The 55,463-nt window shown below is 28.9% G+C and carries 75 protein-coding genes and 3 pseudogenes (1 of these 78 running past the window's edge); 71 read left to right on the top strand and 7 right to left on the bottom strand.

The features are described 5' to 3' along the window. The 25 genes and pseudogenes from ACQPVP_RS09120 to scpB form a co-directional block, all read left to right on the top strand. Positions 1–188 carry the end of an NUMOD4 domain-containing protein gene (locus ACQPVP_RS09120; RefSeq protein ID WP_430849270.1) on the top strand. It extends 376 nt beyond the left edge of the window, so 188 of the gene's 564 nt are visible here — the last part of the coding sequence; its start codon lies beyond the left edge, outside the window; the stop codon is at positions 186–188. Between the two features lie 254 nt (positions 189–442). Continuing rightward, complete coding sequence (locus tag ACQPVP_RS09115) at positions 443–958, top strand: NUMOD4 domain-containing protein (RefSeq protein ID WP_430849268.1); 516 nt, start codon at positions 443–445, stop codon at positions 956–958. A 23-nt stretch (positions 959–981) separates the two neighbouring features. Next, positions 982–1,458: a phage terminase small subunit P27 family gene (locus ACQPVP_RS09110; RefSeq protein WP_430849266.1), complete on the top strand. Its 477-nt coding sequence runs from the start codon at positions 982–984 to the stop codon at positions 1,456–1,458. A gap of 9 nt (positions 1,459–1,467) precedes the next feature. Further along, positions 1,468–3,186 carry a terminase large subunit gene (locus ACQPVP_RS09105; RefSeq protein WP_430849264.1) on the top strand — a complete coding sequence of 573 codons (1,719 nt, stop codon included), beginning with the start codon at positions 1,468–1,470 and terminating at the stop codon, positions 3,184–3,186. 30 nt (positions 3,187–3,216) lie between these two features. Further along, complete coding sequence (locus tag ACQPVP_RS09100) at positions 3,217–4,491, top strand: phage portal protein (RefSeq protein WP_430849262.1); 1,275 nt, start codon at positions 3,217–3,219, stop codon at positions 4,489–4,491. Beyond that, positions 4,475–5,164, top strand: coding sequence for an HK97 family phage prohead protease (locus ACQPVP_RS09095; protein WP_430849260.1), 690 nt, complete (start codon positions 4,475–4,477; stop codon positions 5,162–5,164). Before ACQPVP_RS09100 ends, ACQPVP_RS09095 begins: the two co-directional genes overlap by 17 nt. A gap of 76 nt (positions 5,165–5,240) precedes the next feature. Further along, positions 5,241–6,365, top strand: a complete 1,125-nt coding sequence (locus ACQPVP_RS09090; RefSeq protein WP_430849258.1) for a phage major capsid protein — start codon at positions 5,241–5,243, stop codon at positions 6,363–6,365. Positions 6,366–6,431: 66 nt separating this feature from the next. Next, a complete protein-coding gene (locus ACQPVP_RS09085; RefSeq protein WP_430849256.1) occupies positions 6,432–6,566 on the top strand; it encodes a hypothetical protein in 135 nt (44 codons plus the stop codon). 9 nt (positions 6,567–6,575) lie between these two features. Continuing rightward, positions 6,576–6,779 carry a head-tail connector protein gene (locus ACQPVP_RS09080; protein ID WP_430849254.1) on the top strand — a complete coding sequence of 68 codons (204 nt, stop codon included), beginning with the start codon at positions 6,576–6,578 and terminating at the stop codon, positions 6,777–6,779. Positions 6,780–6,791: 12 nt separating this feature from the next. Beyond that, entirely contained in the window at positions 6,792–7,124 is a 333-nt protein-coding gene (locus ACQPVP_RS09075) for a phage head closure protein (RefSeq protein ID WP_430849252.1), read from the top strand. Continuing rightward, on the top strand, positions 7,124–7,546 hold the full coding sequence (locus tag ACQPVP_RS09070; RefSeq protein ID WP_430849250.1) for a hypothetical protein: 423 nt from the start codon (positions 7,124–7,126) through the stop codon (positions 7,544–7,546). The genes ACQPVP_RS09075 and ACQPVP_RS09070 overlap by 1 nt, the downstream gene beginning before the upstream one ends. 10 nt (positions 7,547–7,556) lie before the next feature. After that, entirely contained in the window at positions 7,557–7,883 is a 327-nt protein-coding gene (locus tag ACQPVP_RS09065) for a hypothetical protein (protein ID WP_430849248.1), read from the top strand. A 16-nt stretch (positions 7,884–7,899) separates the two neighbouring features. Then, a complete protein-coding gene (locus ACQPVP_RS09060; RefSeq protein ID WP_430849246.1) occupies positions 7,900–8,505 on the top strand; it encodes a major tail protein in 606 nt (201 codons plus the stop codon). Between the two features lie 79 nt (positions 8,506–8,584). Then, the gene (locus tag ACQPVP_RS09055) at positions 8,585–8,920 is read left to right on the top strand and encodes a hypothetical protein (RefSeq protein WP_430849244.1); all 336 of its coding nucleotides are present in this window, start codon (positions 8,585–8,587) and stop codon (positions 8,918–8,920) included. A gap of 310 nt (positions 8,921–9,230) precedes the next feature. Beyond that, on the top strand, positions 9,231–11,879 hold the full coding sequence (locus tag ACQPVP_RS09050) for a hypothetical protein (RefSeq protein WP_430849242.1): 2,649 nt from the start codon (positions 9,231–9,233) through the stop codon (positions 11,877–11,879). Between the two features lie 58 nt (positions 11,880–11,937). Further along, complete coding sequence (locus ACQPVP_RS09045; protein WP_430849240.1) at positions 11,938–12,522, top strand: hypothetical protein; 585 nt, start codon at positions 11,938–11,940, stop codon at positions 12,520–12,522. 147 nt (positions 12,523–12,669) lie between these two features. Beyond that, positions 12,670–12,783, top strand: a pseudogene (locus ACQPVP_RS09040) (sporulation initiation factor Spo0A C-terminal domain-containing protein); the annotation flags it as partial. Between the two features lie 303 nt (positions 12,784–13,086). Continuing rightward, positions 13,087–13,605, top strand: a complete 519-nt coding sequence (locus ACQPVP_RS09035) for an NUDIX domain-containing protein (RefSeq protein WP_430849238.1) — start codon at positions 13,087–13,089, stop codon at positions 13,603–13,605. A 138-nt stretch (positions 13,606–13,743) separates the two neighbouring features. Continuing rightward, the gene (gene spoIIM / locus ACQPVP_RS09030; RefSeq protein ID WP_430849236.1) at positions 13,744–14,379 is read left to right on the top strand and encodes a stage II sporulation protein M; all 636 of its coding nucleotides are present in this window, start codon (positions 13,744–13,746) and stop codon (positions 14,377–14,379) included. A gap of 69 nt (positions 14,380–14,448) precedes the next feature. Next, positions 14,449–15,327, top strand: coding sequence for a tyrosine-type recombinase/integrase (locus tag ACQPVP_RS09025; RefSeq protein WP_430849235.1), 879 nt, complete (start codon positions 14,449–14,451; stop codon positions 15,325–15,327). Positions 15,328–15,381: 54 nt separating this feature from the next. Further along, positions 15,382–16,554, top strand: coding sequence for a phosphopentomutase (locus ACQPVP_RS09020; protein WP_430849233.1), 1,173 nt, complete (start codon positions 15,382–15,384; stop codon positions 16,552–16,554). Positions 16,555–16,568: 14 nt separating this feature from the next. Further along, complete coding sequence (locus ACQPVP_RS09015) at positions 16,569–17,873, top strand: pyrimidine-nucleoside phosphorylase (protein WP_430849231.1); 1,305 nt, start codon at positions 16,569–16,571, stop codon at positions 17,871–17,873. Positions 17,874–17,961: 88 nt separating this feature from the next. After that, positions 17,962–19,182, top strand: a complete 1,221-nt coding sequence (locus ACQPVP_RS09010; protein WP_430849229.1) for a D-alanyl-D-alanine carboxypeptidase family protein — start codon at positions 17,962–17,964, stop codon at positions 19,180–19,182. 115 nt (positions 19,183–19,297) lie between these two features. Further along, positions 19,298–20,044 (top strand): segregation/condensation protein A, encoded by a 747-nt coding sequence (locus ACQPVP_RS09005; protein WP_430849227.1) that lies wholly within the window; start codon positions 19,298–19,300, stop codon positions 20,042–20,044. After that, positions 20,037–20,645: an SMC-Scp complex subunit ScpB gene (gene scpB, locus ACQPVP_RS09000; protein ID WP_430849225.1), complete on the top strand. Its 609-nt coding sequence runs from the start codon at positions 20,037–20,039 to the stop codon at positions 20,643–20,645. The genes ACQPVP_RS09005 and scpB overlap by 8 nt, the downstream gene beginning before the upstream one ends. Positions 20,646–20,683: 38 nt before the next feature. Here the strand turns inward: scpB and ytfJ are convergent, their stop codons facing one another. Both ytfJ and ACQPVP_RS08990 read right to left on the bottom strand, forming a co-directional pair. Continuing rightward, positions 20,684–21,151: a GerW family sporulation protein gene (gene ytfJ, locus ACQPVP_RS08995; RefSeq protein WP_430849223.1), complete on the bottom strand. Its 468-nt coding sequence runs from the start codon at positions 21,149–21,151 to the stop codon at positions 20,684–20,686. Then, positions 21,148–21,732: a DUF2953 domain-containing protein gene (locus ACQPVP_RS08990; protein WP_430849471.1), complete on the bottom strand. Its 585-nt coding sequence runs from the start codon at positions 21,730–21,732 to the stop codon at positions 21,148–21,150. Before ACQPVP_RS08990 ends, ytfJ begins: the two co-directional genes overlap by 4 nt. A 120-nt stretch (positions 21,733–21,852) precedes the next feature. Here ACQPVP_RS08990 and ACQPVP_RS08985 point away from each other — a divergent pair, with 120 nt between their 5' ends. From ACQPVP_RS08985 to ACQPVP_RS08975, 3 genes and pseudogenes are all read left to right on the top strand, one after another. Next, positions 21,853–23,025: a D-alanyl-D-alanine carboxypeptidase family protein gene (locus tag ACQPVP_RS08985; protein ID WP_430849221.1), complete on the top strand. Its 1,173-nt coding sequence runs from the start codon at positions 21,853–21,855 to the stop codon at positions 23,023–23,025. Positions 23,026–23,311: 286 nt separating this feature from the next. Beyond that, positions 23,312–24,304, top strand: a complete 993-nt coding sequence (locus ACQPVP_RS08980; protein WP_430849219.1) for a sulfide/dihydroorotate dehydrogenase-like FAD/NAD-binding protein — start codon at positions 23,312–23,314, stop codon at positions 24,302–24,304. Then, positions 24,304–25,089: pseudogene (locus ACQPVP_RS08975) on the top strand (FAD-dependent oxidoreductase); the annotation flags it as partial. The gene ACQPVP_RS08980 and the pseudogene ACQPVP_RS08975, both read left to right, overlap by 1 nt. On the opposite strand, the gene ACQPVP_RS08970 reads toward ACQPVP_RS08975, so the two are convergent. Genes ACQPVP_RS08970 through ACQPVP_RS08955 form a run of 4 tightly spaced genes read right to left on the bottom strand, consistent with a single transcriptional unit; the run spans position 25,072 to position 28,876 of the window. Then, the gene (locus ACQPVP_RS08970) at positions 25,072–26,784 is read right to left on the bottom strand and encodes a recombinase family protein (protein WP_430849217.1); all 1,713 of its coding nucleotides are present in this window, start codon (positions 26,782–26,784) and stop codon (positions 25,072–25,074) included. The pseudogene ACQPVP_RS08975 and the gene ACQPVP_RS08970 overlap by 18 nt on opposite strands. Positions 26,785–26,812: 28 nt before the next feature. Continuing rightward, on the bottom strand, positions 26,813–27,841 hold the full coding sequence (locus ACQPVP_RS08965) for an SAP domain-containing protein (RefSeq protein ID WP_430849215.1): 1,029 nt from the start codon (positions 27,839–27,841) through the stop codon (positions 26,813–26,815). A 38-nt stretch (positions 27,842–27,879) separates the two neighbouring features. Next, a complete protein-coding gene (locus tag ACQPVP_RS08960) occupies positions 27,880–28,545 on the bottom strand; it encodes an ImmA/IrrE family metallo-endopeptidase (protein WP_430849213.1) in 666 nt (221 codons plus the stop codon). Beyond that, positions 28,523–28,876, bottom strand: coding sequence for a helix-turn-helix domain-containing protein (locus ACQPVP_RS08955; protein WP_430849211.1), 354 nt, complete (start codon positions 28,874–28,876; stop codon positions 28,523–28,525). The genes ACQPVP_RS08960 and ACQPVP_RS08955 overlap by 23 nt, the downstream gene beginning before the upstream one ends. A gap of 157 nt (positions 28,877–29,033) precedes the next feature. Here ACQPVP_RS08955 and ACQPVP_RS08950 point away from each other — a divergent pair, with 157 nt between their 5' ends. The 38 genes from ACQPVP_RS08950 to ACQPVP_RS08765 all read left to right on the top strand — a co-directional run bounded on the left by ACQPVP_RS08950 (position 29,034) and on the right by ACQPVP_RS08765 (position 49,013). Beyond that, the gene (locus ACQPVP_RS08950; RefSeq protein ID WP_430849209.1) at positions 29,034–29,228 is read left to right on the top strand and encodes a helix-turn-helix domain-containing protein; all 195 of its coding nucleotides are present in this window, start codon (positions 29,034–29,036) and stop codon (positions 29,226–29,228) included. A gap of 15 nt (positions 29,229–29,243) precedes the next feature. After that, positions 29,244–29,903, top strand: a complete 660-nt coding sequence (locus ACQPVP_RS08945; protein WP_430849208.1) for a BRO-N domain-containing protein — start codon at positions 29,244–29,246, stop codon at positions 29,901–29,903. Between the two features lie 92 nt (positions 29,904–29,995). Further along, a complete protein-coding gene (locus tag ACQPVP_RS08940) occupies positions 29,996–30,151 on the top strand; it encodes a hypothetical protein (protein WP_430849207.1) in 156 nt (51 codons plus the stop codon). A gap of 91 nt (positions 30,152–30,242) precedes the next feature. Further along, positions 30,243–30,431, top strand: a complete 189-nt coding sequence (locus tag ACQPVP_RS08935) for a hypothetical protein (protein ID WP_430849205.1) — start codon at positions 30,243–30,245, stop codon at positions 30,429–30,431. A 51-nt stretch (positions 30,432–30,482) separates the two neighbouring features. Beyond that, on the top strand, positions 30,483–30,734 hold the full coding sequence (locus ACQPVP_RS08930; RefSeq protein ID WP_430849203.1) for a hypothetical protein: 252 nt from the start codon (positions 30,483–30,485) through the stop codon (positions 30,732–30,734). Beyond that, positions 30,721–30,888 (top strand): hypothetical protein, encoded by a 168-nt coding sequence (locus tag ACQPVP_RS08925; RefSeq protein ID WP_430849201.1) that lies wholly within the window; start codon positions 30,721–30,723, stop codon positions 30,886–30,888. The genes ACQPVP_RS08930 and ACQPVP_RS08925 overlap by 14 nt, the downstream gene beginning before the upstream one ends. Then, positions 30,889–31,797, top strand: coding sequence for a YqaJ viral recombinase family protein (locus ACQPVP_RS08920; RefSeq protein ID WP_430849199.1), 909 nt, complete (start codon positions 30,889–30,891; stop codon positions 31,795–31,797). It abuts the gene before it with no gap. Between the two features lie 2 nt (positions 31,798–31,799). Then, entirely contained in the window at positions 31,800–32,642 is an 843-nt protein-coding gene (locus ACQPVP_RS08915; RefSeq protein ID WP_430849197.1) for a recombinase RecT, read from the top strand. A gap of 10 nt (positions 32,643–32,652) precedes the next feature. Next, complete coding sequence (locus ACQPVP_RS08910; RefSeq protein ID WP_430849195.1) at positions 32,653–33,423, top strand: hypothetical protein; 771 nt, start codon at positions 32,653–32,655, stop codon at positions 33,421–33,423. 16 nt (positions 33,424–33,439) lie between these two features. Then, positions 33,440–33,613, top strand: a complete 174-nt coding sequence (locus ACQPVP_RS08905; protein WP_430849193.1) for a hypothetical protein — start codon at positions 33,440–33,442, stop codon at positions 33,611–33,613. Between the two features lie 393 nt (positions 33,614–34,006). Continuing rightward, entirely contained in the window at positions 34,007–34,330 is a 324-nt protein-coding gene (locus ACQPVP_RS08900; protein ID WP_430849191.1) for a hypothetical protein, read from the top strand. Next, positions 34,323–34,721, top strand: a complete 399-nt coding sequence (locus ACQPVP_RS08895) for a single-stranded DNA-binding protein (RefSeq protein ID WP_430849189.1) — start codon at positions 34,323–34,325, stop codon at positions 34,719–34,721. The genes ACQPVP_RS08900 and ACQPVP_RS08895 overlap by 8 nt, the downstream gene beginning before the upstream one ends. Continuing rightward, a complete protein-coding gene (locus ACQPVP_RS08890; protein WP_430849187.1) occupies positions 34,721–34,894 on the top strand; it encodes a hypothetical protein in 174 nt (57 codons plus the stop codon). The genes ACQPVP_RS08895 and ACQPVP_RS08890 overlap by 1 nt, the downstream gene beginning before the upstream one ends. Before the next feature lie 8 nt (positions 34,895–34,902). Then, entirely contained in the window at positions 34,903–35,751 is an 849-nt protein-coding gene (locus ACQPVP_RS08885; RefSeq protein WP_430849185.1) for a hypothetical protein, read from the top strand. Positions 35,752–35,867: 116 nt separating this feature from the next. Further along, complete coding sequence (locus ACQPVP_RS08880; RefSeq protein WP_430849183.1) at positions 35,868–36,032, top strand: hypothetical protein; 165 nt, start codon at positions 35,868–35,870, stop codon at positions 36,030–36,032. A gap of 59 nt (positions 36,033–36,091) precedes the next feature. Then, a complete protein-coding gene (locus ACQPVP_RS08875) occupies positions 36,092–36,316 on the top strand; it encodes a hypothetical protein (protein ID WP_430849181.1) in 225 nt (74 codons plus the stop codon). Positions 36,317–36,428: 112 nt separating this feature from the next. Next, on the top strand, positions 36,429–36,608 hold the full coding sequence (locus tag ACQPVP_RS08870; protein ID WP_430849179.1) for a hypothetical protein: 180 nt from the start codon (positions 36,429–36,431) through the stop codon (positions 36,606–36,608). Between the two features lie 29 nt (positions 36,609–36,637). Then, a complete protein-coding gene (locus ACQPVP_RS08865; RefSeq protein ID WP_430849178.1) occupies positions 36,638–36,808 on the top strand; it encodes a hypothetical protein in 171 nt (56 codons plus the stop codon). Further along, positions 36,809–37,339, top strand: a complete 531-nt coding sequence (locus tag ACQPVP_RS08860; RefSeq protein ID WP_430849176.1) for a hypothetical protein — start codon at positions 36,809–36,811, stop codon at positions 37,337–37,339. Positions 37,340–37,630: 291 nt separating this feature from the next. Further along, entirely contained in the window at positions 37,631–37,921 is a 291-nt protein-coding gene (locus ACQPVP_RS08855; protein ID WP_430849174.1) for a hypothetical protein, read from the top strand. A 51-nt stretch (positions 37,922–37,972) separates the two neighbouring features. Further along, positions 37,973–38,152, top strand: a complete 180-nt coding sequence (locus ACQPVP_RS08850) for a hypothetical protein (RefSeq protein WP_430849172.1) — start codon at positions 37,973–37,975, stop codon at positions 38,150–38,152. A gap of 60 nt (positions 38,153–38,212) precedes the next feature. After that, a complete protein-coding gene (locus ACQPVP_RS08845) occupies positions 38,213–38,689 on the top strand; it encodes a terminase small subunit (protein ID WP_430849170.1) in 477 nt (158 codons plus the stop codon). Between the two features lie 165 nt (positions 38,690–38,854). Further along, positions 38,855–40,204: a terminase large subunit domain-containing protein gene (locus ACQPVP_RS08840; RefSeq protein ID WP_430849168.1), complete on the top strand. Its 1,350-nt coding sequence runs from the start codon at positions 38,855–38,857 to the stop codon at positions 40,202–40,204. 2 nt (positions 40,205–40,206) lie between these two features. Then, complete coding sequence (locus ACQPVP_RS08835) at positions 40,207–41,745, top strand: capsid protein (protein WP_430849166.1); 1,539 nt, start codon at positions 40,207–40,209, stop codon at positions 41,743–41,745. Next, positions 41,729–43,549: a phage minor capsid protein gene (locus ACQPVP_RS08830; RefSeq protein ID WP_430849164.1), complete on the top strand. Its 1,821-nt coding sequence runs from the start codon at positions 41,729–41,731 to the stop codon at positions 43,547–43,549. Before ACQPVP_RS08835 ends, ACQPVP_RS08830 begins: the two co-directional genes overlap by 17 nt. 1 nt (position 43,550) lies before the next feature. After that, a complete protein-coding gene (locus tag ACQPVP_RS08825) occupies positions 43,551–43,868 on the top strand; it encodes a hypothetical protein (RefSeq protein ID WP_430849162.1) in 318 nt (105 codons plus the stop codon). A 61-nt stretch (positions 43,869–43,929) separates the two neighbouring features. Then, complete coding sequence (locus tag ACQPVP_RS08820; protein WP_430849160.1) at positions 43,930–44,238, top strand: DUF4406 domain-containing protein; 309 nt, start codon at positions 43,930–43,932, stop codon at positions 44,236–44,238. Positions 44,239–44,251: 13 nt separating this feature from the next. Beyond that, the gene (locus ACQPVP_RS08815; RefSeq protein WP_430849158.1) at positions 44,252–44,518 is read left to right on the top strand and encodes a DUF6275 family protein; all 267 of its coding nucleotides are present in this window, start codon (positions 44,252–44,254) and stop codon (positions 44,516–44,518) included. A 100-nt stretch (positions 44,519–44,618) separates the two neighbouring features. Then, the gene (locus ACQPVP_RS08810) at positions 44,619–45,200 is read left to right on the top strand and encodes a hypothetical protein (RefSeq protein WP_430849156.1); all 582 of its coding nucleotides are present in this window, start codon (positions 44,619–44,621) and stop codon (positions 45,198–45,200) included. Positions 45,201–45,223: 23 nt separating this feature from the next. Then, positions 45,224–46,132 carry a capsid protein gene (locus ACQPVP_RS08805; RefSeq protein WP_430849154.1) on the top strand — a complete coding sequence of 303 codons (909 nt, stop codon included), beginning with the start codon at positions 45,224–45,226 and terminating at the stop codon, positions 46,130–46,132. A gap of 11 nt (positions 46,133–46,143) precedes the next feature. Further along, positions 46,144–46,374 (top strand): hypothetical protein, encoded by a 231-nt coding sequence (locus tag ACQPVP_RS08800; protein WP_430849152.1) that lies wholly within the window; start codon positions 46,144–46,146, stop codon positions 46,372–46,374. Positions 46,375–46,408: 34 nt separating this feature from the next. Then, positions 46,409–46,771 carry a hypothetical protein gene (locus tag ACQPVP_RS08795; RefSeq protein ID WP_430849150.1) on the top strand — a complete coding sequence of 121 codons (363 nt, stop codon included), beginning with the start codon at positions 46,409–46,411 and terminating at the stop codon, positions 46,769–46,771. A gap of 1 nt (position 46,772) precedes the next feature. Then, positions 46,773–47,096 carry a hypothetical protein gene (locus ACQPVP_RS08790; RefSeq protein WP_430849148.1) on the top strand — a complete coding sequence of 108 codons (324 nt, stop codon included), beginning with the start codon at positions 46,773–46,775 and terminating at the stop codon, positions 47,094–47,096. After that, positions 47,096–47,488, top strand: a complete 393-nt coding sequence (locus ACQPVP_RS08785; RefSeq protein ID WP_430849146.1) for a hypothetical protein — start codon at positions 47,096–47,098, stop codon at positions 47,486–47,488. The genes ACQPVP_RS08790 and ACQPVP_RS08785 overlap by 1 nt, the downstream gene beginning before the upstream one ends. Then, on the top strand, positions 47,489–47,872 hold the full coding sequence (locus ACQPVP_RS08780) for a phage tail terminator protein (protein WP_430849144.1): 384 nt from the start codon (positions 47,489–47,491) through the stop codon (positions 47,870–47,872). Between the two features lie 10 nt (positions 47,873–47,882). Continuing rightward, a complete protein-coding gene (locus tag ACQPVP_RS08775) occupies positions 47,883–48,338 on the top strand; it encodes a phage tail tube protein (RefSeq protein WP_430849142.1) in 456 nt (151 codons plus the stop codon). 11 nt (positions 48,339–48,349) lie between these two features. After that, the gene (locus ACQPVP_RS08770; protein WP_430849140.1) at positions 48,350–48,691 is read left to right on the top strand and encodes a hypothetical protein; all 342 of its coding nucleotides are present in this window, start codon (positions 48,350–48,352) and stop codon (positions 48,689–48,691) included. Between the two features lie 10 nt (positions 48,692–48,701). Then, positions 48,702–49,013: a Gp15 family bacteriophage protein gene (locus tag ACQPVP_RS08765; RefSeq protein WP_430849469.1), complete on the top strand. Its 312-nt coding sequence runs from the start codon at positions 48,702–48,704 to the stop codon at positions 49,011–49,013. Between the two features lie 14 nt (positions 49,014–49,027). On the opposite strand, the gene ACQPVP_RS08760 is transcribed toward ACQPVP_RS08765, so the two are convergent. Further along, entirely contained in the window at positions 49,028–49,981 is a 954-nt protein-coding gene (locus ACQPVP_RS08760; RefSeq protein ID WP_430849138.1) for a restriction endonuclease, read from the bottom strand. Between the two features lie 89 nt (positions 49,982–50,070). Here ACQPVP_RS08760 and ACQPVP_RS08755 point away from each other — a divergent pair, with 89 nt between their 5' ends. The 5 genes and pseudogenes from ACQPVP_RS08755 to ACQPVP_RS08735 all read left to right on the top strand — a co-directional run. Next, positions 50,071–52,668 (top strand): hypothetical protein, encoded by a 2,598-nt coding sequence (locus ACQPVP_RS08755; RefSeq protein WP_430849136.1) that lies wholly within the window; start codon positions 50,071–50,073, stop codon positions 52,666–52,668. Between the two features lie 14 nt (positions 52,669–52,682). Next, entirely contained in the window at positions 52,683–53,033 is a 351-nt protein-coding gene (locus ACQPVP_RS08750) for a DUF6711 family protein (protein ID WP_430849134.1), read from the top strand. Positions 53,034–53,044: 11 nt separating this feature from the next. Beyond that, the gene (locus ACQPVP_RS08745) at positions 53,045–53,287 is read left to right on the top strand and encodes a hypothetical protein (RefSeq protein ID WP_430849132.1); all 243 of its coding nucleotides are present in this window, start codon (positions 53,045–53,047) and stop codon (positions 53,285–53,287) included. A 16-nt stretch (positions 53,288–53,303) separates the two neighbouring features. Then, positions 53,304–53,678, top strand: coding sequence for a hypothetical protein (locus tag ACQPVP_RS08740; RefSeq protein ID WP_430849131.1), 375 nt, complete (start codon positions 53,304–53,306; stop codon positions 53,676–53,678). Positions 53,679–54,054: 376 nt separating this feature from the next. Then, positions 54,055–55,463: pseudogene (locus ACQPVP_RS08735) on the top strand (hypothetical protein); the annotation flags it as partial.

The following is a 55,463-nucleotide window of genomic DNA, read 5'->3' as shown; positions in this document are numbered from 1 at the left end:
GAAATTTAATAAAAGTCTTTAAAACTAAAGCATCAGCAAGTAAAGAGGTTAATGTTAATTTGAAGACTATGTATGAACATTTAGAAGGATATTACAAAACTTGTAGAGGATATGTATTTAAGTGGATAGATATAAGCGTAGATAATAAGTTGTTTATGTATTCATCAACTTTAACTCATTGTATTTAGTAAGAAAAATTTCTTATATAAAGAAATTATAGATTGAAAGTAAGTAATAGAATTGAAAGTATGTGATGAAAAAGACCGCCCCTACCTTTTAAATTTTATGAAAAATAGTGACTATCTAAAGGTAGTGCTCCCAATCATAAACATTGATTCAATTTATGAGATTTTTTAGGACGTGCGATTATCAGGACAAGTTACTAATAATCGGTCAACGTTCTTTTTTATTGCTTAAAAATAAGAAAGGATGTTGATAACAAATGATAAATGAGATTTGGAAAGATATTAAAGGTTACGAAGGATTATATCAGGTTAGTAATTTAGGAAGAGTTAAGAGCTTAAAATGCAACAGAGAGAAAATTTTAAAACCATTTAGATATGGGGAATATATTGCAGTTGAACTTTTAAAAGAAAAAGGTAAAAAGGGTAAAAATAAAACTATTCATAGATTAGTAGCAGAAGCCTTTATAGATAATCCTGAAAACAAAAGAGAAGTAGATCATCTTAACACTATAAAAAGTGACAACAGAGTTGAGAATCTTAGATGGGTTACACCAAAAGAAAATATGAACAATCCATTAACTAGAAAAAAATTAAGTGCTGGAATAGGTAAAAAAGTTATTTGTTTAAATACTAATAAGATTTTTAAATCTATGACAGAAGCTAGTAAATGTTACAACACTTCTATCGCAAGTATTTCTCAATGTTGTAACAATAAAGCAAACTATGCTGGAGAATTAAATGGGGAAAGACTAAGATGGAGTTTTGCAAGTTAAAAACTAAAGATTGGAGGTAAAGTATGGCTAAAAAATCAAAACCAGTATCAGTTGCAACTCTTGGATTATCCAATGAAAAAATTGAAGCTAGACAAGAAGCTGAGGATAAGTTAAAAGGTTCTGATAACTTAGTATATCAAGCTCCAAGTGATTTGGTTCAAGCTGAGAAGGAAGTTTATTTATTTTTAGTAAATGAACTTAGAGGTACTGGAATATTAAACAATCTCGATATTGAAATGTTGAAGATGGCTTCTAATGCAGTAGTAAACATTAGAGAAGCAAGAAAAAATATAAGAAAATATGGACAACTTATAACTAGAGCAAATGGTGATTTAGTTAAGAATCCTGCAATTACAATTTTGAAAGACTTCGAAGCAATATTGGCTAGATGTACTAGAGAATTAGCACTTAGCCCAAGTTCAAGAGCTTCACTAGCAAGATTAACTGCAGAAACACAATCTAATCAAGAAGATGAGTTATTAAAGATATTGAGTGAGTAGGTGATATTAATGACTTTAGAAGAATTTAAATTATTACCAGCTTATCAATATGCCTTATGGGTTTGTGAAGCTGAAAACAGATGTGTTAATAAGTACATTAGGACTTTGTGTGCTAACTTTATCTATGAGATAGATAATCAAGATAAGATTGAATATATCTTCGATTTGAAAATGGCTACGAAAATAATGAAGCTTATGAAGTTGATTAAATTTGCTACTGGAGCAGTTGCCGGAAAGACTTTATATGAAAGTTGTGTTGGGTATCAATATTTTCTAGTTCTAAATATATTCTGTTGGAAAGAGAAAGCTAATTTCAATAAGAGAAGATATGAAGTTTGCTTATTATGGATAGCTAGAAAGAATAGTAAGTCAGTAAACTCAGGTTTGTTTATGATATTGCTGATGTTATTAGAGCCACAATATTCAGAGTTTTATCTATGTGCTAATACTAGAGAACAAGCAAAGATTGTATTCAATGAAACATCTAAGCTTATTAATAGTTCACCAGCTATAAAGAAGCATTTTAATATTAAAAGAGATTTAATTGAATGTAAGCTTAATCAAAATACACTTAAAGCTTTATCTAGTGATTATAATACTACAGATGGTTTAAGAGTTTCAGGAGCTTGTATTGATGAATGTGGAGCTTCAAAGGATGGTATGCTAATAGAATCTATGGCTTCAGGAATGTTAAGTGTAGAAAATAGATTATTAATCTTAATTTCAACTTCTTATCCTAATACTACAAATCCATTTCTAGAGTGGACAGAGTATAGTAAAAGGGTATTGGATGGAGTTACAGAAGATAAGAAGCTATTTGCTATGCTTTACTCAGTAGATGAAGAAGATTTTAAATCTGCAGAAGAAAATTGTTTAACAGTTGAACAAATGATGAAAGCTAATCCATTACAAGCAACACTTGCTTCAGGTAGAGAGTATCTTGAATCAGAGTACAAGAAAGCTCTTGAAATGGGTGGAGCTAAACTTACTTCATTTAAAACTAAGCATCTTAATCTATGGTTATCAGGAGTAGTTGGAGAAGAATATATAAACCTTCAAGATTTACAAAAGTGTAAGATAGCTAAAGATAGTTTTAGTTTCTATGGAAAGAAAGTGTTTTGTGGATTTGATATGGCTAGAACTGGAGATAATACAAGCTTTAGTATCATCTGCTATGAAGATGGAGAAGTATATTCAAAGAATTTTGCTTTTTATCCAGCAGACAAAACAGAAAGTAAAACTAGAGAAGAAAAAGTAAATTACTATGAAATGGATGCTAAAGGTTATAGTATACCAGTAGGAGATATATTTGTTGATATTAAAGAGATATTTGAATTTATCTTAAAGATAAAAGAAGAGTATCAATTAGAAATGGAATTATTTGGTTACGACCAGCGAGATATGACAGGTCTAGCTCAAATGTTAGACAATGCTGGAATACCTACAATAGCTATACCACAACATAGTAAATACTTAGGTCAACCAATAAAATTATTAGAACAATATATTCTACAAGGAAGATTCTTCTATGAAGAGAATGACCTTTTAGAAATAAACTTTAGTAATTGTAAATGTACTTATGATACTAATAATGTTAAGTATATCAATAAAAAGAAATCAAAATCTACAAAGATAGATATGGTATTTTCTTTACTAAATGCAATGTACTTATTAAATGTTAAGTTGATAAATGATATTGCAGAAGATGACTTTGTAGTACAAATGTAGACTTGAAGAAAGGAGGAAGTATTTTTTATTATGGGAATTTTTAGTTTTACTAAAAGAGAAGCTTCAAATTCTAATGGATTAAGAATTGACAACTCAGAAAAAGAGTTAAGGGATGTATTACTTCAAGATTCAGATGAAGAATTAAATACTGAATTGATAGTAACAAGAAATAATGTAATGGAGATACCGTCAGTAGCTTCGGGGATTAATATTATTAGTTCTTTAGTTGCATCATTACCTATAAAAATGTATGAACTTAAAGATGGTAACGTAGTTGAAATAACAGAAGATAATAGATTGAATTTACTTAATTTAAGTTCTGAAAAAACAATGTCAGCTTATCAAATGAAAAAAGAGTTTATAAAAGACTATCTTTTACATGGTAATGGATATATATATGTAAACAAACCTGATGAATACGATAATCGTATAGAATCTTTGCACTATGTAAAAGAATCCAACATATCATTCTTAAGTAATTTTGACCCCATCTTTAAAGATATGAAAGTAATGGTTAATGGACAAAGTTATGAAAGTTATGATTTTATTATTCTTACTCAAAATAGTTCAGATGGTGTAAGTGGTAAAGGATTAATTCAGAATAACCAAGAGCTTTTATCTACAATGTTAACAAGTTTACAGAGAGAGAAGAATCTAGCTAAAACTGGTGGAGTTAACAGAGGGATTCTTAAGAGTGCAAAAAAATTAAGTAAAGAAGCTATGGATGCCTTAAAGATGGCTTGGAAGAAACTTTATAGTGGTAATAATAATGCTATGGTTCTAAATGATGGCGTGGATTTTGTAACAGTTTCACAAACTTCTAAAGATATGGAGCTTTACAATAACAAAACTGCTAACAATAAATTAGTTAATCAGATACTTAATATACCAATAAGTATTATAGAGGGTACTGCATCTGATGCAGAATTTAACAATTGGATAAAAGTGTCGATAAATCCTATTTTAACCCAACTAGAAACAGCACTTAATATTTCTTTATTATTCGCTGGTGAAGTTGGTAACAAATTTTTCTCCATTGATACTGATGAAATATTAAAATCAGACATAGAAAAAAGATATAAATCTTATGAAATCGGATTAAAGAATGGATTCTTAAAGATAGATGAAGTTAGAAGATTCGAGAACATGGAAGCAATACCTAATATAGGTGGCTTAGTAAGAATGACACAAGGTGAAGTTCTTTACAATCCTGAAACTGATGAAGTATTTAATACTAATAGTTCAACTAAAACTCAGTTGGATGTAAAGGAAGGAGGAGAAGTTCTTAATGAAGTTACAACTTAGAAATGGTGGACTTGAGTTAGAAGGATATATCAATGTAACTAATAGACCAAGTGAAGTTTTAAGTGATAAAGATGGTAAATTTATTGAAGTAGTTAGAAGTGGAGTTTGGGGCAGAGCTATCAAGCAAAGAAAGATTAATTTACTTTACAATCATAGAGCTGATAGAAAGTTAGGAGATACAAACACTAACTTAGAACTAGTAGAAGATTCTATTGGATGCAAGTTTAGAGCGTTTGTTACTGATGTTGATATTATCAAAAGAGCTAGAAAAGGCTTATTAAAGTCTTGTAGTTTTGGTTTTCTTCCAGTAAGACAAACTAAGAAGTTTATTGATGGTATGGAACACAGATACCTAGAAGAAATTGAGCTTTTTGAAGTAAGTTTACTAGATATTGCTCCAGCGTATAGTGGGTGTTCTATCAATATTAGAAGTGAAGAGCAAGAATCAGAATACTCAGTAAGAGCTATTGATATTGAAGAGATTACTAAAGAAGAAATAGCTGAAGAAGTTATAGAAAATGAAGCAGAGCTTATACAAGCTAAAGAAACTTTAGAAAATTCTGATTCTACTGAAACTGAGAATGTTGAAGCTCAAGATGAAATATCAGAGCAACAATATGACAAATTAGATAATTTAAAAATGTGGCTATGGCTACAAAATAATAAGAAATAGAAAGCACTTAGTTGAGAAGAACTAAGTGCTTTTTTGATGCAAAAAATTAAAAAAACATAGGAGGAAGCTTGTTTTTATGAAGCACTTAATTGAGAAAAGGAATGATTCTTTAGCAAGAATCGAGGAAATTTTGGCTTTAGTTGAAGCAGAACAAAGACCAATGACAGAAGAAGAAATGGCAGAAATAGAAGCTTTAAAAACTGAAGTCGAAGAAATCAACAAACAAAAAGAGGTTGTTGAATCAACTAGAAATTTAAAACCAGTAAAAGAAGAAAATAAGAAAGACGAGGTAAAAGAAATTATGGAAAGAAATTTAGAAGTTAGAGCACAAGAAGAAAGAGCATTTATAGAGGCATTACAAGAAGGAAACACAAGAAGCTTAGGTTCTGCTAATAAGGCAATCATACCAAATACAATTGCAGATAGAATTATAGAAAAGGTTGTAGAGCTATCAGATGTAATTTCTCATGCTGAAGTTGTTAGATATACTGGAGATTATACAATAGTTTGTGAATCAGAAGGTACTCAAGGTGCAGATTATTTTAACGGAAATTTTGCTGAGTTAGTTTCTGAAGTAACAACAGAAGTTTTAGGTGGACATACTATAGGTGGAGTTGAAAAAATTTCTAATGATACAATAAACTCTACAACTATAGATGTAGTTGAATATGTAGTAAATAAGATTGCTAGAAAAATTGCTGAAAAAGTTGAAAAAGAAATCTTAGATGGAACTGAAGGCAAGATTAAAGGTTTATCTAAGGTAACAAATAAGATAGAAGTTACTGGAGAAGTTACTCCTGAAACTTTAATAGATATGCAAAACCAAATGAGAGGTGCTAAACCTTCTGAGTGTATGTTTGTTGTTAATAGAGCTACTTTTGGTGCATTAAGAAAAGCAAAAGATGCTACTGGAAGATTCTATATGGAAAATTCTATGGGGATTGATGGAGAGTTAGTATCTTCAATGTTTGGTTCAAGAGTAGTTGTATCTGATGTTACTACTAGACCAGTAGCTTATATAGCAAAGGGAGCAGTAACAGTTAAGTTTGCTCAAGAGTTAAATATTCAAATTTTAAAAGAATTATATGCCACTCAAAATTGCATTGGTGTATTAGGTTCAATTTCAGTAGATGCTTGTGCAAATAGCAATGATAAAGTAGTTATAGCTACTACTGCACCTTTAATGAGAGCTAGAAAATAGTATTGAAATATTAGAAGGGAGCTTAAGAGCTTCCTTCTTTACTTATCAAGGAGGTAGATTTGGATTATGAACAAAAGTCTAGTTGAACTATTTAAAGGATATGATTTCAAAACTACTATAGAAAAAGAAGAGTTTGAGATTGACTTAAACGAAATTAAAGAATTTTTAAATATCTATGATGATGAAGATGATACTTTATGAAACTCATTAATGTTTGCTGGAAAACAGTATATAAAAGATTATACTGGATTAACTGAAGAAGAATTAGTTGCAAAGAAAGATAGCTTAAAGATTGCTTTACTCCTAATAGTAAGCGATTTGTACGATAATAGAGGGCAACAATCACTACAAAACAAAAGAAATACCATGCTTACAAGCATATTAGATATGTACTGTAAGAACTATCTTCACTAGGAGGTTTTAGATATGTTTTCAATGGATGCTGGAGAGTTCAGGCATAAGATAACAATATTAAGACCTACTATTAGCAAAGACGAAGATAATATACCAGTAGAGAATATGGAAGAGTTATTTACAACTAAGGCTAAGATCACAAATGTGAGAGGTAATGAGCTTAGGGTAGGTGAAGGAACTGCTTATAAGCAAGAGAAGAGAGTTCATTTTAGAGTAGTAAGAAATAGACCTATAAAGCAAAATGATGTTGTATTATTCAATGGTCAAAAGTTTAATATCACTTATGTAAACAATATTGAAGAAATGAATAGATATTATGAAATCAAAATGGAGCTTGTTGAATAATGAGTTTAGAGTTTGATGGATGGGAAGATATTCAAAAGACAATAGATTCATTAGGTGATGTAGGAAAGAAAATTAATACTACTGCATTTAAGAACTCACTTAAAGAAGGTTTGAAAATAGTACAAGATAAAGCACCTAAAGCAAAAGATGGTTCTACCAATGGGGCTGAAAAACTTAGAGTTAGTAAAATTAAGAGATATAAATCAGGTTCTATATGGGGTGGAGTTGGTATTGATAAGACCAATTGGGAAGCCACAAAACACTTATATTTTCATCACTATGGTTATGAACATTATAAAAGTGGGAAAAGAGTTACACCTCATACTGGTTGGATGGATGAAGCAACTAAAGTTTCAGAAGCAGTTGTATTAGATAGTTTAGAAAAGAATATCCTAGCAGAATTAGATAAGATATTGAAATAAGGTGATACTTATGGAAGAAAAACTAATAAGAGCTTTAGAATCTACTGGATTACCAGTGTATGCACTAGAGCGACCTGAAACAATAAAGAATTGTATAGTTTATAAGTATTCAGAAACACCTAAGTCATACTCAGATGATGAAGTAGATATAGAAAGTTATAAAATCTATGTCAATTTATATTGTGAATCAGGATTAAGTAAAAATAAAAATTTAATAAAAAAATCAATGAAAAGTGAAGGTTTTGGATTAGAGTATATAGCTCCAGCTTATAAAAGCAAAGAGTTAGCTACTATCCAACAAGCCTTCACTTTTTATTATGTAGAAAAAAATATATAAAGTGAGGTAAAAATTTATGGCTAATAGAGTTGTTGGTTTAAAAAACATTCATATTGCTAAGTTAAAAGCAAATGGAGAATACGAAGCACCAATAAAGTTAGTTGGAGCAAAATCAGTAAAAACTACTAATGAAAATAATGAAATAGCTTTCTACAGTGATGATGTTATGGATTACTATGGAAATGCTTTAAGTGCAATGTCAATCGAAGTGGAAATGGCATATTTAACACCTGAAATTGAATCACTATTAACTGGAAAAGAGATTACTTCAAATGGAGCAATGGTTACTGGAGCTTCAGATGCACAAGCTACAGTTGCTTTCATGTATGAAATGAGTACATTAGATAAACCAGTAAGAAGATGCTTATATGAAGTTATCTTAACAAAATCTGAATCAGAAGCAACTACTAAAACAGATTCAGTTGAAGAGAAAACTATTAAGCTAACTGGTAAAGCTAAACCAAGAAGCATAGATGGAAAGTTCGATATAGTAATGGATGCTAATCATATTCCTGATGGAACAGATGAACAATTTAATCAAGCATTTGATAAATTCTTTACTGGTGTACTATTACCTAATGGAACTTTTTCACCAGCACCAATGGTATTAAAAAATAAGTAAATCTTAAAAAGAGCTACTCTTATAGGGTAGTTCTTCATTTTTTTAATTTGAATAATTAGATAAAGGAGATATGAGAAGTATGTCAAGTTTTAACTTAAATAAAGTAGTTTTAGAATTAGAAATAGGTGAAGAAAATTATATAGCAACAGTGGATGTAAAAACAGTTGCACACTATAAGAAAGAGAGTAAATCTTCATTCTTACAAGATATTCAAAAAGTAGGAGAAATGGATGAAGAAGTTATTATAAAGCTATTAGGTTCTATTGTTAGAAAGTCAGAAAAGAGTACTCCAGTAGGAGTTAAATTCTTTGAACAATACAATCCATTAGCAGTAGTTGAACAGTTTACTCCAGTTTTAGTTGAAGTCTTAGGTTTAAATATGCCTGAAGCTACTAATGAAGCTGAAAAAAAGTAGATAGTTCTAACCAAGAAGATATTGATTTAGATTATTTATATTACATTGCTACAACTATGCTAGGGTGGACAGAAGAACAATTTTTTAGTTCCACTATAAAGCATATTATGAAGCAGATTAATATTCATATGAAAATTAATAATCCTGATGCTAGAGATAAAGTTGAAAATAAAGAAACAAATAGTAAGAGTAAGGTTGAAAATAGCCAAGTCTTTACTGTTTTAGATTAAGTATAGAGAAAGGGAAAAAGGTTTCTTGATTGAAGCTTTTTTCCCTTATTTTTTTATTTTAAGAAAGGAGATATAAAATTATGGCTAGTCGTGAACTTCAAGTTAGAATAGGTGTAAATGTAGGTTCTGCAGAAAGTCAATTAAAAGCTTTGAATGTTAATATCAAAAATACTAAGAGTGAGTTTGATAAAGCTGGTGCTGGAATAAAAGACTTTGAGAAAACTACTGAAGGAGCTAAGGCTAAAATAGCTTCATTAGGAGAACAACTAAAGACCTATTCTCAAATAACACAAGTAATAAAGAAGCAGATAAAAGAAGCAGAAGAAACACTAAAGAAAAGTAATGAAGCCTATGAAAATCAAAAGCAAAAAGTAGCTGAGTTAAAATCTGAGCTGGAAAAAGCTAAAGATACTTATGGAGAAAATTCTAAAGAAGTAAAAGCTTTATCAAAGGAATTGAAGGAAGCAGAGAAGAGTCTACAAGCCAAAGAAAAAGCAGTAATTTCAGCAGATAATAAGTTAGTGAATTTAGGTACTCAACTTAATAAAACTGAAGCTGAGATTAAGTCTATGGAATCAGAAATCAAAAGATTAAACAATGCACTAGATAAGATAGATAGTAATAATGTAGATGAACTAGGTGATAGTTTTAGAGAAGCTAGTGAAGATTCTACTGCTTTTGGTGCTCACATGAGTGAGATAGGGCAAGGAGTAAGAGATGTAGGAGAGTCTATTAAAGAAACTGGTAAAGAAGTATTAAATACAATAGGAGAACTAGTTAAAAGTGGTTCTGAGTATTCTGCTGAAGTAGCTGGTACAGATTTCTTATTGAAGAACTTAGATTCAACTACTCAGGAGTTGATAAATAGTAGTAGTGAATTAGCTTCTAGTATAGGTTTAACTAATAAACAATATAAAGATAGTGCTACTACTATAGCTACATATTATAAAAATATGGATATGACCACAGAACAAACTAATGATTTAACAAGTGAAACAATGTCATTGGTTGCTGATTTGGCTGCGATTACAGATATGCCATTTGATGATGCAATGGACAGATTTAAAAGTGGACTTATGGGAAACTATGAAGCATTAGATGCTTTTGGAATTAACATATCAGCTAACTTATTATCAAATAGTGAATTTGTTAAGAGTTTAGGGAAAAGTTGGAATAGCTTAGATGATAACACTAAAATGTTAGCAGTATACAATGAGATAGTTAGACAATCATCAAGTGCAACTGGATTAGCATCTCAAGAAGCTCAAGAGTTTGGTATGCAAAGTAAGCTATTATCACAAAGAGTTGAAGAGTTAAAGGGAAAAATAGGAGGAAAACTATTACCAGTTCTTCAGCCATTCTTACAGAAAATAAATGAGGTTGTTCAAGTTGTTTCAAAGTGGGTTGAAGATAATCCTGAACTTACTAAAACAATACTAACAATAGCAACTGCAATAGGTTCAGTTTTAGCAGTTGTTGGAACTCTAACAGTAGGATTAGGCTCTATGATTATTATGTGGGGAGCAATATCTACTGCATTAGCTACTGTTAGTATTCCATTCTTGACAATAGCTGGTGTAATTGCTGGAGTGATTGCAGTAATAACTTTATTAGCTGGTGGTATAGCAAGTAACTTTGAAGGAATTAAAAGTTCAATAGAGAAATTAAAAATTAAGTTTAATGAAAACTTTGGAACTATTCAAGAAACTTTTAATAATACTTGGACAATGTTACAAGATGTTTACAATACAGTAGTTCAACCTTTATTTGATGCAATAGGAATATTAATAGAAGGTGTAGTAAACTGCATTGCAGATTGGGCGCCTGGGATTTCAACTGCCTTTAGTCTTGTATTTGATATTATAACTACAGTTTGGGAAAGTGTAGGAAAGCCTATAGCTGAGTTTATGATGGAGATTTTCGGAAAGGTGGTAGATTGGTTTGTGGCTAATTTACCATTTTTAAGTCAAGTGTTTAATCAGGTATGGAATACACTATCAACCATATGGAATGGTATAGGAAAGCCTTTGTTTGACTTTATTAAAAGTCATATCAATTACGTTATAACATTCTTAAGACCAGTAATAAATTTATTAGGTACTGCCTTTCAAATAGCATTCAATAACATAAAAATAGCATGGAATGTTTTATATCCAGTTTTTGATATTTTGATAAGTATAATATCAAAAATTGCTAGTGTAGTTATAAGTGCTATGAGTAAATTCCAAAATTCTATTACTAATGCTATGAGTGCAGTGTTGACACCTATTAATTGGGTGATAGATAAAATTAGTGAGTTATCTAATTGGTTAGGAAATGCAAGTAGTAAAGTTAGTGGTTTTATATCAAAGTTTAATATTTTTAAAAGTAGAGGATTTGATATTGGTATAAATCTAGATACTTCAGGAGTTCAAGAATTTAATAATATGGCTTTAAGTGGTCAATATTATAATGCAAGAACTCCAAGAGCAGAGATGGTAAATAATTTTATTAGTGGAAAGAGCAATAAAGTAGAAGATACTTCAACAAGTGAATTATTTAATTCTATGAATACTCAAAATAGTATATTAACTAAGATGTTAGAAGCATTGTTATCAGAAAGAACTACAATTGTTGATAATACTATTAACTTAGATGGTAGAGCTATTGCTAAAGGAACTGCAAGATTTATGGATATAGAACTAGGGAGAATAGGCAAGAGAAGAAATAGACTATGTGGAGCATTTTAGATTTAAAGGATATATGACTTAGGTTGTATATCCTTATTTTTTATTTAGGAGGTAATTTATGAAGGGAAATAAATATGTAATAAGTGATAAATATGCAGAAATGATAATAGAAAGTAAAATTCATGGGGTAATAAAAGTTAAAATAGACCAAGAAGATTTAGAAAAGTGTAGCAAGTTAACATGGCATTATGCTAAAAATAAGGATAGCAAATACATACAAACAAGAATAAAAGGAAAGATGGTAAAGTTACATAGATTTATTATGAATATATATGATAGAAATATGTTAGTAGATCATATAAATAGAAATACATTAGATAATAGAAAATTAAATCTTAGAATAGCAAATTATCAAGAAAATAGTTTTAATAGAAGTTTAAGGAGTGATAATTCTACTGGAGTAGCAGGAATAAATTATCATAAAACAAATAATAAATGGAGAGCAAAAATTAGGTATAATGGAATTGATATTCATTTAGGATATTTTAGTGATATTAATGAAGCTATAATTAATAGACAATTAGCCGAAGAAATATTATTTGGAGAATATAGTCCCAATAGTAAATTAGATAATATAAATGGTGAGTTATTATTTAAGGCTAAAGAAAATGTTATGAGAAGAATTGAAAATAAAGTTGCTTAATTAAATTAATTTATATTGATAGAAAATGGAATTTATTATATAATAATAGCAACAAATAAAAATAAGCTTATATCAATGAACTATTATGATATATAATGTTATTTAAATGATATATAAATATTCAAAATTGGCTATTTTACTAGGTTTGCAATAAATAGATTATTTGGATATACCATTCATAATGAAAAAGGAAAGCCCACAAATAGTGAATTTATAGCCATTATAGCTGACAAATTAAGACTTAAGAATAAAGTTTCTTAAGGCTATTAATGGCAATATTTTTAAATTTAAATATGATAATTATAAAATTGCTATAAATTCTTGAAAATAGTGTCTATAAATAATCAAATATTATGATAAAAAGAACTATTTAAGTAAAAAAATGTATTTATCATAAAATTAATATTGAAATAATTTCAAAATTATAGTAATATTTAAGTAGTTAATCTACTAAAGAAATAATCTATAAATAACTCATATAACAAAATAATTCCTAAAAAACACTTTTAATTAGAGATGACTTCTTTAGTTAAAAGTGTTTTTTGTAAATATGAAGGAGAAAAAATGAATTTGGATGAAAAAATATTAAAAGAAAAGTTAATTTATAAAGGAAGTTTTTTGAATATCATGAATGTTGATATAGAACTTCCAAATGGAAAAAATTATTCTAGGGACATAGTTAAACATCCAGGAGCTGCAGCTATTATTGCTTTCTTAGACTCTGAAAATATTATTTTAATAGAACAGTTTAGATTAGCTTTAAATAAGAAAATATTAGAAATACCTGCAGGAAAGATTAATAAAAATGAAGATATAAAAGAGTGTGCAAAAAGAGAACTTCAAGAAGAAACAGGATATATAGCTAGAAATTTAGAATATTTAGGATCTATTGCAACAGCACCAGGATTTTGTGATGAAATAATATATTTATATAAAGCAACTGACTTAACTTTAGGGAATAAGCATGAAGATGAAGATGAGTTCACAAATGTTAAAATCATGAATATTAATAATGTTAAAGAAATGATAAAAAAAGGTGAAATTATTGATGGAAAGACAATAAGCATTTTTTCTTATTTATAAAAATTATTTAAAAACTATGGAAAAGTTAATTATTAAATTAACTTTTCCATAGTTTTTTCATTTACATATATTCAATTATGAATAATACAAAGGTTAGTATCATATTATGTTTTATAGCAACTTTCTAGGGGGAATATTATGAATTTAATGGAAAAGATGAATGCTAATTTTAAAGAAAATAAAATGTTCTATTTATTGGTACTAACATTCTTTTTTGTTGGTATATTACTGGGTGCATATACCATAAAATATATGGATGGAATAGATGCCAAAGATTTATCAGACTATTTTACAGCATTTATAAAAAGTATTAATAATCAAGAAATAAAAACAAATGAATTGCTCTTTAGCATAATTAAAAATAATTTTTTAACTATTTTACTTATAATAGCACTAGGATTTACTGTTTTTGGAGCACCGTTAATTTTAATTATTGATTTAATAAAAGGTTTTACTTTAGGATATACCTTTAGTTTTTTATTAACTACTTTTGAAGGAAAAGGAATTTGGATTGCTCTAACTTCTACAGTACCACAAAATTTACTTTATGTACCTTTTTTCGTTGGAATTAGTATAATTTCATTAGAATCATCATCTATGAAAATAAAAGAAAAGTTTTTTGGTGGAACTAGATTTAATAAAATAATGTCTAATGGATTGATTATAAAGTTATCTTTCTTCTTTATTCTATTTATAATAGGAGTTTTTATAGAGTGCTATTTAAGTCCAGGATTAATAAGGTTAGTGTTAACTAAAGTTTATAAAATAACCTAATCCAATGAAAACAAAGAAGGAATTATAAATTTTTTGTCGAATATTAATAAAATAGGATAGGGGAGTATTATGAAAGAAATTGTTAATAATTATAAGGAGGCTTTATTGAAAAGCCATAAAAGTGAAAATACTGTTTATGCATATGTAACTGATGTAAACTTATATGTTAAGTATTTAAAAAGTAAGGATATAAGTATTGATAAAACAGATAATGTGTCAGTTTTAGGTTATATACAACACTTATTAAGTCAAGGTAAATCTGAAAGATCAATAAATAGGATAGTAATAAGCTTAAGAAGTTTTTATAATTACTTAAAAGATCAAGAAGTAGTTAGAGAAGTTCCTAAGATTTATTATAAGAATACTACCACTACAAGAAAACTGCCTGAAATATTAACTATTGACGAAGTAGACAGAATAATTAAAATTGTAGATAAAGATTCTAATAAGGGAATTAGAGATAATGCTTTATTGGAGCTTATGTATGCAACAGGTATGAAAGTTTCAGAAATAATTAACTTAAAAGTTTATGATGTTAATTTGGAGTTGAGTTTTGTAAAATGTTTAGATAATAAAAATTTTGAAAGACTAATACCAATAGGAAGAAGTGCAGTTGAAGCATTAAAAGAATACTTTAAGATTAGAGATAGGGTTGCATCCGCTGGAGTAGATAATTTATTTGTTAATTTAAACGGAAATCAGTTAACAAGACAAGGTGTATGGAGAATAGTAAAAGAGTATTCTCATAGGGCAGGAATAAAGAAAGAAGTTAATTTAAATACCTTTAGACATTCCTTTGCAGTACACTTATTACAAAATGGAGCTAATGTAAGAGCGGTACAAAAACTTTTAGGAAATCAAGTGCTGACTTATATGGACACATATTATGAGATAATAAATAATGATAAAATAAATATAGTATATAAAAATTCCCATCCTAGAGCATAATAAAACTACAGAATAGATAATTCTAGGCTTTATAGTTTGAAAGGAGAAGATAAAATGAAAAGAGTAATTTTAATAGTTATGGACAGCTTAGGAGTAGGTGAACTACCAGATGCAAACCTTTATGGAGATGTTGGTAGTCATACCTTAGACAATACTTATAAAGCCTGTGGGGGATTAAAAATTGATAATCTTGAAAATTTAGGATTTGGTAATATAGAAGGGGTTAAATATTTAAATAAAGTTAGTGATAGTATTGGCGCTTATGGAAAGCTTGCAGAAAGATCAAAGGGAAAGGATACAGTAACAGGGCACTGGGAAATTGGAGGAGTTATACTTAATACTCCTTTAAATACTTATCCTAATGGTTTTTCTAAAGAAATAATTGAAGAATTTATAAAAAGAGTAAATAAAAAAGGCGTTTTAGGTAATTGTGTTGCATCTGGGACTGAAATAATAGAAAGACTTGGTGATGAACACGTAAAAACAGGTTATCCAATAATATATACTTCAGCAGATAGTGTTTTTCAAATAGCTGCACATGAAGATGTAATCCCTTTAGAAGAACTATATGAAATGTGTAGAATAGCAAGAGAGATGCTTGTTGGAGAAAACGTAGTTGGAAGAGTAATTGCTAGACCATTTATAGGTGAAAATGGCAACTATAAAAGAACATCTAATAGAAGAGACTATGCTTTAGATCCATTTTCAAAAACAATGCTTGAGTATTTAAAGGAAAATGGAAAAGAAGTAGCAGCAGTAGGTAAGATAGAAGATATATATAATAAAAAAGGTGTTACAAGAGCAGTTCATACTAAAGATAATATGGATGGTGTAGACGCTACTTTAAATTATATGGATGAGGTAAAAGAAGGTCTTATATTTACTAATTTAGTAGATTTTGATATGTTATACGGACACAGAAATGACCCTAAAGGATATGGTAAAGCAATTGAAGATCTAGATAATAGATTAAAAGAAATATATGATAAGATGACAGAAGATGATATATTAATACTTACTGCAGATCACGGTTGTGATCCAACTACAGAAAGTACTGATCATTCAAGAGAATATATACCTCTATTAGTATATGGAAATAAAATTAATCCTGTTAATATAGGAACAAGAGAAAGCTTTACTGATATAAGCAAGACTATTTTAGATTATTTTAACATTGATAATAGTATTGATGGAAAAAGCTTTTTAAGCAATATACTTAACAAATAGGAGGTCATTTTCTAATGAGAATATATGACATAATAGTGAAAAAAAGAAAAGGTCTAGAATTATCTAAAGAAGAAATTGATTTTTTTGTGCAAGGTTTTACAAGGGGAGAGATACCAGATTATCAGGTATCAGCCTTGCTTATGGCTATATTTTTTAATAAAATGAATAAAAGAGAAACAGCAGATTTAACTATGTCTATGGTAAACTCAGGTGATGTTATAGATTTATCATCAATAAAGGGTGTAAAAGTTGATAAACACTCTACTGGTGGAGTTGGTGACAAAACAAGTATTTGTTTAACTCCTTTAGTTGCTTCATTAGGAGTTCCTGTATCAAAGATGTCAGGAAGAGGGCTAGGGCATACAGGAGGAACAATTGACAAATTAGAATCTTTTAAAGGATTTTCAGTAGAACTTACTGAAGATAAGTTTATAAATAATTCTAATACTATTGGAATAGCAATTACAGGGCAAACAGGAAATATTGCACCTGCAGATAAAAAATTATATGCTTTAAGGGATGTTACTGCTACAGTAGACAATATGTCTTTAATTGCATCAAGTATTATGAGTAAAAAAATTGCTTCCGGTGCTGATGCTATAGTGTTAGACGTAAAAGTTGGAGATGGAGCATTTATGAAAACTCCTGAAGATGCAAAAGCTTTAGCTAGAGAAATGGTTGATATAGGAACATCAGTTGGAAGAAAAACTATTGGTGTAATTTCGGATATGGATCAACCTTTAGGTTATGCAATCGGAAATGCATTAGAGGTTAAAGAAGCAATAGAACTTTTAAAAGGAAATGGACCAGAAGACTTATTGGAATTAACATTAACATTAGGAAGTTATATGCTTATTTGTAGTAATAAAGTAAAAACTTTTGAAGAAGGAAAAACTTTAATGTTGGAAAATATTAGAAATGGTAAAGGGATTGAAAAACTTAAAGAATTTGTTAAGGCACAAGGTGGAGATGAATCACTTGTTGATAATACTGATAATCTTCCTAAAGCAAAATATATAGAAGAAGTTAGAGCTACTAAGAGTGGTGTGGTTACTAAAATTAATGCAGAAGCCTTTGGACTTATAGCTATGGAGCTAGGAGCTGGAAGGGAAACAAAAGAAAGTGATATAGATTTAGCTGTAGGAATAGTATTAAATAAGAAAAGAGAAGATAAAGTAAATGAGGGGGATATACTAGCCTATATCCATAGTAATGATAAAAGCAATATAGAAAAAGCAAAAAATAGTATTATTGATAATATAATAATATCAAAAGAGTTAAATGAAAAGCTTCCATTAATATATGATGTAGTTCAATAAATATAGAAAATATGATAAGAAGAAATTATTTCTTTTTATCATATTTTTATTTTTATTGGTAATAATAAGCTTGAAAGGAGGAGACATAATGAATAAAAAAATAATTAATAAAGTTATAGCACTTACTTTAAGCTTATTATTTCTAAACATTATACCAGTAAAAGCTGATGTTGAGACATATAATGAGGAAGTTGAAACATACGAAGAATGGAACATACAGACATTTAATGAGGAGGGAATTGATGTAGAGGCAAGATCTGCATTATTAATTGAGCCAACTTCAGGAAAAATTCTGTTTGAAAAAAACGCAGATGAAAAATTTGCTCCTGCATCAGTTACTAAAATTATGACTATGCTACTTACAATGGAAGCTGTAGATAGTGGTAAGATATCATTAAATGACAAAGTAACATGTAGTGAAAATGCAAAAAAAATGGGTGGAAGCACTATGCTTCTAGATACAGGAGAAGTTAGAACTGTTGAAGAATTATTAAAAGGAGTTGCAATTGCATCAGGAAATGATGCGGCAGTTGCATTAGCTGAATACTTAGGAGGAACAGAAGAGGCTTTTGTAGAAATGATGAATAAAAGAGCTCAAGAACTAGGCATGGCTAATACAACATTTAAAAATTGTAATGGACTACCAAAAGAAGGACACTTATCTACAGCGAGAGATATTTCAATTATGTCACTTGAATTATTAAAACATCCAACTATATTAAAGTATACAGGGACTTATATGGAAACTATATCTGAAGGAAGGTTATCACCTATTGAATTAGTAAATCATAATAAACTTGTTAGATTTTTTGAAGGTTGTGATGGATTAAAAACTGGGTATACAGAAGAAGCAAAATATTGTATTTCAGCTACTGCAACAAGAAATGGAGTTAGAATGCTTTCAGTAATTATGGGTGCTCCTACATATAAAATTAGAAATAGAGATGCTGGAATGTTAATGAATTTTGGTTTCTCAAAATATGAAGGTAAAAAGATATTAGTTAAAGATGAAGATGTAGAAAGTATTTATTTAAGTAAAAATACTGATAAGTTCTTTATAGCAAAGGCTAAAGATGATTTAATAGCAATTATTCCAAAGGGAGATAATAGAGAACTTGAAAAGAAGATAGTAATTGAGGAACTTAAAAAGGAATATAAGGTAGGGGATATAGTAGGTAAATGTGAAGTCTATATTGGAGAAGATAAAATAGGAGAAGTAGAATTATATTCAGATAGAGATTTAAAACTAGGTGGAATATTTGAAAACTTTAAGTTTAATATGAAAAATATGTTTAGAAAAGGTGTTTAAGAAAAGGGATTCTATGTAATCCCTTTTTCTTATGTGAAAAAAGGTTGTCCTTTACAATCAAAATTGATATTATTATATTCTAAGGAAAATGTATAATTAAAGGCGGATGATATATATGGAAATGCCAAAAGTTAAAGTAGCAAATTTTGAAGGACCATTTGACCTATTGTTACACTTAATTAAGAAAAATGAAATGGATATATATAATGTTGAAATATATAAAATTACTAATCAATATTTAAAATATTTAGATGATATGAAAATTATGGATTTAGAAATTACTTCTGAGTTCATTGTAGTTGCAGCTACGTTAATTGAAATAAAATCTAAAAAACTTTTACCAGTAGTGAAAAATGAAGAGGAAAATGAAGAAGATATTGAGAAAAATCTAATGGAAAAGCTTATAGAATATAAAAAAATAAAAGGTGCGGCTTTATTTTTGAAAGATAAATATGTTAATTCAGGAGATATTTATATTAAAAAACCTGAAATTATTGAAGAAATCAATGTTGAGAAAAAAGAAGAAGATATTTTCAAAAATTTAACACTATTAGATTTGTATAATATATACAATAATTTGATTGATAATTATATTAATAAGCAAAATAAAGAAAATGTAATCCAAAGAAAAATATTTGTAGATAAATATAAAGTTGAAGATAAAATGAATGATTTACTATTATATATTGATGATAAAAAAATAATTAGATTTAAAGATATAATAATAGAAAGTGAATGTAAATTAGAGGCTATAGTTTCATTTTTAGCATTATTAGAGCTTATTAAGCTTAGAATCATTAAGGTTTACCAAGATGATAACTTTAATGATATTCTACTGGAAAGGAGAAATAATAATGAGTAAGTTAGAAGTAACACAATATGAATTTGAACAAATATCAACAAAACCTAAAATAAAATCTGCTATAGAATCATTACTATTTGTGAGTGGAGACCCATTAACGATAAAGGATATAAGCAATGCCTTAGAAATTTCAACTAAGATAATAAAAGGTATAGTAGACGAAATGTTAAAAGAATATGATGAAGAAAAAAGGGGAATAAAGTTAATATCTATTAATGGTGAGTTTCAATTGGTAACTAAAGCAGAAAATAGTAATTATATTCAAAAATTATTAAAGAAAAATAAAAGACAATCTTTATCTCAAGCTTCATTAGAAAGTCTAGCTATTATAGCATATAAACAGCCTATAACAAGAGTGGATATAGATGAAATAAGAGGAGTAAAATCAGAAAGTGCAATGCAAAGGTTGCTAGAAAAAGATTTAATAAAAGAAGTTGGCAGGCTAGAGGTGCCAGGTAGACCGATTTTATATGGAACTACCGAGGAGTTTTTAAGACAATTTGGATTAAGAGAATTAAATGAATTACCATCTTTAGATCTTTATAAAGATGAAGAGGAAGAATTAATAGAAAATATGAGTAAAATTATAAAGGAAATATAAGATATATTTTAGAATATCTAAAATATATCTTATATAAATTAATATAAATTATTTGAAGAAGAGTCAGCGTTGTCGAAGTTATCAGAAGTTGATTCTTCTTTAAATTTACTTTTTTCATCCTTTTCTTCCTTAAAGAAGCCCTTAATAATATCTATAATTTGGGGAACGGAATCTACTATTCTATCATAAGTATTATTTTGCTCAACGGGTAAAAGTCTTACTATATCTTTTCGTAATACTAAAAAAGCTACTGGTTTGACAGTTATTCCTGCACCAGAGCCACCGCCAAAAGGATGATTAGCTACTATTTCATTAGGAGCAGTATATGAATTTCCAAATTCACTTCCACCAGATACAAATCCAAAGGTTACTTTAGAAATTGGAATAATATAGCTACCGTCTTTAGTTTCTAATGCATCACCTATTACAGTATTAACATCAATCATGTCTTTTAGGTTTTCCATAGTACTTTTCATTAAATTTTCTACAGGATGTTGATTCGTCATATATTTCTCCCTTTATGGGGAGTCACCTCCTTGATTTCCATAGATTTAAATATTAAATAGAATATATATATAATATTGGCAATATTAAAATAAAATATACTAGTTATTCCAAATGATAAAGTTACAGTATTAAATTTTGGAGTAATATCAAACATTAATCCCTTAACTTTAAAAATTTTATCTAATGAAAAGTAAACTATATTTGGTAAATTGCTTAATAATCCATATAATAATGCACAATAAGCGGCATCATCAAGTCCATAAGTTAAAAAGCCTTTTACTTTAATTAAGGGTTTAAATTTATTAGAATTTATATTGTGATATAATTTTTTAAAAGAAATTCTTTTTTTGTTTTTATTATTTTTATGGCTTTTACTTTCTTTATTTTTTTTTATTTTAGGTGGAATCTTATTTAAAAATCTTTTTAAATATTTATTTTTTATTCCATTTTTTGAAGAAAAGATTACAAATCTAAATATTTTGATAGTAAAATCATAATTAGAATATTCTATTTTAATTTTAAGAGGAATAGGGAAAATTATAATTAATAAAAATATTAATAATATAAGAAGTAATACCATTTTCAAAATCCTTTCTTCTAATAAAAACTAGTAGATAATTAAAAATTATGTAGAAATAATGTTTAAAATTTATCTTTTAGAACAAACTACATTTAGATGGTTAGTATAGAGGGTGATAATATGAATATTATAAAAAAAGTTATAGCAACTAGTTTATTAACATTATTGACATTTACATGGAATATTTATTCAGTTAAGGCATATACAGATGAAAATATTGATAACGATTATGAATCTATGGAAATTATTGAAGAAAATTCTATAGATATATCATCTGAGGAAGTCAATATTGATGTATATTTAAAGGTAGATGCTAAAAATGCTATTGCAATAGATGCAGAAAGTAGGCAGGTGTTATGGAGTCAAAATGGATATGAAATAGTACCTATGGCTAGTACTACAAAAATTTTAACATCTCTAATAGCAATAAATTATGGAAATTTAGAAAGAAAAGTAACCATCAGTAAAAATGCTTCATCTATTAGGGGTTCAACAGTAGGGTATGCTGCAGGTGAAGAAATATCTATGAGGGAATTATTATTTGGACTTATGTTTAGGTCTGGTAATGATGCTGCAATAGCTATTGCAGAGGATATAGGTGGATCCATAGAAGGATTTGCAAATATAATGAATGATTACGCTAAGAGTCTTGGAATAATAAATTCGCATTTTGAATCTCCACATGGATTGGATAGCCCAAAGCATTATTCTTCTGCCTATGATTTAGCTATATTAACTTCTAAAGGAATGGAATATGAAGAATTTAGAGAATTTGTTGGTGAAAAAGTTATTTATAAAGATAAGTACAATTTTACAAGAGATTATCAAAATATTAATAAAATATTATATAAGATTCCTGGAGCAAATGGAGTTAAAACAGGATATACTGGTAGGGCAGGTAAATGTTTAGTTTCTTCTATAAATCATAATGGTAGAAATATAATAATAGTTGTTTTAAATTGTGTTGATAGGTGGAATGTAACAGAAAAAATATATAATTATATAATTAAATCTAATGATTTTATTAATAAAAGTAATAAGGATATATTAAAGGAAGAAAAGGTAGCTGGATTAGGTGATATAATAGATGAAGAAGATATCACATATGGTTATAAAGAAAGTGATGTAGTAGAAGTGGAGGTATTTAATCCAAGTCTAGATATAGAAGAGGGAGATATACTTGGAAAAATATCAATTAATAATAAGATTTATGAAAAATGTAAATTTCCATTAATAAGTAATATAAGTTTAAGTAAAGAAGAATTAGAAAAAATAATATTAGGGGAAAAGTAGAGGTATTACTAATCTGAACCCAAAAAGAGAAATATTTTGGGTTCAGATTAAATCCTCTACTTTTTACTTTTTAGGAAATTATAAAAATGTTATCCTTTAAATAACATTTTATAATTTCCTTCATTTAGCTTTAAAGTGCTTATATTAATTTTGTGATGACTTGGATCGAATGCGACGGAATAAGAAAAATTATTTAGAAGTATTTTTTATTTTGGAAATATTGTAACAAAACAAAAGATAAAAAATAATCTAATATTGTATAATGAATATCTAGGGGACATGAAAAATGAGGGAAATTGTTGAATGTATTGATTCAGGAACAGAGTATTGTCCATGTAAATTAGCGGAAGTTGGTGAATGTATAATTTGCTCACAATTACAAGGAGGATGCTTTTGCGATTGTTTAAATTGGAAAGGAGTCTGTATATATCATGAGTTTATTAATAATGGTTCTAAAGCAAAGGAAGGAAGAAAAACATATAATTGTTTAGTTAAAGAAACTAAGCTGTATGAAAAAGATATTCTACTGATAAAATTTGAGGTTCCTCATAAATTGGCAATAGATTTAGTAAAGCCAGGTAGTTTTATTTTTATTAGACCAGATGAAAATAATATATATTTTGATGTGCCCATATCTATTCTAGAATCTAATATAGAAACTAATATAATTTCTATAATGATTGAAATAAGAGGAATAAAGACTAAAAATTTATTAGAAATTAAAGATGGAGATAATATAACTATAAGAGGACCTTATTGGAATGGAGTATTTGGTCTCAATAATTTAAATAGTCAAATAAATGAAAATGTGCTAGTTTTAGCAAGAGGTATTGGAATGGCGCCTATGATACCTGTTATTAGAAAATTATCAATAAATAAAAATAATATAAATTTAATTTTAGATAATACCCCATATAAAGATAATTATGTTAAAGAGTATCTAGATGAATATGATGTAAAAATAACTAATGAGATATTAATAGATAAAGGTGAATTAAGTGATGAATCAAGGATAATTATAAAAAATTTGATAAATGAAAAGAATATAAAGCATATACATGTTGCTGGTGCAGACATACTGACTGTAAAATTAATTGATTATTTAAATAGTTTAGATAAAAAAGATATAAAACTTTCATGTTGTAACAATATAAAGATGTGCTGTGGGGAAGGAATATGTGGTAGTTGTACTGTAAGATTTTCAGGACATAGAGTAAAGAGGTTTTGTAAAGTACAAACAGATCCAAGAAATGTATTCGAAGGGAGAAGGTTTATATGATAAAGGTTATTATAGTTGGTGGAGGATGGTCAGGATGTGCTGCTGCAATTACAGCAAGGAAAGCTGGAGCAGAGGTTCATTTATATGAAAAAACTGATTTGTTATTAGGTCTTGGAAACGTTGGAGGAATAATGAGAAATAACGGCAGGTGGACAGCTTCTGAGGAACTAATAGCTCTTGGTGCTGGTGATTTAATAGATATAACTGATAATACAGCTAGGCATAAAGATATTGAATTTCCAGGTCATAAACATGCAACACTTTATGATGTTAATTTAATTGAAGGTAAGGTAAGTAAGTATTTAGAAGACATGGGTATTAATATTTATATAGAAAGTAGAGTTATAGATGTTAAACTAGAAGAAAAGCGGGTTAAGGGAATTTTCTTAAGCGATGGAAGTTATGAAGAAGCTGATGTATTTATTGAAACAACAGGAACTACTGGGCCAATGGGAAATTGTTTAAGATATGGTAATGGCTGTTCTATGTGTATATTGAGATGTCCAGCTTTTGGACCAAGATTAAGTATAAGCGAAAGATGTGGGGTCTCAGATATTCAGGGAGAAAGGGATGAAGATAATTTAGGAGCATTTTCAGGTTCATGTAAATTAGCTAAGGAAAGTTTATCTAAAGAAATAGTAAAAGAACTAGATGAAAAGGGATGCGTAATTTTAGAGGTTCCAAAAGAAGATATAAATTATGATAAATTAAGTTCAAAAGTATGTCAGCAATATGCATTAAAGGAATTTGCAGAAAATATAATACTATTAGATACTGGACATGCTATTAGAACAGAAATGCAACATTAGTTGTTGCATCTCTTCAATTGTAAAATTAATCTCTTTTTGATTATCTTCTGTGCCAACAAACTTAATTTTTATTTTACCTTTACCAGGTCCACCACTATACCAATAAATAGTATCAATTAGATTGTCTATAATTAGTTTTTGTTCAGATCTATCCAGCTTATCTATAGTTGCACATTTATCTAATAATGATTCTATAAGTTCTAGATTCAATAGATTATTTTTCAAAGTTAAAGTTTTAGTTTCCAAATTAGTAAGAGCTTTTTCTATATTAGTACATTCATCTTTTAACGCTTTTATTTTATTAAGTAAAATGTCCTCAATATCATTGCATAAAGATAATTTTGTAACTAAGTTATCTATTTGTAATTTCTTTTCTTTAAGTGATTTATTTAAAGATAATTTTTCTAAATTTATATTTTTATATCCTTCATCTGTCTTATATTTATCTCTTACTTTTGATAAGAAGTCTTTTTTATTTAAACTAAGTTGCTTTAAGGAAAGTAAAACTAACTTTTCTAAATCAGCAGCTTTTGCATTACCATTATCGCATAACGTTTTACGGGATTTTTTCTTTAATGAGCATGTGTAATAAAATAACTTTTCACCTGTAGTTTTAGATATTCTACCATGACTAATTAGCATATATTCCTTACACTTGCCACAACGTATTTTACCTACTAGCAAAGCATTATGAGTTTTACCTAGTCTTGGAAAAGTATTTTTGTTTTTATCAAATTGTTTTTGAACTGAAAGCCATAGATCTGGTTCGATATATCCTTTAATAGAACTTACCGCAGCTAAGCGTTCAGATATGTCTTTTTTTGCTTTAGTATATTTACCATCTTTTTTTGTTTGTTCAGTTTTGTTATAAGTTAATAGTGAATGAATATTATCAGATTCACCATATACAGTCCAATTAGAATTAGCAAGATATTCTATAACATCATTATTAGCCTTAACATAGATTGGATTTTGTAAGATTGTTTTCAAAGAAGATTTTTCATGTAAAACATTATTTCTAGATCTAAGATTATTTTCATAAATATAAACTTCTAATTTATGAAGACTTCCTAATTCTAAGTATTTATTATATAAAAGTTTTACAAACTCCATTTCTTTTTCATTTATAACTAATTGTGGAGTAGTACGAGTAAGCCCTTTTTCATCAACATACTCTATCTTTTCAGATGTGAAGCCTAAAGGAATTTTACCACCTGTCCATTTACCATTCTTAGCAATTTCAAGCATATTATCCTTAACTCTTTCAGCTATAGTTTCTCTTTCTAGTTGAGCAAAAACACTAGCAATATAAATCATAGCTCTCCCCATTGGACTAGAAGTATCGAATTGTTCTTTTATACTTATGAAGGAGCAATTATTAGATTGTAGTATTTCTAATGTGCTAGAGAAGTCAGCAACATTTCTACTAATTCTATCTAATCTATAGCATACTAAAATATTGAATCTTTTATTTTTAATATCATACATTAACTTTTTGAAGTTAGGTCTATCAAGATTACCACCAGAGAACCCTTCATCTTCATAAACTGTAAATTCTACATCCTTACTAATAGTATTTAATATGTATTCTTTACACATTTCAATTTGATTTTCTATAGAATCACCTTTACCAGTGAATTTTGATTTTCTTGAATAAATAGCAATTTTCAAATTAATAACCTCCTATACATATATTTAACTATAAAATTTCAACTATATTTTTATTTGGTTTTTGAATATATTTTTTATAATTATTTAGATTTATATCCCCATTTTCTATTAAATCAGCTACTAAAATTTTAAATGTATCTATAGAAAAATAAGAAAAAGGTAGTTGATTTAAGAAAGGACAGTTATTTATTAAATCATTAGAGTAAAAGTCTTTTGATTTTAAAATTCTATCAATTATTCCTGGGGCTAAATCTATATATTTAAATTCATCAAGGATATTACCATTTCCTAATCCGCTTAAATCATAATAGAGTACAGATAAAAGAAAAGATAAAGATTGCTTATGTTTATTCTCTTGACTTAAAATTTCAGACATATCTAATATATTATTTCTTACAAGTCCCCAATTTTGTTCAGATACATATTGAATATTTCTATCATTAAATATACCCCAAGCTATATCATAGAAACTTGCATTGAATTTTAGTTCATTCTTTTTATCAATATATTCATCTAAAGAGATCATCCATTTAGAGTTTTTATGCATTTTAATAAAATCATAATTTTTATTAATAAAATTCTTTCCTTTTTCAGATAAAACATAGCCAGTAAAATGATTTTGTATTTCTTTTAAAGAAGTATCAGAAATATTATTTAAAATACGCTCAATCAGAGAAGTTTTATTTCCGGTTTTAGGTAAATTGTGCTCACTTAAAATTTGCTTTAATTCTGGAACTTTAAAATGAATAAATAATGAATCTAAATTAGGTTTCTCCAAATACCCCTTATTAATCATTTCTGTATGAAATTGCGAAGGGTTTGTTATATTCAATTCATATTTCATATAACTAGGATATTTATCAGATTCTCCTACAGAATATCCCTTTTGTGCCCAATTTAAAAATACAGAAATAGATTGCAATTTCTTATAGTCATCATAAGTATAGTGTTTGATTTCCTTATGTAGTTCATTAGTTACTAGTGTAGAAGATGAGAAGTTATCATTTGTATTAAAATTATTTTTCTTTTTTCTTTTAAAAAAATCTAAAAAGCCCATAATAAACCTCCTTTAATAAACATATGTTCTGTTTAGTATTAAAAAAAATTACCTTGAAATGCACTCATAAAATTTAAGTGTTCTTGATAATCTTCATTTTTACATTCTATAAAATCTTTAAAATTTTCAATAATAAATTTATCAGAGCCAGTTAAAAAGCTAAAAGTAGTAAATCTTTTATAACTAGCATATCTGTATTTAGCAGCTTGTGTTGATAAGTTGCAAAAAACTTCAATCTCATATGGATTATGTATGTTTAATTCTCTTAAAATAGCAGGATGAGCGAGGAATATGCTTGTGAAATAATTAGCTTCACGTTCCATAAAATCATACAAATCATCATCTAATTCGGTTACAGAATTAATTTTATTATGTTTGCAAAAAATATGACCTAGTTCATGTACTATAGTCCATAGTATTCTTTTAGGATTAGCGATAGTAATATCATTATAATAAATAATATATGCATCTAAACTAGGTTTATAATCACAACAACCATCATCAGAAGTAAAATAAGAGAATACTTGATCCTTAGTAAGATTGAAGTCATTCATAAATTGGTTATATGAAATGATTTTTATATTAGTGAAAGAATTTATTATAGTTTCTAAATTAATAGGGTAACTATTTAAGCCTAAAGATAGATATAAATCATTAACCAATTTATGTATGAATTTATATCTAATCGTTAAAGTATTTTCCAAAAGCAGCTTCTAACACTTTCATCATATTTTCTTGTTCATCTTTAGGCATTTTTCTTCTAGCTCTTTCAATTCTTACAATATCGCTATGAAACTTTTCTTCACTTTCGCTTTTGGTAGCAGTATTTAATTCACTATTATCATCATCAAAAAAAGTGCTTATAGGCACGTTTAAAGCCTTAGCTAATAATTGAAGAGAATCCGTTTCAATCTTTCTTTTTCCATTTTCCATTTTACTAATTGTAGATTGAGGAATACCTGTTAAATCAGCTAACTCATATGTTGTTATACCTTTATCTACTCGAATTGATTTTAATCTTTCATGGGGTTCCATAAAAATCACCTTTCTATTCAAAGTTAATTCTATTTTAGAATAATTCAAAAATAGAATTAAGTCAAGTATTTAAGAGAAAAATTAAGAAATAGGAAGTTATTTTGATAAATTAATTCTATAATGTAATTAATTCGGAAATGGAATTGAGGTGAATGTGATGGAAGTCGGTTTAAGAATTAAGGAGATAAGAGAACTAAGTAATATATCTCAAGAAAAATTAGCGAAAAAAACTAAAATTTTAAATCAATCTCAAATATGCAAAATTGAGAATGGACAAAGAGCTTTAAAAGCAAATGAGTTGTTAAAAATAGCTGATGTTCTTAATGTGGAAATAACAGAACTTATAAGTTAGAGGAGGTAAGTAAAAATGAATAATCAGTTACAAATTTTTGAAAATGAAGAGTTTGGAGAAATAAGAGGACTAGAGATCAATGGAGATAGTTGGTTAGTAGGAAAAGATATAACAGATAGGTTGGGATATTCAAATTCTAGAAAAGCGTTAAAGGACCATGTTGATGAAGAAGATAAGGGGGTAACGAAATGTGACACCCTTGGAGGAAAACAAAATTTAGTAGTTATAAATGAAAGTGGTTTATATAGTTTAATACTTAGAAGTAATATGCCAAAAGCAAAAAAGTTTAAAAGATGGGTTACATCAGAAGTCTTACCACAAATAAGAAAGACAGGCTCATATCAAAGCCAACAAAATCAAATAAATGAATTCAAGGGTCAGTTAACAACATTAGTAAATGACATATTTGAGGACAAGTTATCAGAAATAAAAGAGTATTACAAAATTAAAAGTAAGTCTAAATCTGATATATCAAGCTACATCAAGAAAAGATTAGGAATACTAAGAGCAGATGATGAATATGAACAAGTTAAAGCAAGAGTATTTTTATTATTAGGCATTAGTAAATGGGAAGATTTAGACATAGATAGTTATAAAAGAATTTTACCAATTATTGATGAAAGTATAAGAATTATTAAATTAGATAGACCACAACAAATTGGAATGTGGGATTAAGTAGTAAACTTTTTAAATTCATTAATTAAGCTAATGAACAGAAATAAAAATTTAGCATAAGATATTATAGAAATTTTTAAGGGGGATTTGATATGTACGAAGTAACTTTGATATTACCAGAAGATACACAGGAATTAGAAAATAAATTTGCAGAATTAATGGCTGATATAGTTGCTAAAAAATTAAGCCATGAAGAGTTAGGAGTATTTATAGACAAGTTAGAAAGTTTGGATAAAGCTGAGTTATAACATATGAGGATAGGCTAAATAGCCTAAGAGTGGCTCAGCTACATAATAATTAAAATGAAAAGATCTAATAGAAATTATATAGGAGGTTATAATGTTACTAAAATACTTAACAGAGCTTAAAAATAGCTTAGAAAAAGATGATTTTTATTCATTTATGATAGACGTAACAAATGATATTAAAGTAAATAGAATTGCTTTTAATAAAAGGACAAGCCAAGCAGAATTCAAAAATATATGTGAAATACTTAAGGGAACTTTAGTGAGGTGTAACAATGGATGAGATATTACTAATAAACAGTAATGCCATAAAACTAGAAAGGAGAAGAGAAAGATGGATAAAGCTTTGGAAATGGCTAAAGAAGTAGCAAGAATTTATCCTAAAAAGAAAGATTATAAAGAAGCATATAGAGAAGTTCTAGAACAATATAAAAAAGCTCATAACTCCACCGACCAAAGTAAGAGTTACGAGCAGAATAAAACAATCAACGACATTATACCACTAGAAGCTGATATAGACAATGGAGAAATTTATGATATAGGAACAGGAGTAACTATAAGGAGGTTAGAAGATGAATGCATTTAAAGTATTATTAAGAATCCTTATAGCAATTATAAACATACTTAATGAAGAAGGATTCAACCTTTATGATTCAGATAATCAAGATTGGTATATATCAAATATTAGATATGATGGAATGGATAATAGGTTGTATTTTGATACAAAGGAGGATAAGTAAATGGATAAACTTGAGTGGCTTAAGAAAAGACAATGTGGAATTGGTGGAAGTGATGTAGGAGCTATTCTAGGAGTTAATAAGTATAAAACACCATTTGAAGTATATCTAGAGAAAACAGAACCTATAACAGAGGTTGGAGAGCAAAGTGAGAGTGCTTATTGGGGAGATCAGTTTGAGGAAGTAGTTGCAAAGGAATTTGAAAAGAGAACTGGTAAGAAAGTTAGAAGAGATAGAAAGCATTATAAACATAAATATTATCCTTTTATGGTAGCAAATATAGACCGAAGAGTAGTAGGAGAAAATGCGATACTTGAATGTAAAACAGCTAATCAGTTTTTAGCTAATGAGTGGCAAGATGATGAAATACCAGCTAGTTATTTACTTCAAGTGCAACATTATTTAGTTGTTACAGGAGCAGCGGTTGGATATATAGCAGTATTAATAGGTGGTCAAAAGTTTGTATGGAAAGAGATCCAAAGGGATGAAGAGTTAATTCAAATGATTATTGAAGCTGAGAAAAACTTTTGGAAGATGGTTCAGGATAAAACTCCACCATCTTTAGATGGATCCAGTGCAGCAGAAAAATATTTGAAGGAAAAATATAAAGAATCTGAAGAAGATAAATCAATAGAGTTAGGCTTTGAATATAAAGATAAGATTAAAAATTATTTAGAAATGAAAGAGCAACTAAAGACTTTTGAAACACAAGTAAAAGAAATAGAAAATCAAATTAAGTTTGAGATAGGAAGTGCAGAATATGCATATGCTCCTGGATATAGTTTAAGTTGGAAAAATGTTATTTCTAATAGAGTTGATACTAAAAAGCTTAAAGCAGAATATCCAGAAGTTTATGAAAAAGTAGTAAAAGAAAGCCTTAGTAGAAAATTTAATATCAAGGAGGATAAATAATTATGGCAACAGCAAGTAGTTTAAAAAATCAATTAGCAAAGAAGGAAGGTATAGGACAAGCCACAGCAATAGCAAATAGTGTTAAAGGACTAATGGATAGTCCAGCAGTTAAGAAGATGTTTGAAGAAGTTCTATGCGAAAGAGCTCCACAGTATATGAGTTCAATAGTTAATCTAGTTAATTCAGATACTAACCTAAAGAAGTGTGAGCCTATGAGTGTAATAGCTAGTTGTATGGTAGCAGCAACAATGGATTTACCAGTAGATAAAAATTTAGGATATGCATGGGTAGTACCATATGGAACTAAGGCGCAATTCCAAATGGGATATAAGGGGTATATTCAATTAGCTTTAAGAACAGGACAATATAAGGCTATTAATGTAGTTGAAATTAGAGAAGGTGAATTAATAAGCTGGAATCCATTAAGCGAAGAAGTAGAAATTGATTTTACTCAAAGAAAGTCAGATAAAGTTATAGGATATGCAGGATATTTTAAATTATTAAATGGATTTGAAAAGACAGTTTACTGGAGTAAAGAAGAGGTAGAATCTCATGCAAAGAAATTCTCTAAAACATATAGCTTTAAAAATGGAGTATGGCAAACAGATTTTGATAGTATGGCTAAAAAGACAGTTCTAAGAAATCTATTATCTAAGTGGGGTATTTTATCTATTGAAATGCAAAAGGCATATAGTGCTGATAATAACTCAGTAAAAGATACTATCCTAAAAGAAGATAATGTTGAGATAGATTTTGAAACTGGAGAAGTAATAGAAGATGTTGAATATACAGATCCAGTAAAAGAAAACTTTGAAGATACACCTTTTGCAGAAGTAACAGAATAGGAGAATAGTTATGGATAATCAAGGGTGGATAAAAGATTATAGAAAAGAAATAGATAGTGATATATGGGCAATGCCACCCTTGTATTTTAAAGTGTGGCAGTACCTTAAGTATATGGCTAACCATCAAGTAAACACTATACCAATGTCTGATGGAAATAAGGAAATAATAAATAGAGGTCAACATTTAACAAGTTATAGATCTATAGCGAAAGGTGTATCTTATTATGAAAATCGAATTTATAAAGAACCGAACGCAAAAACAATTAAGAAAATTTTAGAATGGCTTGAAAAAAATCAGATGATTACTTTAGACCACGGAAGGGGTAACAAGCAATATACTAAGATAACCATAGTAAATTACAGTATTTATCAATCTAAAGATGATGAACTGGTAACAGAAAAGAAACAGCAAAGTAACAGCGAGGAAACAGATGGGAAACACCAAAGTAACAGTAAGGAAACAGACAGGAAACAGACCGTGGATATAAACAAGAATGATAAGAATGATATAAGAATGAATAATAATGAGAAAGAAGGAAAAGAAGGAAAAGAAGAAGTGCCTGTACTTCAATCTCTTTCATTCCCGACAGAAGCACATAAGAAAATTTATGATGAAATATCTGAGGTAAGTTATAGGACCTGGTTTATAGATACAGAGTTAATAGAAACAGATAGTAAGATAACTATAAAAGCTAATAGTGCTTTTATAAAGGGTGTGATTATAGATAAGTTTAAGGATAAGTTATATTATATTTTCTTAAAAGATATAGAAGTGATATAGGGAGGATATATAGATTATGGACAAGCTAACACCATCCGAATGGAAAGAAAGAACTATACGAGATATTAAAAGAAGGCAAGAGTTAAGAGAAAAAGGTATCAAAGATGCAGATAGCTTTTTAGCGGAGCATAGACTTAAAACTTTTAAGAACATGTCTAAGATAAGATGTAAAACTTATAGAGGAAAGTAATTAAATATAGGGAGAATAGGAGTAAATCTAACAATAGTTATATACTCCTGTTATCATATGATAATCAATTTCTATTTTAAACTTTAAAGTAATCTTGATAATACTTTTTAAGTAAATTTGGGATCACTGTTAACAATAAAAATATAATTAATTCTGATGTTACTTGTACAGCTACATCATAAATAAAAGATTCCAAATTATACACACCTCCTAAAATACATTACATGAAGTAATACAAATTTTTTTAATTGATTGTTACGTAAGCTTTATTAAATCGAGAAATGAAATTGTGACATTTTTAATAAATTTTTTTAAAACAACTTTATGAAGCAAGGTGATATATTCTTATTTTCCGAATTCAATAAGTAAAAACGTAAAAGAGAGGGTGATATTATGACAAATAGTAAGCAAAAAGGAGCTAGAGGAGAAAGAGAATTATCTTCTAAGCTAAAAGAGTATGGATATGAAACAAGACGAGGGCAACAGTATTGCGGTGCTAATGGTGATGCTGATGTTGTTGGATTACCTGGTATTCATATTGAATGTAAGAGAGTTCAAAAACTTAATATATACGATGCTATAAGCCAAGCTAAGGCAGATAAAAAAGAGGATGAACTAGGAGCAGTATTTCATAGAAAAGATAGGTCAGAATGGCTTGTGACAATGACATTAGATGAATGGATGAAATTATATAAGGGGGAATTAGGAAATGAATAAAGTAATACTTATCGGAAGATTAACAAAGGATCCAGATTTAAACTTTGCAGCAGGAACAGGTACGGCAGTATGTAGATTTAGTTTAGCAGTAACAAGACCTTTCAAGAAAGATGAAACAGATTTTATAAACTGTATAGCCTTTGGTAAAACAGGAGAAACAATAGCACAATATCTTACTAAGGGTAGACAAGTAGCAATAGCAGGAAGAATACAAACAGGCTCTTATGATGCTAAAGATGGAACTAAGAGATATACAACAGATGTAGTTGTAGAATCATTTGAGTTTATAGGAAATAGTAACGGAAACAATAGTCAAGGTGAAGCATCTAATAACATGGGATTTGAGGAAGATATGCAGCAAGTAGATTATGATGATGGATGTCCTTTCTAATGAATCAATATAGATTTAAACTTGTAATCTTCAAAGTTGATTGTACAGAGTTACATAAGAGTTTCTTATGTGGCTCTATACATCAGTATCTATTTGAACATGAAAATAATTTTATTATAAGAATAGGTGATGTTTTTTATGGACCTTTGAAAGAAAAATGTGAAAAGTTTTAGGAGGTACTATGGCTAAGAAAAGCAAGAAAAAGTCTAAAGAAACTGAATTACAAAAGGCATTTAGATGGATAAATTCATTATCTGGAGAAAGAGTTGAATATATAAAAGAATTTGCTAACTGGCAAAGTAAAAAGGATATGAAAAATACATTAGATGTATTAGATAGATGTATGAGTGCTGCGATAGTAAATGTATTAGATATAGATTGGAGCACCATAGAAGAAATACAAGAAAACATGGTCCATTTCTTAGAAGAAGATACTAAGAAAATGGGAGAAAATAAAGAAATATATGGAGGGTTAGAAATGGCAACTAAAAAGATAAATGAACAAGAAAAATTAATAGTGAAAAGAGTTAATGAACTTATAGATCAAGGTGTTAAGCAAAAGGAAATGGTTAATATTTTAAGTATTGATTTTCCTATGTTATCTAAAGCAATGATAACAAATGCAATAAAAAGAGTTAAATCAGAAAGATTAAAAAATACAGAAGAAGCAGCTAAATATATTTTAGAGGATAGCAAAGAATCAAAGAATGAAGATGCAAAAAAGATAGCAAAAGAAGTAGCAAGGCAAATAGAGAAAGAGTTAGAAAAAGAGGACCATATTGCCGAGATCGGACAAATGATAGAAGAAAGTAAAGAAGGAGTTAAAGGAGAAAAGGCTATGAGTAAATTAAAGATAAAGAAAGTTGAATTAGAAGGTGAATTTGGAAGTTATATAAGAGAAGGAAATAAGGTTATAGCAGGAGAGATAACATTTAATAGCTTAGAAGAGTTAGAGGAATACCAAAGAAAAGAAATAGAATTATTCAATAGAAGAATGGAAGAGATAAGAGAGGTTTATAAGGTGGGATAATGAGAATATTGGTTATATGGTTAATAGCAGCATTAATTTATTGGTGGTTTGTATATAGAGCTACTAAAGGAGATAAAGAGTAATTTGATATTGTTGTTCATTATTGAGGTGATAATATGAAAAAGTATATAAGTTGTGTAATTATAAATTTTATATTCACATATATAGGTTATTTAATATATATGAGATTAACAGACTTTCAATATGGTTTTGCTATTATATGGGGAGCTACAACGGTTGGGTTAGATTCCAAGATAATGGAATTTTTAGGGGGGAAATGAGTTAGTTATAGGAAAGAGTTTAAATATGAAAATATTGCGAAGGAAATGGAGAGAAATTGATGGGAAAATTTAAAATAGAAGTTAAAGAGCTTGGAAGAAATAAAGTAAATAAAACTTGTGAAGTAGATAAAATTGACTATGATTCATTATACGGAGTTGTAAAGCCACACCTAGCGAGTGACTTAATAGAGTTTAAAGGCGTTTTTGAAGGTGAATGGGGAGTTGTAGTTGTAGGTCTTTTTAGAGTTGTAGGGAAAATACGTTATACAAAAATAAAAGAATAATATTCGGATTAAATAAAAATTTATCCAGGATAAAATTAATTTTAAAGCAAATATTCCAGGATAAAGTTTATTAAAACACGAACAATTTAAATTAAGAAAGGTGAAAGGAAAGATGACAGTAGAAGAGTGTAAAGAAAAAATAAGAAATTATATTAGACACTCAATAGATAGTTTAGAAATAGCAATGAATTTAATTGAATGTGATGATGATTTAAATAATTCAGAAGATAAAGAAATAGATAATGTATATCAAAAAATATCATCTTCAATTAAGATTTTAGAAGATATTTAGATTCGCAATTCAAGAAAGAGGTGAAATAAATGATAGTGTTAACTTATAAAGAAATAGATAGAGATGGAGTGGTACATCTACCACAACAAGGAAAAGAACAAGCTAAGAAGCAAGCAAATGAATTATATAAACAAGGATACTTAAATGTAAAAGTAGTAGAGATAGAAGAAAAGGTATTGTATATACCAGGAGGGAATTAGATGGACAAAGAATTAATAGATGATATAGAAAAAAAGCTGTATATGTATTATAAAAAAGAAAGTTATGAAAAAGAATTAAAAGATAAGTTAAATATATTAAATAAACAGATAGAAGCTATAGATAAAGATTTAATAAATTGTAACTTCAAATTAGATCCTGAAAGTAAAAGTCCTAGTTTTGCAGAACGAGTACAAACATCTAGTGATGGAATGAGTTATGCAGAAAGAGAAGTTATTAGAATAATAGATCTAAAAGAAAAAAGAAAAGAGCAAAAGGAAAAAGCAAGAGAAAAGATACTAGAGAAGCTAGATAATTTAGAAATAGCTTATAACTCTATGGAATGGAGAGTAAAAGAATTTAAAGGACAGTCAAAGCAATTACTAGAATTAAAATATAAAGATGGATTAAATGAAATAAAGATAGGGCAGATAATGCACCTAGACCAATCGAGGATAAATAGAAAAAAGAAAAAGATAATAGAGAAAATAGCAATGTGGGATATGTGGTTAGATAGCATAAAAAACGCATAAAAGTAGCATAAATTTGTAGAAAATAAGATTTATAATTATATTGTGGAAACGTGGACAGGGTTTTCATTGTGATTGACTCCTATAAATATAGCACCTAGTATAAAAGCTAGGTGTAACGTGGGATTAATGGAGCTACAAAAGTAGATGCGGGTTCAACTCCTGCAGATCCCTAAATGTTATTCATAAATTCTTATACCCCTATAAATAGAAAAGCACTTAGAAGAAATGTTAGGTGCTTTTTGAAGGATTTAGCAATTAAATATAGAATAGTTAAATAAAGGGGGTGAAAATATGGAGAGAGAAATCTTTAAAGAAGAAATAATGGATTCAGAACTAATAGAGAGGATAGCTATCGAGGATTTAATATTTGAATATAAAAAAGCGGTTAATGAAAGAACTGTACAAATGAATAAAATCAAGGTAGAGCAACTCAAAAAAGAGTTAATATCTAATCTTTATTTATTTTCAGTAGTTCAGGAGGATAAAACGGATAACGATAAAAGTTATGAAAAAGCGAGAGAAGAAAGAAATAAATACTTAGAAAACATAAAGAAATTAGAATTAAGATTAAAAATGCTATAGAGAACTCTAGAAATAGGGTTCTTTTTATTTTATATAAAAGGAGGAAATTAAATGGGAGACAATTTAATAGAATTAAGAGATACATTTAGAGAAATAGCGGACATAATAGACGAGATCTTGGAATTGGAGAAAAGAGAAAAAGAAGGGCAAGATGTTAAAAAAGAGCTAGAAAGTGTAATGGGAAGATATTTATTAAAATTCATAGAATTACAAGCATTAAGTAATTCATAGGATAGGATCAGTAGATAATTAGCTGGTCCCTTTATTATGTAAAGAAAGGATGTGGCATTAATGGCTAATCTAACAGATAAACAAATGATATTTGCAAATGAATACCTAGTAGACCTTAATGCTACTAGAGCTTACAAAAAGGCTTATCCTAGTGTGAAAAAAGATAGTGTAGCAAAGGCAGCAGCAAGTAGGCTGTTAACTAATGTTAACCTTAAAAATTATATAGATGAACAGCTTAAGAAAATAGAAGATGAAAGCATAGCCAATGCAACAGAAGTAATGAAGTATCTAACTAAAGTTATGAGAAATGAACTTAAAGAAGAAGTTGTTGTTGTAGAAGGTGAAGGAGAAGGATGTTCATCTGCTAGAATAGTAAAGAAAGATATATCAGCTAAAGACCGAAATAAAGCAGCAGAGTTATTAGGTAAGAGATATAGATTGTTTGTAGATAAAGTTGAAAGTGATAGCAATGTAAATGTAAATTCAACTAAGAAACTAGATTCAATCCTTGAACAATTAGGGGAAGATGAAGAGTAATTTCGAATAATCTTAATTTAGCGAAATTAGTTTCAATAACGTAGTTAAGCCATTTATAAATAATAAAAATAGTAGATTTAGTTTACTTTAACTAAACTTTGGAATGAAAATATACTATTTCGTAACTACATATGCGAAATTTTAATTTTAAGGGGGTGATTCCTAGTGTCAGATGAATATAAGCTATCTAAGAAGTACCTAGATTTTTTAAAACATAATGCACCAGTAGAAGCACTAGAAGGGACAACAGCAGCAGGAAAAACTACAGTAGGAATTACTAAGTTTATGTTAAAGGTTGCAAAGTCCAAAAAGAAAATGCATGTTATAGCAGCTAAAACAACAGGGGTTGCTGAAAAGAATATAATTCAAAAAGAATATGGAATTATAGATGTATTTGGGGATCTAGTTAGGTATAACGGTAATGGTGATAAGGATAATAAGATACCTCATATTAGGTACAATACACCTAATGGTGAGAAAATAATATATATCCTAGGTTATGATAACATAGATAAATGGAAAATGGCTCTAGGTTCTCAATTTGGTTGTGTTCTTATAGATGAGGTTAATACAGCTAATGTTGAGTTTGTAAGAGAAATAAGTACAAGAAATGATTATATGATGATGACATTAAATCCAGATGATCCTAACTTACCTATCTATGATGAATTTATAAATTGTTGTAGACCATTAGAGAAATATAAAAAAGATGTACCTAATGAGATATTAGAGCAACTCAATTCAGAAGAGAAGCCTAATTGGACCTACTGGTTTTTTAGTTTCTATGATAATGCATCCTTAAGTGAAGCTGATATAGAGAAAAAGAAACTAAGTGCTCCTAAAGGTACTAAGCTTTATAAGAATAAGATATTAGGATTAAGAGGAAGAGCGACAGGATTAATATTCTCTAACTTTGAAAGAAAGAATAATGTTATTACTAAAGAGAAAGCTAAAACATATAAATTTATTCAGTTTAGTGCTGGGCTTGATACAGCTTATTCAGAAAGTAGTCCAGATACATTAGCTATGACTTATATAGGGATAACTGATAAAGGTAAATTAGTTATACTTAATGAGGAAGTATATAATAACAAAAATTTAGAAATACCATTAGCTCCTAGTGACATAGCTCCTAGGTTTTTTAATTTTCTAGAAAGAAATAGAAAAGAATGGGGACTTGCAAGAGATGTATTTGTAGATAGTGCTGACCAGGCAACTATAACAGAGTTAAAGAAATTTAAAAGGACTAATCCATGTGTATATAACTTCTTAAATGCTTATAAAAAAGTAGAAATAATAGACAGAATACACTTAGCTTTGGGTTGGATTAATGTTGATAATAAAATATACTATGAAGTTTTGAATACTTGTATAGAGCATATTAGAGAGTTAGAGAGCTATAGTTGGAAAGAAGATGAATACAAACCGGAAGATAGCAACGACCATACAATTAATAGTTCTCAATATGCATGGATACCATTTAGAACAAAGATAGGAAATTATAAAGGAGAATAGATATGGGACTAATAGGAGGATTTAAAAGTATGTTAACAAAAGCAGCAATTAAATATTTAAATGTTCAGCCTGCATCACAAAGCAGCATTAATATACAAGAAGCATATACCTATGAAACTAATCTAATAAGAAATAAGCTTTGGTATAGAGGAGAAGCTTATGAGTTAGAGCAATTCTTTAAGAATATAAGCAGTGATCCAGTAAATAAAGCTAGGTTTTGGAGTGCTGTACCAAGCGAAAATTTAAGTATTAGAAAAATACATAGTGGCTTGCCTGCTATGATAGTTGATAGGCTTAGTGATATTATAGTTGCTGATATAGATAGCATTGAATTGAAAATAGAAGATGATAATAATCTTTGGGAAGAAATAAGAAAAGATAATAAGTTTGATGAAATGATGGGTGATGTTATTTCTAAGGTGCTAGTAAGTGGGGATGGAGCTTTCAAAATATCAATAGATAATGAAGTGAGCGAATACCCTATACTAGAGTTCTTTGATGGTTCTATGGTTGAATATGAAACTAATAGAGGAAGATTAAAAGAAATTAAATTTATAACGTATTACAATAAATCAAACTATAAGAGATATAAGCTAGTAGAGATATATGGGAAAGGCTATGTTAATTATAAGCTCTATGATGAAAGAGATAATGAAGTATCACTAACAACTATAGAAGAAACAGCTAACTTAGTTGATGTAACTTTTAATAGTGATTTTATCATGGCTGTACCTTTAATGTTCTTTAAAAGTGTTAAATTTGAAGGTAGAGGAAAGAGTTTACTAGATAGTAAATCAGATTCATTTGATGCATTAGATGAGGTTATAAGCCAATGGATAGATGCAATAAGAGATGGAAGAGTACAAAAGTATATTCCAGAGGATTTAATACCTAGAAACCCTAACACAGGAGAGTTATTAAGACCTAATTCATTTGATAATAAGTTTATAGCAGTAGGTACAAGCCTTGCAGAAAATGCAAATAATCAAATTGATATGAAACAAGCAGATATTAATTACTTAGCTTATGTAGAGAGCTATGCTAATGCAATAGATATGTGTTTACAAGGTATTATAAGCCCTTCTACATTAGGAATAGACCTTAAGAAAACAGATAATGCAGAAGCACAAAGAGAAAAGGAAAAGACTACTTTATACACTAGAAATAAGATAGTTGATACATTAACAGAAGTAATACCACATCTAGTTGAAATAATATTAAAAACTAATGATGTATTAAATAAAAAAACTCCTGGAGAATATGAAGCAGCAATAACATTTGGTGAGTATGCTAGCCCTTCATTTGATACAGTAGTGGAGATAGTAGGAAAGGCTAAGTCTTATGGAATAATGTCTATTGAAAAAGCTATAGATGAATTATATGGGGACACAATGACAGATGAAGAAAAAGCACTTGAGATTCAAAGAGTGAAAGAACAAAACGGAATGATAGAAACAGAAGAACCTAAAGTAGTTGATGATGAAGATTATAATAACTTAGATGATCCAGAGGATGTGGATTTAGATGGACAAGAAGAGTAAGCCTAGTAAACTAGGAGAGATACTTAAGAATATAACTAAGACATCTATACAAGATAATGCAGCTAAAAAAAGAGAAAAGTCTTATGATATTAGAAAGATATTCGAGCAAATGGAGCTTGATTTAATTTCTAGTATGCGTAAGGCTTTTTATTTTCATCAAAACGAGCAAGAAAAGGAAGGTTTTGAGTGGGAACAATGGCAACTATCTAAATTAAGAGGCATGGAGCAGTATAGAAAGAGAAATAAAAAGATAGTAGGTAAATACAATAAGCCTATTCAAGAAGCTATAGACAGAGAATTAAGAGGGAATTTTTCAAAAGGTGAAAGTAGGTTTGAAAGATTCATTGATAAGATTAAGAATTTACTTAAATGGAGAAGAAAAGAAAATCTATCAATAGAGTTTCCAGAGGATGTAGATACATCAACATTAAAAGGATATATTGCTAAAGAATTAGGAAGTCCAGGAGCAGTACCACAAGAAAAGAACTTCTTTGGAGTTAATGAAAAGAAATTAGAAGCTTTAATATCTACAGTTAATAATGATTTAAATAAGGCTCAATATTCAGTATTACGTAAGATGGATGATGTATATAGACAAACTATATTTAAATCTCATATGTATTTACAGAATGGGGTTAAGACATTAAATCAAGCTATAGACATGGCAACTAAGGACTTCTTAGATAAAGGAATTAACTCTATAGAGTATAAAAATGGTGCTAGAGTTAATATAGCAAGTTATGCAGAGATGTGCTTAAGAACTGCATCACATAGAGCGACATTACTAGGGGAAGGGAAAAAGAGAGATGAATATGGAACGCATTTAGTAGTTGTTTCAGCCCATGGGAATACGTGTAGAATGTGTGAGCCATGGCAAGGACAAATATTAATTGATGATATATTCAGCCATCCTAGTAAAGAGTATATAGAAGAATATAAAGTTAAATATAAGTTATTAAGTGAGGCTATAGAAAAAGGCTTATTACATCCTAATTGTAGACATTCATTAATAACATACTTCCCAGGAATAACAACACTTCCTAAAGTGCCAGATGGAGAAGAAGCTGTAAAAGTATATGAAGGAGAACAAAAACAAAGAGCTTTAGAAAGAGAAATTAGAAAATGGAAAAGAATTAAAGCAGGAACATTAGACCCTTTAGAAGAAGGAAGAGCAGTCAAGAAAATAAAGGAACTACAGAATAAACTTACAGATCATATTAATGAAAATCCACAGCTAAGAAGAGCATACGAAAGAGAAGAAAATAAAATTTCTATTGAGAATAATGGGGATAATGGATTACAAAATAGAAATAAATATTTAGATATACCAGAAAAAACTCTTATTCATGCCAACGAAGGGGAGTTTTCAAATCCTAAGAATCCGAAGAAAATTAAGCCAGGAGAAATACGACTTAAGAGTGGGGGACATGGAGAAACTAATATTAGTATTTTAGAGGATAAGAAAATAGAGTATAATATAGTTAAAGAGTATTCAAATGGTATTAGGATAGGGAATGTTCCTAATCATGCAGTAAAAGCAAAACGAGAAGGAACTAAGCAAGCATGGTTTCCTAGGAGTTGGGCAGATAAAGATATTGAGATAGCTGCAAAGTATGTGGCAAACTTAAAGGATAGTAGCAAATATTTATTACAATATAATAGGGATAAGGATGGGAATATAATAAGTATATTTAAATATGCAAACCATAATGGAGTTACAATTGGAGTTTGTTATGATTATAAGAAGAAACAAATAACAACAATATTTCCAGATGAAATACAAAGAATGCTAGGAGGTGAATAGAATGGATGAAAAGAGTAAAAATGAAATAGTTGAACTTATAGAGTGGAGGAAAGGTATAGAATGTATTAATGGAATGGAGAACTATTATTGGGAACCTCTAATAGAACTGTTAAGCAAAAATGAAGTTGATACAATTGAGTTTCTAAGGGCGTGTTCAGATGAACAGCTTTATTGGATAAGTGAAGTATTTGAAGATATTTCAAATAAATTTCAAAGCAAAGAGTTTGTAGATTTTCTAAAAGAACTACAGAAAGATCACCCTAATGCAGATATGGAACTAGATATTCAAGCTGCTGAATATAGATTAGCGGAAGAATAAGCACTTACTAATTTAAATAGTAGGTGCTTTTATTATGCTTAAAAGTAAGGAGGATTTAATTATGAAAAAATTATTCATATCTCAACCAATGAGAGGTTTAACAAAAGATGAAGTTTTAAAAGTAAGGGAAGAAATTAGAGCGAGGGCTGAAAAACAAATAGGAGAACCTGTAGAAGTAATAGATTCTTTCTTTACAGAATATCCAGGAGAAGTGTGTAAATCAATACCTATGTGGTATTTAGGAAAATCTATTCAACTTCTTTCACAAGCTGATATTGCATATTTTGGTGGAGATTGGAGAAATGCAAGAGGTTGTAAAATTGAGTATGAAGTTTCAGATAAATATGGAATTAAAATAATAGAGGAATAATGGGTAGTTAATTATGAATGAAAAAGAATTTTTAGAGTGGTGTAAACAAGAGGTATGTGATTATACCAATAAACATTTAGATAAAACAGATAAAAAGGAAATCACAACAGAAGATGTATATATGGTATGGAGTTGCAAAACACTTCAAAATAATAAAGCATTACTTAGCACTACTTTATTTGATGGAATGTATTATGAGTGTACATACAATGGAGATAAAAAAGAAATGTATGTAGATGCTTATAAGAAATGGGAAAATTATAAAGTTGAGTTAAATTAAAGTCTTAGGAAACTAAGGCTTTTTATTATGCCCAAAACTTGCTTAAGGCTTTAAACTGTGCATGGAAATTAGTCATACGGACATTAAACGGAGGTATTTTATGTTTTTAAAAAATTTAAGAATGAGTAGATTTATGGAAGCTGATAATGGAGCAGGTAGTGGAGCAAGTACCGGTGATGTAGAAACTACTGAAACTAAAACAGATGCAGAAGAAACTACTCAAGAAGAAAAGACTTTTACTCAAGCTGATGTTGATAAGTTAATTAAAGAGAGGATAGCTAGAGAAAGAAAAAATCAGTTGTCTAAAGAGGAATTAAAGGCTTATCAAGAGTGGAAAGAAAGTCAAAAGACAGAAGAAGAAAAGAAGAATGAAGCTTTAACTAATGCTGAAAAAGCTAGAATAGCAGCAGAAGAAAGAGCTTTATTAGCTGAAACGAAAGTAACTTGTTTATCTAAGGGAGTTGTAGCGACTTCTGTAGATGATGTAGTTATATTAGCTAAAGCCATGGTTAAAGAAGATGTAACTATTGAACAGGCTATAGATAAGGTATTAGAAAAATATCCAAGTTTTAAGGGACAACAGCAGCAAGAAGAACAAAAAGGATTCATAATTGGTGCTAGTAGTAATAAACAAAAAGAAAATTCCAATGATGCTTTAGCAAGAGCATTTGGAAATATATAAAAATAAGAAATGGAGATGATTAAATGGCAACATACAATTATGCTGAACAATTTGAAAGAGAATTACAACAAAAATATGCAAGAGAATTAACTTCATATGCATTAGAGCAATCTAACCCACAAGTTAAATTCATTAATGCACAAACTATTAAACTACCTAATATCACAGTAAGTGGATATAAGGACCACAATAGAAGTAATATGGGTTTCAATACTGGAACAATATCTAATGATTGGGAGCCAAAGAAATTAGCTCACGATAGAGATATAGAGTTTGCTTTAGATCCAATGGATATAGATGAAACCAATTTAACTTTGGAAGTAGCAAATGTTCAAAATGTATTTGAAACAGAGCAAGCTATTCCAGAAAGAGATTCATATAGATATTCCAAGTTATATTCAGAAGCTAAGACTTACGCTGCAAATGGAGCTGTAGTAGATACTACTACAACATTAACTACAGCTAATATTTTAGATTGGTTTGACACTCAAATGGAGAAGATGGATGATGCAGGAGTACCATCAGAAGGAAGAATACTTTATGTTATTCCTTCAATTCATAAAATGCTTAAGCAAGCAGAAGGATTAACAAGAAATGTTGATGTTAATTCAAATAACGGGAAAATTGATAGAAGAGTTTACTCTTTAGATGATGTAAACATAGTAAAAGTTCCATCTGGTAGAATGAAAACTAAGTATGAATTTACTAACGGATGTGTTGCTGCAGGAGATGCAAAACAAATTAATATTATACTTATTCATCCATCTTGCCAAGTAACTAGACGTAAATATGCTTATATGAAGTTATTTACTCCTGGTACTGATTCAAGAACAGCTGATAAGTATGTATATCAAACTAGAGAGTATGGTGATACATTCTTAATTAAGAATAAAGCGTGTGCAATTGCTATTAATGCAGAAGCAGAAGGATAGGAGGACATAGTATGAAAGCTGTAATGGAAAATAAGGTTTATACAATAGATGAAACTCAAAAAGCTATGTATCAAGCACAAGGATACGATATTACTGAAGATGATGGAACTATAATAGAATATGGAGCAGGTAAGTCCGTTGCATATGTGGAATATAGAGCTTTAGAAGAAAAGGTTGCAAAGCTAGAAAAAGAAAATAAAAAGCTAAAAGAAGAAAATAAGGAATTAAAGAAGGGTGCTTAGTAGTATCCTTCTTTTAGTTTAAGGATGTGATTAAATGTCTTATGCAGACGGCACATATTATAAAGAATCTTTCGGAGGAACTATTATTCCAGAGGATTCGATAGATAGTAAATTAGAAAGAGCATCAGATCAAATTGATACACTCACTTATAACAGAATTGTTGGAATAGGATTTGATAACCTTACAGAATTTCAAAAGGATAAGGTTAAAAAGGCTGTATGTATACACGCTGAATTTATAGAACAGTATGGAGCATATATAAATACACCTTTAAGTGCTTTTAGTGCTGGTAGTACATCTGTTAGTTTTAATACGAATAAGGTTAATGGAATAACTACTACACAAGAAGTATTAAATTATCTTAAGCAAACAGGATTAACTTGTAGGAGGTTATAGTATGGGATTAAAATTACCCTTTCCTAAATGGTTAGCTAATACACCTATAGAAGTATGGTTTGAAGGAACTAATACAGATGGTGATTATGAAGAAAATAGAATCTATAAAGGTAAATGCATCTATACAGATAAATCTAGACAAGTTCTTAATGCTGAAAGACAATTAATTACTCTTAGTGGGAAAGCAGTTATTGAAGGATCTATTTATGATGGGCCATTTGAAGGTTATGTAAAAGTAAATGGAGTAAAGAAAAAGATTTATTCTATTGAAAGACCTTTAAATCCGGATGGAACAGTATTTAGCACGGAGCTTAGTTTGCAGTAATGGGCGTAAAAGTAAATATAAAGCTTAATAAGGCTAATATAAATAAACTTATTGAAGCTCATTCAAAAGCTTTAGAAATGACAGCAGACGCTGTTTTAAGTGATATAAAAGCTAGTGCAGTAATTCCAAAAGAAACTGGAGAACTAGAACGTAGTCATTTTGTAGATACATCTCAATTAAAAGATGGAATATCAAGAATAATAGCTGGAGGTGGTGATACTCCATATGCTAGGAGGTTATATTGGCACCCAGAATATAATTTCAGAAAAGATAAGAACGCTAATGCTCAAGGTAAATGGATGGATGATTATTTGTATGGAGAAAAGCAACAATTTATTAAAGATACTTATTCTACATTCTTTAAACAACTTAGTAAGGGGTTGATAAAATAAATGTTATTAAGTGAGATAAGAGAATTTTTAAAAACTAAAATAGATAGTCCACAATGGTACTTAAATAAAGTTGGAGATAAGGAAGAGAGTATTACAATTTATAATACAACTGGACCAGCTCCAAGAATAGCTTTAGGAGGTTTAGAGCAAACAAGCTACACCACTAAGGCTATTTCTATTTTAGTACATTGGGGCAAAGACAGTAATAAAGCTGAATTAAAAGCACAAGAAGTTTATAATGCTTTCTTTGGTCAAGTCGGTTTAATTGGAGGTAAGAGTGTCAAATTATTTAAGATGAAAACTGACTCTCCTATTTATGTAGGAACTGATACAGAGGGCATTATTGAATATGTAATTGAAACAATAATTTATTATGAAAGGTAGGTAATTATATATGGCATTTACAGGAGTATTTCCAGTTTATGATCTTAAATTTAAGATTGGAACTAAAGGGAAAGCAAGTACAGATGAAGATATGGCAGTTATAGCCGATATGGAAACATTCTCGATTTCTATTGATGGAACAGTAGAAGAATGGACACCAATGGATACTGCAGGATGGTCTAGAGCATTAATGACAGGAAAGAAGTTTACTGTAGGTTTAAATGGTAAAAGAAATGTAGGGGATAAAGGTAACGACTATGTAGCAAATACGGCATGGAAAGATGGTTTAGATTGCTCTACCAAGGGAGAAATAGAGTTCCCGGATGGCTCAAAATTAACATATAACTGTGTTATTAATGTTAAAAATGTTGGTGGTGGAGATAGTACAAATGTTGCACCACTTGAATTCGATATGCAGGGTGATGGAAAGCCAACTTACACACCAGCAACAAGTTTACCAGTTTAGGAGGATAAGAAATGGCAAGAGTATATGATATTATAAGTAGATTAGAGAATGGTAATCAAAAACCAGTAGTAAAGATTGATGAAGATCATGAATTTAAGATTAATAATAGTAAAGCTGCTGCTTTTAGAATAATGGCTTTAGTAGATGATGATAAAGTAAAAGAAGATGAAAGACTAGAAGGAATAATTAAAATTGGATTAGGAAAAGAAGCTTTTGAATATATTGAAAGTCTTGAATTAAGTATGCCTAATTATAATTTAATTATAAGTGCAATAATGGCAGCTATAGGAGATGTAGACATAGAAGAAATAGAGAAAGAAGCTAAGAAAGCTAAAAAGAAGCCCAGAGAATAAATGGTATGACATAGTAGAAGACTTCGATTTAATAGAAGCTTCCTTTGCTATGCAATACGGGATTCGTTTAAGAAATGATGATATGTCCTGGAGTGAGTTTTGTACATTATTAACTGGAATAATGCCAGAAACTCCTTTAGGACAAATTGTTTCCATAAGAAGTGAAGAAGATAAAGATATTCTTAAAAACTTTACTAAAGAGCAACATAAAATAAGAAATGATTGGAGAAATAGAGTAAATCCAATTAGAGATATGTCTAATGAGGAAAAAGAAGAAGAGATTAAAAAAGTACAAGAAATATTTGCAAAAGCTTTTGGATAAAAAAGAGCACGGAATTATTCTGTGCTCTTTTGATATTTAATTAAAAATTCTTCAAGAGTAATGTTTAAAAAGTAAATAGGAGAATTGCATTCATTTGATAGTATGCCTAAGTCGATCATTTGAGCAATAATTGCTGATGCACGATTAAAGCCAATTCTAAGCAAACGTTGTAGCATACCTGTTGATATACGTTCTCTTGCAAAGGCATAGCTTATAGCATCTAATAGCAAGTCTTCTTCGTCATAATCAAAGGGTAAATTGATTTTAGAAATTTGATGTTTAATCATTTCCTTTTTTGTATTAATATCTTTTAACTCTTCTTGGATATTACGTAATGAAGAATTAGTATTGTTTGATTCTTCTTTAATATTCTTCAATGAAGATTGGATTCTATTGTTTTTATTAATTTGTTTAAGTAAAGAGATTAATTCTGTTCTATCTATCAGTATTACATTTAATGAATTTGCTAATTGGATAGCAGCTTTTGTAAATGTACTATTTGTAATAACAACAGCTACATCACATTTATAAAAATCTTTACCACTGTAAATTTCTTGAACAGCTTTGTTACTAACAGGGTTAGAATAAAGTTTACATTGAATTGCATATTTTATTCCAGATTTTGAAGCTAGAATATCAACGCCGTAATCACCAGAACCACTGGTTACTTTTACGTTAGAATAGCCTAACTTTTTTAAAAGGTTTGCTGTGTAATGTTCAAACTGCCAGCCATCAGAAAGATTATCAATATAAATTATTTCATTATAAGGATTTATTTTATTAGAATTATAGTTTTTAAAAATTTTAGTCCAAATAATAATACAATCAATTAACCATCCAACACCAAAAAAACCGAGTGTAAAAAGATATAGCACACCAATTTTATGTTTTTTTAAATAAAACTTATGAGCACCAAAGAAACCAAAGAAGAAACAAAGAAAAAATTCAATATAAAGATTTTTTTTCAATATTTTCACCTCATTTAATAGTATTTACCAATTAATAATACAATAAATGTACCCTTAGTGGTAGTGGCTATTTAGAAAGGAGTGTATGTATGAGTGATAGCGTAGGTAAGATAAGTTTGGATTTAGAGATACAGAGTGATATAAGTAAGCAAATATCAAATGTATCTGGCAATATAGCAAATAATCTTAGAAAGTCATTAAGTAGTGGAATGAAAAGCTCTCTTGAGAGTGTTAATAATACTACGAAAAAGACTTTAAATAGTATTACAAGCAATATAAATTCATCAATGAAAAAGTCTATGACTAATATAGCTAAGACTATGAAAAGTATTTTAAGCAATATAAAAATGCCTAAGATGAACATTCCTAAACCTACAAACGTATCTGCACCTAAGAAAGTAGATACAAGTGCAAATGTTAGTAAAAGAGGTCCACCTACTCTTGAATTGGAGAATTTAACAAATGCTAAATTAGGGAAAGAGCAAGAATTAGATATAGCAGAAAGACAGATTGATAATTTAAGAAATAAATCAAAATTATTAAACAAACAACTTAGTAATACTTTTAATAAAGAAGGTAGAAATAAATTAGAAGCTCAAATATTATCAACTGAATCTAGAATGAATTCTTTAATTAATAAAACAGAAAAATTAGGTAGAGAAAAAATTAATTTAGAAAATAAGATTGCAAGATTAGGGAATGAAAGTGTTAAAACAGGAAATAAATTAGGTTTATTTAATAACTTAACTTCTAAAGGAAATAACTTAAATAAAAAGCTGGGTAATTCTATAAAAAGTTCAAGTGGGAACATGAAGTCTTATAGTTCCGGTTTAGGTAGTACTATAGGACAGATGTTCAAATGGATGATTATTCTTCCTATGATTGTTAAGGGGTTAACTGCCATGGCTACAGGAGTTTATAACAACTTAATGACCAATGAACAGTTTTCAAACTCTTTAGCACAAATTAAGTCGAATTTAATGATTGCATTTACTCCGATATATGAAGCTATATTACCAGCTATAAATGCTCTAATGAGTGCATTAAGTGTAGCAACTCAATATATAGCAAGTTTTATAAGTGCTATATTCGGGAAAACATTTGAACAAAGTAAGCAAGCTACACAAGGGTTAATAGATGCTAAAAATGCTATGGGAGTATATGGAGATAGTGCAAAAGCTGCTGGAGAAGCTGCAAAAGATGCATTAGGTTTAGCAAGTTTTGATGAAATAAACTCTTTAAATTCTCAAAGTAGTGGAGATAGTTCTGGAAGTGGCGGAAGTGGAACAAGCGGAGTTCCTTCATTAGTTACACCAGCATTAGATACATCAAGTGTTGATAGTGCTATGAAAAAGCTTACTGATAAAATTAAAGCGTATTTTAATACATTTAATTTTGATCCATTAATACAATCATTTAATAGACTTAAGAAATCAGTAGAGCCTATAGTTAATAACTTAGGAAAAATTATTAAATGGTTTTTAGTAGAGATACTTGATCCATTAGCACATTGGACTATATCAGATTTATTGCCAGCTTTTCTTAACTTAATAGCTGGTGCATTAGATTTTTTAAATCCAATATTAGAAGTATTTATGAGTTTAGGTTCTTGGCTATGGGATAGTTTCTTGCAACCAATAGCAAGTTGGACAGGTGGAGTTATAGTTGATGTACTCAATGGATTAGCAGACATATTAAGTAACATCGGAGATTGGATTAGTGAAAATAAACCAATTGTAGAAGATTTGATTTTAGTTATAGGAAGTTTTGCTGTAGCTTGGGGATTAGTTACAGGAGCAATGAATTTATGGAATATAGCAGTTGGTATTTGGAACTCTGTAGGAGTAATAGCGACAGCGGTTACTACAGGTTTTGGAGCTGCTATGACAGCTATAAATTGGCCTCTACTTATAGTAGTAGCAGCAATAGGAGCTGTAATTGCAATAGGAGTTCTTTTATATAAGCATTGGGATGTCGTAAAAGCTAAAGCAATAGAAGTATGGAATGGAATAAAAGCTAAATTTGAAGAATTTAAAAATTGGCTTGGTAATGTATTTGCTACAGATTGGTCTAAAAGATTTGCTTTTCTTGGAGATATTTTAAATGGATTATTAGCAAACGTTAGAAATATATTTAATAGTGTAAAGCAAATATTTAGTGGAATAATTGACTTCATAGCAGGAGTATTTACTGGAAATTGGTCCAGGGCATGGCAAGGCGTTGTAAGTATATTCTCTGGAATAATGAGTGGATTAAGCGCAGTAATGAAAGCTCCACTTAATGCAGTTATTAGCTTAATAAATGGAGCAATTAGTGGATTAAATAAAATATCTGTAGATATACCTTCATGGGTACCTGGATTCGGTGGTAAAACATTTGGAATTAATATACCTAAAATACCTATGCTTGCAAAAGGTGGGTTAATAGATTCTCCTACACTAGCAATGATAGGAGAAACTCACAAGAAGGAAGCAGTAGTCCCATTAGAAGGTGACACTAAGGCATTAAATCTAATAGCGGATAAACTTATGGAGAGATTAGGTGGAACTAATATATCTAATAGTGAAAAAGATAGAGCAATACAAATAATTTTAAAACTTGGAGACATAGAGTTTGCAAGAGCTTTAATTGATAGTATTAACAAGTTGACAGAAATGAATAACGGTGAATGTTTAATTAATTTATAAAGGAGTTGGTAATCATGTCTTATTTAAAAATAAACGGAGTAGAGATGCCTGCTCCTTTGCCATATACAGCAATGATAAGTGATTTAGATTCTGATAAATCTAGTAGAAATACAAAAGGAAGATTATATAGAGACAGAATTGCAACTAAAAGAAAGCTTGAACTAGAGTGGGGAATATTAACTGATGCAGAATGTAAAAAGATACTTAATGCTGTAGAACCAAAAGAGGTCACAGTAGAGTTTATTGATGCACAAAATGGAATAATGACTTGCACAATGTATGCAGGAGATAGAAGTCCACAGATATTACAAACTAGTTCTGGTACGTTTTGGAAGGACTTGAAATTTAGTTTAATAGAATGTTAGGAGAGATTGATATGTTAAATACAAATAAAAATATAACTTTAAGTGGTACAAGTGTAATAGATGGAGTACAAGTAGCTTATATGAGTGCGAGTATTTCTACAGATGGAGGAAATGGAGCTAACGTAAATAAAACTATAACTAATCAAGAGGTTTACAATACAAATAAGGTACAAGTAAGAGCAGACATAAAAGCTTTTGAGGATGAAGTTTATAAAATAGAAGATGAAATGATGGCTAAAAATTTAGAGGAATAGAAGGGTAGGTATAATTATGAAATTAAGTAATGAAAGATTAATTAATAGTGTTGGTGTATTAAGTAAATTAAATAATTCAGAATTAGCAGTAAAGACAAGTTATAAGCTTTCTAAGAATATAAAAACTCTTGATAAAGAAATAGTTTTATTTAATGAAGAAAAGCAAAAGCTAATTAATAAATATGCTGTTAAAAATGAAAAAGGGGAAAATAAAATTGAAAATGGAATAGTTGAAATAGCAGATACAGAGAACTTTAATAAGGAATGTAGAGAATTATTAGATATAGAAGTTGATGTTAAAATAGAAAAAATAAATATAGATGAACTTGCTAAGAGTAACTTAACAATAACTCCTGGTGAGCTTTCTCTTATAGATTATTTAATTAAATAGATCCTTCTAAAAATCTAAGAAAGGAGGGAGAATTATTTATACTACAAGTGCTGAATATAAAGAAGAAATAAAAAATCCTAGCAGAAGTTTTGAATGTAAAGTTACAATAGGAGATAGAATATATACTGGTGATGAGGTACAAAGTATTGATATAAATGGTGGAATACAAGATGTATTTTCTATAGGCAATACACCTTCAATTTGTTTAGATTTAGTATTAAGAAGTACTTCTGATACAATTTACAGTACTACACCTATAAATGTAGAAATAGGATTAAATATAAATGATAAAATTGAATATATTCCTTTAGGTATTTTTAATATAGATAGTATAAAGAAAGATGATTTTACTATTAAAATTACAGCATATGATAATATGTCTAAATTTAAAATAGCTTATTTTAGTTCTTTAGGGGACACACCTACTTTAACACAAGTAGCAAATGAAATAGCAACTAAAACAGGAGTACAATTTGAAGGAAGCCTTCCAGCTTATAACGTTAAGAAACTGGACGGCTTTTCTTGTAGAGAAGTATTAGGATTTATAGCTAGTTTATGTGGTGGTAATGCAATTATAAAAAGAAATGGGAAATTTACAATAGTATATCCTACTGATATAGATAGAGATATTGGAGAAGGTATTTTCGATTTTACCAGGGAAGAAGTAAAGTATAAAATCGGAAAAATAACTTGTAAAGTTGGAGATAGTGAAACAATTTCTAAAGGTAATTTAGGATCAGATTCTATGGAATTAGAATTTGAGAATCCATGGATGAATGCAACAATATTAACTGATATTTATAATAGATTGAATGGGTTTGGATATTTAGGTTATAACCTAAAGTGGCAAGGCGATCTAAGTTTAGATATAGGAGATATTATTACATATAAAGATGATAAAGGAGTAATAAGAAAACTACCTATATTTAATAGAAAATTAAGCTATGATGGTGGACTAGATAGTGAGTTATCAGCTAAAGGAGAAACTAAAAACAAAAACTCATTTGATTCTAGTGGATCTATGAGTAAAAAAGTAAATAGAGTTGTTACTGATTTAGCTATAGTAAATGAAGCATTAATAGAAAAAGCTAATATTTCTGACCTTAAAGCAACTAATGCAGAGATAGCCAATTTAAAAGCTAAAGATGTTGAAATAGAGAATGCAATAATAAAGAAAGCTAATATAGAAGATTTAAATGCAATTAATGCAAGTATAGAAAATTTAATAGCAGAAGATGCAAGAATAACTAATTTAATATCAACTAAAGCAAATATAACAGATTTAACAGCAACTAATATAAAATTTAATGTAGGTAGTGGGGGAACATTAGACCTACAAACATTACTTTCTAAGTTTGTTACTGGAGAAAACGGACAATTTTTAAATCTAACAACAGATAATGTTACTATTTCTAATGCAGTAATAAAAGATATTATAGCTAAGAATATAAGCGTAGAAGATTTAAAAGCAGGAAAAATATCTACTAATAAATTTACTGTAGCTAGTGATGATGGTGGAATAACTATAGTAGGACCAACAATGCAATTTAAAGATAAATCTAATAAAGTTAGAATTCAAATGGGGCAAGATACTCAAGGAAATTTTAACTTTATTTTGCGTGGAGAAGATGGTACTACAACACTTATAGACCATACTGGAATAAAAGAAAAAGCAATTGCAGATGATTTAATAAAATCCAATATGGTGGCAGAAAATGCTATAGGAGAAAAGCAGATTAATTATAGTTCTCTTATTACCGGACTTAATAAAAATGATAATACAAG

Source organism: Clostridium nigeriense, assembly GCF_050585265.1.
GTDB classification, from domain to species: Bacteria; Bacillota; Clostridia; order Clostridiales; family Clostridiaceae; genus Clostridium; species Clostridium nigeriense_B.
The sequence above is the reverse complement of the archived record's forward strand: the minus strand, read 5'-3'. Positions and strand labels throughout refer to the sequence as shown.

Excerpts from the sequence above, each read along its gene's own strand:
- ACQPVP_RS08745 (WP_430849132.1), top strand. The coding sequence starts at position 53,045 with ATGTTAAATACAAATAAAAATATAACTTTAAGTGGTACAAGTGTAATA.
- ACQPVP_RS09080 (WP_430849254.1), top strand. The coding sequence starts at position 6,576 with ATGTTTGCTGGAAAACAGTATATAAAAGATTATACTGGATTAACTGAA.
- ACQPVP_RS08895 (WP_430849189.1), top strand. The coding sequence starts at position 34,323 with ATGAATAAAGTAATACTTATCGGAAGATTAACAAAGGATCCAGATTTA.
- ACQPVP_RS09065 (WP_430849248.1), top strand. The coding sequence starts at position 7,557 with ATGGAAGAAAAACTAATAAGAGCTTTAGAATCTACTGGATTACCAGTG.
- scpB (WP_430849225.1), top strand. The coding sequence starts at position 20,037 with ATGAGTAAGTTAGAAGTAACACAATATGAATTTGAACAAATATCAACA.
- ACQPVP_RS08800 (WP_430849152.1), top strand. The coding sequence starts at position 46,144 with ATGAAAGCTGTAATGGAAAATAAGGTTTATACAATAGATGAAACTCAA.
- ACQPVP_RS09050 (WP_430849242.1), top strand. The coding sequence starts at position 9,231 with ATGGCTAGTCGTGAACTTCAAGTTAGAATAGGTGTAAATGTAGGTTCT.
- ACQPVP_RS09025 (WP_430849235.1), top strand. The coding sequence starts at position 14,449 with ATGAAAGAAATTGTTAATAATTATAAGGAGGCTTTATTGAAAAGCCAT.
- ACQPVP_RS08830 (WP_430849164.1), top strand. The coding sequence starts at position 41,729 with ATGGACAAGAAGAGTAAGCCTAGTAAACTAGGAGAGATACTTAAGAAT.
- ACQPVP_RS08805 (WP_430849154.1), top strand. The coding sequence starts at position 45,224 with ATGGCAACATACAATTATGCTGAACAATTTGAAAGAGAATTACAACAA.
- ACQPVP_RS08990 (WP_430849471.1), bottom strand. The coding sequence starts at position 21,732 with ATGGTATTACTTCTTATATTATTAATATTTTTATTAATTATAATTTTC.
- ACQPVP_RS08985 (WP_430849221.1), top strand. The coding sequence starts at position 21,853 with ATGAATATTATAAAAAAAGTTATAGCAACTAGTTTATTAACATTATTG.
- ACQPVP_RS09060 (WP_430849246.1), top strand. The coding sequence starts at position 7,900 with ATGGCTAATAGAGTTGTTGGTTTAAAAAACATTCATATTGCTAAGTTA.
- ACQPVP_RS08870 (WP_430849179.1), top strand. The coding sequence starts at position 36,429 with ATGACAGTAGAAGAGTGTAAAGAAAAAATAAGAAATTATATTAGACAC.
- ACQPVP_RS08885 (WP_430849185.1), top strand. The coding sequence starts at position 34,903 with ATGGCTAAGAAAAGCAAGAAAAAGTCTAAAGAAACTGAATTACAAAAG.
- ACQPVP_RS09115 (WP_430849268.1), top strand. The coding sequence starts at position 443 with ATGATAAATGAGATTTGGAAAGATATTAAAGGTTACGAAGGATTATAT.
- ACQPVP_RS09035 (WP_430849238.1), top strand. The coding sequence starts at position 13,087 with ATGAATTTGGATGAAAAAATATTAAAAGAAAAGTTAATTTATAAAGGA.
- ACQPVP_RS08910 (WP_430849195.1), top strand. The coding sequence starts at position 32,653 with ATGGATAATCAAGGGTGGATAAAAGATTATAGAAAAGAAATAGATAGT.
- ACQPVP_RS09100 (WP_430849262.1), top strand. The coding sequence starts at position 3,217 with ATGGGAATTTTTAGTTTTACTAAAAGAGAAGCTTCAAATTCTAATGGA.
- ACQPVP_RS08875 (WP_430849181.1), top strand. The coding sequence starts at position 36,092 with ATGGGAAAATTTAAAATAGAAGTTAAAGAGCTTGGAAGAAATAAAGTA.
- ACQPVP_RS08825 (WP_430849162.1), top strand. The coding sequence starts at position 43,551 with ATGGATGAAAAGAGTAAAAATGAAATAGTTGAACTTATAGAGTGGAGG.
- ACQPVP_RS08835 (WP_430849166.1), top strand. The coding sequence starts at position 40,207 with ATGGGACTAATAGGAGGATTTAAAAGTATGTTAACAAAAGCAGCAATT.
- ACQPVP_RS09110 (WP_430849266.1), top strand. The coding sequence starts at position 982 with ATGGCTAAAAAATCAAAACCAGTATCAGTTGCAACTCTTGGATTATCC.
- ACQPVP_RS09085 (WP_430849256.1), top strand. The coding sequence starts at position 6,432 with ATGAACAAAAGTCTAGTTGAACTATTTAAAGGATATGATTTCAAAACT.
- ACQPVP_RS08780 (WP_430849144.1), top strand. The coding sequence starts at position 47,489 with ATGTTATTAAGTGAGATAAGAGAATTTTTAAAAACTAAAATAGATAGT.
- ACQPVP_RS08865 (WP_430849178.1), top strand. The coding sequence starts at position 36,638 with ATGATAGTGTTAACTTATAAAGAAATAGATAGAGATGGAGTGGTACAT.
- ACQPVP_RS08925 (WP_430849201.1), top strand. The coding sequence starts at position 30,721 with ATGAATGCATTTAAAGTATTATTAAGAATCCTTATAGCAATTATAAAC.
- ACQPVP_RS08935 (WP_430849205.1), top strand. The coding sequence starts at position 30,243 with ATGTTACTAAAATACTTAACAGAGCTTAAAAATAGCTTAGAAAAAGAT.
- ACQPVP_RS08770 (WP_430849140.1), top strand. The coding sequence starts at position 48,350 with ATGGCAAGAGTATATGATATTATAAGTAGATTAGAGAATGGTAATCAA.
- ACQPVP_RS08880 (WP_430849183.1), top strand. The coding sequence starts at position 35,868 with ATGAAAAAGTATATAAGTTGTGTAATTATAAATTTTATATTCACATAT.
- ACQPVP_RS08860 (WP_430849176.1), top strand. The coding sequence starts at position 36,809 with ATGGACAAAGAATTAATAGATGATATAGAAAAAAAGCTGTATATGTAT.
- ACQPVP_RS09105 (WP_430849264.1), top strand. The coding sequence starts at position 1,468 with ATGACTTTAGAAGAATTTAAATTATTACCAGCTTATCAATATGCCTTA.
- ACQPVP_RS09075 (WP_430849252.1), top strand. The coding sequence starts at position 6,792 with ATGTTTTCAATGGATGCTGGAGAGTTCAGGCATAAGATAACAATATTA.
- ACQPVP_RS08950 (WP_430849209.1), top strand. The coding sequence starts at position 29,034 with ATGGAAGTCGGTTTAAGAATTAAGGAGATAAGAGAACTAAGTAATATA.
- ytfJ (WP_430849223.1), bottom strand. The coding sequence starts at position 21,151 with ATGACGAATCAACATCCTGTAGAAAATTTAATGAAAAGTACTATGGAA.
- ACQPVP_RS08775 (WP_430849142.1), top strand. The coding sequence starts at position 47,883 with ATGGCATTTACAGGAGTATTTCCAGTTTATGATCTTAAATTTAAGATT.
- ACQPVP_RS08785 (WP_430849146.1), top strand. The coding sequence starts at position 47,096 with ATGGGCGTAAAAGTAAATATAAAGCTTAATAAGGCTAATATAAATAAA.
- ACQPVP_RS08815 (WP_430849158.1), top strand. The coding sequence starts at position 44,252 with ATGAATGAAAAAGAATTTTTAGAGTGGTGTAAACAAGAGGTATGTGAT.
- ACQPVP_RS08855 (WP_430849174.1), top strand. The coding sequence starts at position 37,631 with ATGGAGAGAGAAATCTTTAAAGAAGAAATAATGGATTCAGAACTAATA.
- ACQPVP_RS09055 (WP_430849244.1), top strand. The coding sequence starts at position 8,585 with ATGTCAAGTTTTAACTTAAATAAAGTAGTTTTAGAATTAGAAATAGGT.
- ACQPVP_RS09015 (WP_430849231.1), top strand. The coding sequence starts at position 16,569 with ATGAGAATATATGACATAATAGTGAAAAAAAGAAAAGGTCTAGAATTA.
- ACQPVP_RS08945 (WP_430849208.1), top strand. The coding sequence starts at position 29,244 with ATGAATAATCAGTTACAAATTTTTGAAAATGAAGAGTTTGGAGAAATA.
- ACQPVP_RS08820 (WP_430849160.1), top strand. The coding sequence starts at position 43,930 with ATGAAAAAATTATTCATATCTCAACCAATGAGAGGTTTAACAAAAGAT.
- ACQPVP_RS08965 (WP_430849215.1), bottom strand. The coding sequence starts at position 27,841 with ATGGGCTTTTTAGATTTTTTTAAAAGAAAAAAGAAAAATAATTTTAAT.
- ACQPVP_RS09010 (WP_430849229.1), top strand. The coding sequence starts at position 17,962 with ATGAATAAAAAAATAATTAATAAAGTTATAGCACTTACTTTAAGCTTA.
- ACQPVP_RS08920 (WP_430849199.1), top strand. The coding sequence starts at position 30,889 with ATGGATAAACTTGAGTGGCTTAAGAAAAGACAATGTGGAATTGGTGGA.
- ACQPVP_RS09005 (WP_430849227.1), top strand. The coding sequence starts at position 19,298 with ATGGAAATGCCAAAAGTTAAAGTAGCAAATTTTGAAGGACCATTTGAC.
- ACQPVP_RS09070 (WP_430849250.1), top strand. The coding sequence starts at position 7,124 with ATGAGTTTAGAGTTTGATGGATGGGAAGATATTCAAAAGACAATAGAT.
- ACQPVP_RS08790 (WP_430849148.1), top strand. The coding sequence starts at position 46,773 with ATGGGATTAAAATTACCCTTTCCTAAATGGTTAGCTAATACACCTATA.
- ACQPVP_RS08750 (WP_430849134.1), top strand. The coding sequence starts at position 52,683 with ATGTCTTATTTAAAAATAAACGGAGTAGAGATGCCTGCTCCTTTGCCA.
- ACQPVP_RS08795 (WP_430849150.1), top strand. The coding sequence starts at position 46,409 with ATGTCTTATGCAGACGGCACATATTATAAAGAATCTTTCGGAGGAACT.
- ACQPVP_RS08890 (WP_430849187.1), top strand. The coding sequence starts at position 34,721 with ATGAATCAATATAGATTTAAACTTGTAATCTTCAAAGTTGATTGTACA.
- ACQPVP_RS08940 (WP_430849207.1), top strand. The coding sequence starts at position 29,996 with ATGTACGAAGTAACTTTGATATTACCAGAAGATACACAGGAATTAGAA.
- ACQPVP_RS08955 (WP_430849211.1), bottom strand. The coding sequence starts at position 28,876 with ATGGAACCCCATGAAAGATTAAAATCAATTCGAGTAGATAAAGGTATA.
- ACQPVP_RS08900 (WP_430849191.1), top strand. The coding sequence starts at position 34,007 with ATGACAAATAGTAAGCAAAAAGGAGCTAGAGGAGAAAGAGAATTATCT.
- ACQPVP_RS09090 (WP_430849258.1), top strand. The coding sequence starts at position 5,241 with ATGAAGCACTTAATTGAGAAAAGGAATGATTCTTTAGCAAGAATCGAG.
- ACQPVP_RS09045 (WP_430849240.1), top strand. The coding sequence starts at position 11,938 with ATGAAGGGAAATAAATATGTAATAAGTGATAAATATGCAGAAATGATA.
- ACQPVP_RS08845 (WP_430849170.1), top strand. The coding sequence starts at position 38,213 with ATGGCTAATCTAACAGATAAACAAATGATATTTGCAAATGAATACCTA.
- ACQPVP_RS09020 (WP_430849233.1), top strand. The coding sequence starts at position 15,382 with ATGAAAAGAGTAATTTTAATAGTTATGGACAGCTTAGGAGTAGGTGAA.
- ACQPVP_RS08740 (WP_430849131.1), top strand. The coding sequence starts at position 53,304 with ATGAAATTAAGTAATGAAAGATTAATTAATAGTGTTGGTGTATTAAGT.
- ACQPVP_RS08930 (WP_430849203.1), top strand. The coding sequence starts at position 30,483 with ATGGATAAAGCTTTGGAAATGGCTAAAGAAGTAGCAAGAATTTATCCT.
- ACQPVP_RS08905 (WP_430849193.1), top strand. The coding sequence starts at position 33,440 with ATGGACAAGCTAACACCATCCGAATGGAAAGAAAGAACTATACGAGAT.
- ACQPVP_RS08755 (WP_430849136.1), top strand. The coding sequence starts at position 50,071 with ATGAGTGATAGCGTAGGTAAGATAAGTTTGGATTTAGAGATACAGAGT.
- ACQPVP_RS08980 (WP_430849219.1), top strand. The coding sequence starts at position 23,312 with ATGAGGGAAATTGTTGAATGTATTGATTCAGGAACAGAGTATTGTCCA.
- ACQPVP_RS08810 (WP_430849156.1), top strand. The coding sequence starts at position 44,619 with ATGTTTTTAAAAAATTTAAGAATGAGTAGATTTATGGAAGCTGATAAT.
- ACQPVP_RS08850 (WP_430849172.1), top strand. The coding sequence starts at position 37,973 with ATGGGAGACAATTTAATAGAATTAAGAGATACATTTAGAGAAATAGCG.
- ACQPVP_RS08915 (WP_430849197.1), top strand. The coding sequence starts at position 31,800 with ATGGCAACAGCAAGTAGTTTAAAAAATCAATTAGCAAAGAAGGAAGGT.
- spoIIM (WP_430849236.1), top strand. The coding sequence starts at position 13,744 with ATGAATTTAATGGAAAAGATGAATGCTAATTTTAAAGAAAATAAAATG.
- ACQPVP_RS09095 (WP_430849260.1), top strand. The coding sequence starts at position 4,475 with ATGAAGTTACAACTTAGAAATGGTGGACTTGAGTTAGAAGGATATATC.